The organism is Daejeonella sp. H1SJ63 (genome assembly GCF_029360775.1).
GTDB lineage: Bacteria > Bacteroidota > Bacteroidia > Sphingobacteriales > Sphingobacteriaceae > Daejeonella.
Genome location: NZ_JARKMZ010000010.1, coordinates 57672 through 115342, shown reverse-complemented (window position 1 = coordinate 115342; position 57671 = coordinate 57672). Strand labels below are relative to the sequence as shown.

At 40.6% G+C, this 57671-nt stretch carries 50 protein-coding genes (2 of these 50 cut by a window edge); 25 read left to right on the top strand and 25 right to left on the bottom strand.

Features of this window, described 5'->3' with window-relative positions:
* On the bottom strand, positions 1 to 472 hold the 5' portion of the coding sequence (locus tag P2W72_RS04715; RefSeq protein ID WP_276359754.1) for an N-acetylglucosamine kinase. The gene continues 392 nt to the left of window position 1, outside the view; only the first 472 of its 864 coding nucleotides appear in the window; the start codon lies at positions 470 to 472; its stop codon lies off the left edge, out of view.
* A gap of 232 nt (positions 473 to 704) precedes the next feature.
* Here P2W72_RS04715 and P2W72_RS04710 point away from each other — a divergent pair, with 232 nt between their 5' ends.
* The 3 genes from P2W72_RS04710 to P2W72_RS04700 all read left to right on the top strand — a co-directional run bounded on the left by P2W72_RS04710 (position 705) and on the right by P2W72_RS04700 (position 3923).
* Positions 705 to 1739: a GntG family PLP-dependent aldolase gene (locus tag P2W72_RS04710; protein WP_276359753.1), complete on the top strand. Its 1035-nt coding sequence runs from the start codon at positions 705 to 707 to the stop codon at positions 1737 to 1739.
* A 93-nt stretch (positions 1740 to 1832) separates the two neighbouring features.
* A complete protein-coding gene (gene accC / locus P2W72_RS04705) occupies positions 1833 to 3317 on the top strand; it encodes an acetyl-CoA carboxylase biotin carboxylase subunit (protein WP_276359752.1) in 1485 nt (494 codons plus the stop codon).
* A 15-nt stretch (positions 3318 to 3332) separates the two neighbouring features.
* A complete protein-coding gene (locus tag P2W72_RS04700; protein ID WP_276359751.1) occupies positions 3333 to 3923 on the top strand; it encodes a riboflavin synthase in 591 nt (196 codons plus the stop codon).
* A 19-nt stretch (positions 3924 to 3942) separates the two neighbouring features.
* Here the strand turns inward: P2W72_RS04700 and P2W72_RS04695 are convergent, their stop codons facing one another.
* Both P2W72_RS04695 and hscA read right to left on the bottom strand, forming a co-directional pair.
* Positions 3943 to 4881: a tetratricopeptide repeat protein gene (locus P2W72_RS04695; protein WP_276359750.1), complete on the bottom strand. Its 939-nt coding sequence runs from the start codon at positions 4879 to 4881 to the stop codon at positions 3943 to 3945.
* 224 nt (positions 4882 to 5105) lie between these two features.
* Entirely contained in the window at positions 5106 to 6956 is a 1851-nt protein-coding gene (hscA, locus tag P2W72_RS04690) for a Fe-S protein assembly chaperone HscA (RefSeq protein ID WP_276359749.1), read from the bottom strand.
* A gap of 154 nt (positions 6957 to 7110) precedes the next feature.
* Between hscA and P2W72_RS04685 the strand changes: the two genes are divergently transcribed.
* Positions 7111 to 7602: a DinB family protein gene (locus tag P2W72_RS04685; RefSeq protein WP_276359748.1), complete on the top strand. Its 492-nt coding sequence runs from the start codon at positions 7111 to 7113 to the stop codon at positions 7600 to 7602.
* A 49-nt stretch (positions 7603 to 7651) separates the two neighbouring features.
* On the opposite strand, the gene P2W72_RS04680 is transcribed toward P2W72_RS04685, so the two are convergent.
* On the bottom strand, positions 7652 to 8986 hold the full coding sequence (locus P2W72_RS04680) for a dihydroorotase (RefSeq protein WP_276359747.1): 1335 nt from the start codon (positions 8984 to 8986) through the stop codon (positions 7652 to 7654).
* Between the two features lie 199 nt (positions 8987 to 9185).
* Here P2W72_RS04680 and P2W72_RS04675 point away from each other — a divergent pair, with 199 nt between their 5' ends.
* The 5 genes from P2W72_RS04675 (at position 9186) to P2W72_RS04655 (ending at position 12776) form a co-directional block, all read left to right on the top strand.
* Positions 9186 to 10571, top strand: a complete 1386-nt coding sequence (locus P2W72_RS04675; protein ID WP_276359746.1) for a DEAD/DEAH box helicase — start codon at positions 9186 to 9188, stop codon at positions 10569 to 10571.
* Entirely contained in the window at positions 10568 to 10822 is a 255-nt protein-coding gene (locus tag P2W72_RS04670) for a hypothetical protein (protein WP_276359745.1), read from the top strand. Before P2W72_RS04675 ends, P2W72_RS04670 begins: the two co-directional genes overlap by 4 nt.
* A 50-nt stretch (positions 10823 to 10872) precedes the next feature.
* A complete protein-coding gene (gene gldC, locus P2W72_RS04665; RefSeq protein ID WP_276359744.1) occupies positions 10873 to 11220 on the top strand; it encodes a gliding motility protein GldC in 348 nt (115 codons plus the stop codon).
* Positions 11221 to 11231: 11 nt separating this feature from the next.
* Positions 11232 to 11630: a hypothetical protein gene (locus tag P2W72_RS04660; protein ID WP_276359743.1), complete on the top strand. Its 399-nt coding sequence runs from the start codon at positions 11232 to 11234 to the stop codon at positions 11628 to 11630.
* 108 nt (positions 11631 to 11738) lie between these two features.
* Positions 11739 to 12776 (top strand): alkane 1-monooxygenase, encoded by a 1038-nt coding sequence (locus P2W72_RS04655; protein ID WP_276359742.1) that lies wholly within the window; start codon positions 11739 to 11741, stop codon positions 12774 to 12776.
* 31 nt (positions 12777 to 12807) lie between these two features.
* On the opposite strand, the gene P2W72_RS04650 is transcribed toward P2W72_RS04655, so the two are convergent.
* Entirely contained in the window at positions 12808 to 13503 is a 696-nt protein-coding gene (locus P2W72_RS04650; RefSeq protein WP_276359741.1) for an NUDIX domain-containing protein, read from the bottom strand.
* Positions 13504 to 13620: 117 nt separating this feature from the next.
* Between P2W72_RS04650 and pfkA the strand changes: the two genes are divergently transcribed.
* From pfkA to P2W72_RS04630, 4 genes are all read left to right on the top strand, one after another.
* Entirely contained in the window at positions 13621 to 14604 is a 984-nt protein-coding gene (gene pfkA / locus P2W72_RS04645; RefSeq protein ID WP_276359740.1) for a 6-phosphofructokinase, read from the top strand.
* 2 nt (positions 14605 to 14606) lie between these two features.
* The gene (locus P2W72_RS04640) at positions 14607 to 15455 is read left to right on the top strand and encodes a hypothetical protein (protein WP_276359739.1); all 849 of its coding nucleotides are present in this window, start codon (positions 14607 to 14609) and stop codon (positions 15453 to 15455) included.
* 4 nt (positions 15456 to 15459) lie between these two features.
* A complete protein-coding gene (gap, locus tag P2W72_RS04635; protein ID WP_276359738.1) occupies positions 15460 to 16458 on the top strand; it encodes a type I glyceraldehyde-3-phosphate dehydrogenase in 999 nt (332 codons plus the stop codon).
* 221 nt (positions 16459 to 16679) lie between these two features.
* Positions 16680 to 17648: a Gfo/Idh/MocA family oxidoreductase gene (locus tag P2W72_RS04630; protein ID WP_276359737.1), complete on the top strand. Its 969-nt coding sequence runs from the start codon at positions 16680 to 16682 to the stop codon at positions 17646 to 17648.
* A 7-nt stretch (positions 17649 to 17655) separates the two neighbouring features.
* Here the strand turns inward: P2W72_RS04630 and P2W72_RS04625 are convergent, their stop codons facing one another.
* The 4 genes from P2W72_RS04625 to P2W72_RS04610 all read right to left on the bottom strand — a co-directional run bounded on the left by P2W72_RS04625 (position 17656) and on the right by P2W72_RS04610 (position 22317).
* Complete coding sequence (locus tag P2W72_RS04625; protein ID WP_346429766.1) at positions 17656 to 18315, bottom strand: alpha amylase C-terminal domain-containing protein; 660 nt, start codon at positions 18313 to 18315, stop codon at positions 17656 to 17658.
* 412 nt (positions 18316 to 18727) lie between these two features.
* Positions 18728 to 18826: a hypothetical protein gene (locus P2W72_RS04620; protein ID WP_276359736.1), complete on the bottom strand. Its 99-nt coding sequence runs from the start codon at positions 18824 to 18826 to the stop codon at positions 18728 to 18730.
* 186 nt (positions 18827 to 19012) lie between these two features.
* Positions 19013 to 19192 carry an alpha-glucosidase domain-containing protein gene (locus P2W72_RS04615; RefSeq protein ID WP_276359735.1) on the bottom strand — a complete coding sequence of 60 codons (180 nt, stop codon included), beginning with the start codon at positions 19190 to 19192 and terminating at the stop codon, positions 19013 to 19015.
* Between the two features lie 248 nt (positions 19193 to 19440).
* On the bottom strand, positions 19441 to 22317 hold the full coding sequence (locus tag P2W72_RS04610) for a TonB-dependent receptor (RefSeq protein WP_276359734.1): 2877 nt from the start codon (positions 22315 to 22317) through the stop codon (positions 19441 to 19443).
* Positions 22318 to 22536: 219 nt separating this feature from the next.
* Here P2W72_RS04610 and P2W72_RS04605 point away from each other — a divergent pair, with 219 nt between their 5' ends.
* The 3 genes from P2W72_RS04605 to P2W72_RS04595 all read left to right on the top strand — a co-directional run bounded on the left by P2W72_RS04605 (position 22537) and on the right by P2W72_RS04595 (position 26422).
* Complete coding sequence (locus P2W72_RS04605) at positions 22537 to 24981, top strand: penicillin acylase family protein (RefSeq protein ID WP_276359733.1); 2445 nt, start codon at positions 22537 to 22539, stop codon at positions 24979 to 24981.
* A 28-nt stretch (positions 24982 to 25009) separates the two neighbouring features.
* Positions 25010 to 25360, top strand: coding sequence for a hypothetical protein (locus P2W72_RS04600; protein WP_276359732.1), 351 nt, complete (start codon positions 25010 to 25012; stop codon positions 25358 to 25360).
* A 75-nt stretch (positions 25361 to 25435) separates the two neighbouring features.
* A complete protein-coding gene (locus P2W72_RS04595) occupies positions 25436 to 26422 on the top strand; it encodes an acyl transferase (RefSeq protein ID WP_276359731.1) in 987 nt (328 codons plus the stop codon).
* A 70-nt stretch (positions 26423 to 26492) separates the two neighbouring features.
* Here P2W72_RS04595 and P2W72_RS04590 read toward each other — a convergent pair whose 3' ends face one another.
* From P2W72_RS04590 to P2W72_RS04570, 5 genes are read right to left on the bottom strand one after another with little or no spacing between them, the layout of a single operon-like run.
* Positions 26493 to 27941: a Gfo/Idh/MocA family oxidoreductase gene (locus P2W72_RS04590; protein WP_276359730.1), complete on the bottom strand. Its 1449-nt coding sequence runs from the start codon at positions 27939 to 27941 to the stop codon at positions 26493 to 26495.
* 25 nt (positions 27942 to 27966) lie between these two features.
* Entirely contained in the window at positions 27967 to 28533 is a 567-nt protein-coding gene (locus P2W72_RS04585; protein WP_276359729.1) for a gluconate 2-dehydrogenase subunit 3 family protein, read from the bottom strand.
* 10 nt (positions 28534 to 28543) lie between these two features.
* The gene (locus P2W72_RS04580; protein ID WP_276359728.1) at positions 28544 to 30223 is read right to left on the bottom strand and encodes a GMC family oxidoreductase; all 1680 of its coding nucleotides are present in this window, start codon (positions 30221 to 30223) and stop codon (positions 28544 to 28546) included.
* Positions 30224 to 30247: 24 nt separating this feature from the next.
* Entirely contained in the window at positions 30248 to 31033 is a 786-nt protein-coding gene (locus tag P2W72_RS04575) for a TIM barrel protein (RefSeq protein ID WP_276359727.1), read from the bottom strand.
* Between the two features lie 6 nt (positions 31034 to 31039).
* Positions 31040 to 32287 carry an MFS transporter gene (locus P2W72_RS04570; protein ID WP_276359726.1) on the bottom strand — a complete coding sequence of 416 codons (1248 nt, stop codon included), beginning with the start codon at positions 32285 to 32287 and terminating at the stop codon, positions 31040 to 31042.
* A gap of 291 nt (positions 32288 to 32578) precedes the next feature.
* On the opposite strand from P2W72_RS04570, the gene P2W72_RS04565 reads away from it, so the two are divergent.
* The 6 genes from P2W72_RS04565 to P2W72_RS04540 all read left to right on the top strand — a co-directional run bounded on the left by P2W72_RS04565 (position 32579) and on the right by P2W72_RS04540 (position 40671).
* Positions 32579 to 35971, top strand: coding sequence for a ThuA domain-containing protein (locus P2W72_RS04565; protein ID WP_276359725.1), 3393 nt, complete (start codon positions 32579 to 32581; stop codon positions 35969 to 35971).
* Positions 35972 to 36028: 57 nt separating this feature from the next.
* Positions 36029 to 37192 carry an aldose epimerase family protein gene (locus tag P2W72_RS04560; protein WP_276359724.1) on the top strand — a complete coding sequence of 388 codons (1164 nt, stop codon included), beginning with the start codon at positions 36029 to 36031 and terminating at the stop codon, positions 37190 to 37192.
* Between the two features lie 86 nt (positions 37193 to 37278).
* Positions 37279 to 38439, top strand: coding sequence for a Gfo/Idh/MocA family oxidoreductase (locus P2W72_RS04555; RefSeq protein WP_276359723.1), 1161 nt, complete (start codon positions 37279 to 37281; stop codon positions 38437 to 38439).
* Positions 38440 to 38451: 12 nt separating this feature from the next.
* On the top strand, positions 38452 to 39504 hold the full coding sequence (locus P2W72_RS04550; RefSeq protein ID WP_276359722.1) for a sugar phosphate isomerase/epimerase: 1053 nt from the start codon (positions 38452 to 38454) through the stop codon (positions 39502 to 39504).
* Positions 39505 to 39542: 38 nt separating this feature from the next.
* Complete coding sequence (locus P2W72_RS04545) at positions 39543 to 39956, top strand: c-type cytochrome (protein ID WP_276359721.1); 414 nt, start codon at positions 39543 to 39545, stop codon at positions 39954 to 39956.
* Position 39957: 1 nt separating this feature from the next.
* Entirely contained in the window at positions 39958 to 40671 is a 714-nt protein-coding gene (locus P2W72_RS04540) for a DUF1080 domain-containing protein (RefSeq protein ID WP_276359720.1), read from the top strand.
* A 227-nt stretch (positions 40672 to 40898) separates the two neighbouring features.
* Here P2W72_RS04540 and P2W72_RS04535 read toward each other — a convergent pair whose 3' ends face one another.
* Positions 40899 to 42119, bottom strand: a complete 1221-nt coding sequence (locus tag P2W72_RS04535; RefSeq protein WP_276359719.1) for a DSD1 family PLP-dependent enzyme — start codon at positions 42117 to 42119, stop codon at positions 40899 to 40901.
* Positions 42120 to 42624: 505 nt separating this feature from the next.
* Entirely contained in the window at positions 42625 to 43908 is a 1284-nt protein-coding gene (tyrS, locus tag P2W72_RS04530; protein WP_276359718.1) for a tyrosine--tRNA ligase, read from the bottom strand.
* 128 nt (positions 43909 to 44036) lie between these two features.
* On the opposite strand from tyrS, the gene P2W72_RS04525 reads away from it, so the two are divergent.
* From P2W72_RS04525 to dapA, 3 genes are all read left to right on the top strand, one after another.
* Positions 44037 to 44714, top strand: a complete 678-nt coding sequence (locus tag P2W72_RS04525) for a hypothetical protein (RefSeq protein ID WP_276359717.1) — start codon at positions 44037 to 44039, stop codon at positions 44712 to 44714.
* A gap of 124 nt (positions 44715 to 44838) precedes the next feature.
* A complete protein-coding gene (ligA, locus tag P2W72_RS04520) occupies positions 44839 to 46851 on the top strand; it encodes an NAD-dependent DNA ligase LigA (protein WP_276359716.1) in 2013 nt (670 codons plus the stop codon).
* Positions 46852 to 46945: 94 nt separating this feature from the next.
* Entirely contained in the window at positions 46946 to 47830 is an 885-nt protein-coding gene (gene dapA / locus P2W72_RS04515) for a 4-hydroxy-tetrahydrodipicolinate synthase (RefSeq protein WP_276359715.1), read from the top strand.
* 64 nt (positions 47831 to 47894) lie between these two features.
* On the opposite strand, the gene P2W72_RS04510 is transcribed toward dapA, so the two are convergent.
* The 9 genes from P2W72_RS04510 to murD all read right to left on the bottom strand — a co-directional run.
* On the bottom strand, positions 47895 to 48092 hold the full coding sequence (locus tag P2W72_RS04510) for a histone H1 (protein WP_276359714.1): 198 nt from the start codon (positions 48090 to 48092) through the stop codon (positions 47895 to 47897).
* Positions 48093 to 48369: 277 nt separating this feature from the next.
* Positions 48370 to 49605, bottom strand: a complete 1236-nt coding sequence (locus tag P2W72_RS04505; RefSeq protein ID WP_276359713.1) for a pyridoxal phosphate-dependent aminotransferase family protein — start codon at positions 49603 to 49605, stop codon at positions 48370 to 48372.
* A gap of 143 nt (positions 49606 to 49748) precedes the next feature.
* The gene (gene ftsZ, locus P2W72_RS04500) at positions 49749 to 51374 is read right to left on the bottom strand and encodes a cell division protein FtsZ (protein ID WP_276359712.1); all 1626 of its coding nucleotides are present in this window, start codon (positions 51372 to 51374) and stop codon (positions 49749 to 49751) included.
* 128 nt (positions 51375 to 51502) lie between these two features.
* Complete coding sequence (gene ftsA / locus P2W72_RS04495; RefSeq protein WP_276359711.1) at positions 51503 to 52849, bottom strand: cell division protein FtsA; 1347 nt, start codon at positions 52847 to 52849, stop codon at positions 51503 to 51505.
* Between the two features lie 10 nt (positions 52850 to 52859).
* Entirely contained in the window at positions 52860 to 53720 is an 861-nt protein-coding gene (locus P2W72_RS04490; RefSeq protein ID WP_276359710.1) for a cell division protein FtsQ, read from the bottom strand.
* The gene (gene murC, locus P2W72_RS04485) at positions 53713 to 55068 is read right to left on the bottom strand and encodes a UDP-N-acetylmuramate--L-alanine ligase (RefSeq protein ID WP_276359709.1); all 1356 of its coding nucleotides are present in this window, start codon (positions 55066 to 55068) and stop codon (positions 53713 to 53715) included. The genes P2W72_RS04490 and murC overlap by 8 nt, the downstream gene beginning before the upstream one ends.
* A 6-nt stretch (positions 55069 to 55074) precedes the next feature.
* The gene (gene murG, locus P2W72_RS04480; RefSeq protein ID WP_276359708.1) at positions 55075 to 56172 is read right to left on the bottom strand and encodes an undecaprenyldiphospho-muramoylpentapeptide beta-N-acetylglucosaminyltransferase; all 1098 of its coding nucleotides are present in this window, start codon (positions 56170 to 56172) and stop codon (positions 55075 to 55077) included.
* Positions 56173 to 56189: 17 nt separating this feature from the next.
* Positions 56190 to 57350 (bottom strand): FtsW/RodA/SpoVE family cell cycle protein, encoded by a 1161-nt coding sequence (locus P2W72_RS04475; RefSeq protein ID WP_276359707.1) that lies wholly within the window; start codon positions 57348 to 57350, stop codon positions 56190 to 56192.
* A 138-nt stretch (positions 57351 to 57488) separates the two neighbouring features.
* Positions 57489 to 57671, bottom strand: partial view of a UDP-N-acetylmuramoyl-L-alanine--D-glutamate ligase gene (gene murD, locus P2W72_RS04470; RefSeq protein ID WP_276359706.1) — the end only. The gene runs 1170 nt beyond the window's last position; the window shows 183 of its 1353 coding nt (coding positions 1171-1353); its start codon lies off the right edge, out of view — the gene reads right to left on this strand; the stop codon is at positions 57489 to 57491.

The following is a 57671-nucleotide window of genomic DNA, read 5'->3' as shown; positions in this document are numbered from 1 at the left end:
TAAGATAATCTGTTAACAGTTTTTTACCGATATGGCAGCCGCTGCCCTCATCCCCAAGAATATATGCAGCAGAATCTATGTTCAGTGAAATGTCCTTACCATCGTACAGGCCTGTATTTGTGCCGGTTCCCAGAATAGCCGCAAATCCGGTATCCAATCCCAAAACTGCACGTGCAGCAGCCAAAAGATCATGGCCAACATAAACATGAGCATTTTTAAAAACAAGCTGCATAGCATCAACAACGATTTTCACCTTATCAGGAGTGGAACATCCGGCACCGTAATAATTAACTTCCTGAATCTCATCCAGTTCAAGATCACTCGGTAATCCTTTAAGCAATGAGTCTGTAATATATTCTTTGCTAACGAAGTATGGATTATATCCCTCTGTATTAAAGTAAATTTTCTGACCAGTCTTATTCAATAAACACCAATTGGTCTTGGTAGACCCGCCATCTGCGATTATGATCATAGTTTTATAAATATTTTTAAAAAGCTAAATGTATGAATTTATACTTATTGTCAACAGTACACCTGGAAAAATGAATACTTCAAATTGAATAAAAAGCTCTCCAAACCCCTTCAGAGCATTTAATTTAAATCATATTGAACAATATCCTGTTTTCTCCTGCAGGATTTATATTTTAACTTCTACATATTTCAACAAATTTTCGGGATAATGCAGAGAAAATCTAAATTTAGGCATGAATGAAAATAAAATGATTGTCGACCTGCGAAGTGATACGGTAACCAAACCCACTCCGGGAATGCTTGAGGCTATGTTCAGCGCCAGAATTGGTGATGATGTATTTAATGAAGATGAGACTGTCAATGCCTTGCAGGAAAAAATTGCAGACATTTTCGGGATGGAGGACGCTTTATTCTGTCCTTCCGGAACTATGACCAATCAGATTGCTATTAAATGTTTTACCAATCCGATGGAAGAAGTGATCTGCGATGAAACTGCACATGTTTATCGTTATGAAGGTGGTGGTATTGCTTTTAATTCATCCGCATCAGTGCGCCTGTTATATGGCGACAGGGGCAGAATGAATGCCGATATGATTGAGCCTCATATCAATCCGGATAATGTTCACTATCCAAAAAGCACATTGGTAGTGCTTGAAAATACCGTTAACCGTGGCGGCGGAAGCTATTACACTCTCGATCAGATTGAGCCAATCTATCATCTATGCCGTATGAAAAATATCAATCTGCATCTGGATGGTGCAAGAATTTTCAATGCACTTACCGAAACCGGAGATTCGCCAAAAGATTACGGAAAGATGTTTGACGGAATTTCGGTTTGCCTGTCGAAAGGTCTTGGTGCACCTGTCGGTTCTGTACTCTTAGGAAGCAAAGAAACCATTTATAAAGCAAGGAGAATCAGAAAAGTACTGGGCGGAGGAATGCGCCAGGCAGGTTTTCTGGCAGCTGCGGGAATCTATGCACTGGATAATCATATCGACAGGTTAAAAGATGATCATAAAAATGCCCGCATACTTGCTGATACCTTAAAAGCTTCAGCTCTGGTAAAAAATGTTATGCCTGCAGATACGAATATTGTCATCTTTGAGCTTACAGATAAGTATCATGCTGAAGAGTTTGTTGAAAAGCTAGGTCACCGTGGTATTAAATGCAACACTTTCGGCAAGCAGATGATCCGCTTTGTTACTCATCTGGATCTCAGCGATGACATGATCGACCATACTGTTCAGACTCTGAAAAAACTTCATTAATCAGGAATTACGATGCCTGAATATGACATTAAGCGCAGAATAATTATCCGGAAATTGTCTTAATTGCAGACGATCTGAAACATACCTTTGTACATGGAAAAAATCCTGGTAGCCAACAGGGGTGAGATAGCCCTTCGAGTGATGCGTTCTGCCCGTGAAATGGGTATTAAAACTGTGGCTGTATATTCTGAAGCCGACCGGAATGCACTCCATGTAAGGTATGCTGATGAAGCCGTTTGCATTGGCCCTGCTCCCTCTGCCCAATCATACCTTTTAGCTGATAGAATTATTGAAGCCTGTCTGAAAACCGGGGCTATGGGAATACATCCGGGCTATGGCTTTTTATCTGAAAATGCCGATTTCGCCAGAAAGGTAAAAGCTGCCGGACTGATCCTGATCGGGCCATCGCCGGAAGCGATGGAAATCATGGGTAATAAGTTATCAGCAAAAGCTGCAGCTTTAAAATACAATATCCCAATGGTACCGGGAACTGAAGAGGCTGTAACAGACATTGGGGAAGCTCAGAAAAGAGCTCTGGAAGTGGGTTTCCCGATTCTGATCAAAGCCGCAGCAGGTGGTGGCGGAAAAGGAATGAGGATTGTTGAAAAGCCTGAAGATTTTGTTGAACAGATGGATCTTGCAGTATCTGAAGCTACTTCAGCATTTGGCGATGGATCTGTTTTTATCGAGCGCTATGTAAGTTCTCCACGGCATATCGAAATTCAGGTACTCGGCGATAATTATGGAAATATCGTTCATCTCTTTGAACGTGACTGTTCTGTTCAGCGCAGGCATCAAAAAGTTGTTGAGGAGGCCCCTTCTTCAGTTTTAAGTCCGGAATTACGTCAAAAAATGGGCGAAAGTGCCGTAAATGCGGCCAGATCCTGTAACTATACCGGAGCAGGAACAGTTGAATTCATACTTGATGAAAACCTCGACTTCTTCTTTCTGGAGATGAATACCCGTCTGCAGGTTGAGCATCCGGTAACGGAGATGATTACAGGGATTGACCTGGTCAAAGAACAAATCAAAATTGCGAGAGGCGAGAAATTAAATTTCAGACAGGAAGACCTGAAGATCAAAGGGCATGCCATTGAGGTAAGAGTGTATGCCGAAGATCCTGCCAATAATTTCCTCCCTGATATTGGCAACCTGAAGACCTACATTACACCCAAAGGTCCGGGCATCAGGGTAGATGATGGGTTTGAACAGGGAATGGATATTCCGATTTATTATGACCCAATGATCGCAAAGCTGGTTAGTTATGGAAAAGACCGAACCGAGGCTATTGAGCGAATGATCAGAGCGATTGATGAGTATCAGATTACCGGAATTCAAACTACTCTGGCTTTCGGGAAATTTGTGATGCAGCACCATGCCTTTGTTTCAGGCAAATTCGACACCCATTTTGTTGGCAAGTACTTTAAACCTGAATACCTGCAAAGCGGAAATGAAGATGAAGCTATGATAGCGGCACTGCTTGGGACTTTATTTATGAAAGAACAGAACAGAAATGCAAGTATACCCCAAGCTGTGCAATCAGGCTCCAACTGGAAAAAAAACCGAAAAGAATACTAAAACAATTACAAAAAGATGTTTACAGGTATAATAGAGACTACCGGCAGGGTAATTGATCTGCAAAAAGATCGTGATAACCTTCATCTGATTATCGGATCAGACCTATCCAATGAATTGAAGATCGATCAGTCTGTAGCGCATAATGGTGTTTGCTTAACTGTGGTGGCTATTTCAGAGGGGATGCATACGGTTACCGCAATTACAGAAACACTGAATAAAACCAATCTGGGAAAACTTAAGACCGGCGATCTGATCAACCTGGAAAGATGCATGCAAATGAATGGCCGGCTCGACGGACATATTGTTCAGGGGCACGTTGATCAGATTGCAATCTGTACCGAGGCTAAAGAAATGCCGGGAAGCTGGGAATATACATTTAGCTACGACCCTTCAGCCGGGAATATTACAGTTGAAAAGGGATCGATATGTGTAAACGGGATCAGTCTTACTGTCGTCAATTCGAAGGAAAGTTCATTTTCCGTGGCAATCATACCCTATACTTATGAGCATACCAACATGCAAAATCTGAAAGAGGGCGATACGGTTAATCTGGAATTTGATATTATCGGAAAGTACGTAGCGAAACTGACAAGCCATCGTTTATAAAATCATATGCAGGTTTTCATCACCTGCTCAATTCTGCAATTCTGAATTTACTGTACTCAATATAAGCCTTCTGATCTGAAGGAGGTTCTGAATTAACGTACCTGCGATAATAGGTTAAAGCAGACTTAAATTGCTTTAGTTTCTGATCATAAATAGAGGCAATGGTATATAAAGTCAGAGGTTTATTATCAAAAAACAAGCTTTTCTGATAAGCTTCCAGCAATTGTCTGATCAGTTTATTTTTCTCAAGCACATCGCCCACCTGTGCATAATATCCTGCCGTATTGGGTGAAATGGATTCACTAATCGTTTTACTGAGATACTCTGCAGCCTTATCATAGCTTTTCATGGCATAGGCAAGTTCTGCTTTACCTCTGAGCAAGACCAGATTAGTTGAATCAACCCTAATAGCTTCATCCAGAACTTTGGCCGCAGAATCATACTGTTTCAAATCTTTAAGCACTTTGGAATAGCTGTAGGCTATATCTCCGTCAGCCGGATTAAGATTATTTGCTTTCTGTAGATAATTTGTAGCAAAAAGCAGTCCTTCTGAAGATTCGATCATATCACTTAACTGCTTGTAGACAGAGAAATTGGTACTGTCAATGGCAAGAATTTGTTTGTAATAATCCTTTGCTTTAAGAAAATTGCCCTTGCGCTGACTGATTCCGGCCATACTGAACAGGGAGGATATCTCTCCGGGATCCTGATCAAGAATACGCTGATAATATTTTTCGGCTTCGGTTAATTTTCCGGCCATTCTAAGGCTGTATCCAAAGCGGGAAAGTATCTTTTTATCGCTGATTGGTTCAGGATATATTCTCTTAAGGTATTCAGAAGCCTCGTCATAACGCTGGTTTTGCAAAAGTTCGAGTATCAGTAAATTATCCGACCCGGCATTCTGGGCAAAACTCTTCAATGATAGAAGCAAAATGGCTATAAATAAGAGAATTCTCATAGAAAAACCATTCGAAATTGTTAATTAATCAGCAGGATTAAATTAAGCAGGAAACTAATGACAATAAATAACAAATTTCAAATTATCAAACCTTCACCCAGCAAACTAATCCTTAACCAGCTTACAATAATCAAGTACTGAGGGTAATGCGTATTGAGTATTGAGACACATAAACGCTAAATGGTAATCAGCATATCCTAACTAACTACTAACCAAACAGCCCCCTACTCAATCGCTTTCCCCTTCATTGCTGAAGAGATAGCTGTATTCATCAATCGTTCGGCAAATGGTCTTGTAAACTCATTCACCTCATCAATACACTTAAGAATCAGGTCTTTATCTCCTGAACCGAGCGCATTTTTCAGATTCTGAACAAGATTAATTGTATCTGCTCTTTCCTTTTCAGAAACCTGTTCAGTATTCTTTTGAAGAAAACGCTCTACAGTATACACCATTTGTTCGCCTTCGGTACGGGCTTCAATCAGCATTCTTTTGCTGACATCATCCCTGGCATTCTCGATACTGTCTATCAGCATCTTTTCTACCTGCTCATCCGTTAATCCGTAGGTTGGTTTAACTTCAACTTCCTGCTTTACACCTGACCTTAATTCTACAGCTTCTACGGTGAGGATACCATCAGCATTCAGCCTGAAATTAATATCTACCTTAGGGAATCCGGCAGGCATGGCAGGTATACCTTTCAGGTCAAACTCGGCTAATTTCCTGTTTTCACTTACCAGATCGCGCTCACCCTGGTAAACAGATATTTTCATGTTTACCTGACCATCGATCGAAGTAGTATATTGTCTTCCTGCTTTCGTTGGAACCTTGGCATTTCTTGGGATAATTACATCCATTAATCCGCCCATAGTCTCTATACCTAAAGAGAGCGGAGTAACATCAAGCAGTAAAATATCCTTCCTGTTTCCGGCAAGAATATCAGATTGAATGGCGGCACCTAAAGCTACAACCTCATCAGGATTGATCTGATCATGAACTTCCTTACCGAAAAACTCTGCCACCTTCTTCTTAACCAAAGGTGTACGGGTAGATCCGCCAACCATAACAACTTCGTTGATATCTGCAGCAGTCAGTCCGGCATCTTTCAATGCATTGCTGCAGCAATCAATGGTCTGTTCGACTTTGGAAAGGATCAGTTCTTCGAATTTTTGTTTTGTAATTGCACAGGGAATATCCCCAACAGTATCATTGAAAATATTCTGCGTAGTTAGTGCCTTCTTTGCTTCTTCAGCTTTTAACCGTAATGCCTGATTTAAGGAAGATTCATTTACCCTCTCACCTATATTATTTTGTTCAACCCAATAATTAACTATGGCTCTGTCGAAATCATCACCACCAAGAAAAGTATCACCATTGGTTGAAAGCACTTCAAAAATTCCGTTCTGAATTTTAAGGATAGAAACATCGAAAGTACCTCCGCCCAGATCATAAACCGCAATTACTTTCTCTTCTTCCGGATCAAGTCCGATACCATATGCAAGACTCGCCGCTGTAGGCTCATTCACAATTCTCAGCACATCAAGACCTGCAAGTTTTCCTGCATCGCGCGTTGCCTGTCGCTGGCTATCATTGAAGTAAGCCGGAACGGTAATTACAGCTCTGTTCACCGCAGTTTTCAGAGCATGTTCTGCCCTTTCCTTCAACTCTTTCAGGATCATACCTGAAAGTTCTATCGGGGTATAATATTTATCAGCAACATTGATCTTAACCAGACTTTCCTGATCGTCATCAATAATTTTATATGAAAATAAACTGCTGTGAGCTTCAATATCTTTATAAGAACGGCCCAGCAGACGCTTTACAGAAAAAATAGTATTAGCAGGATCTGAAATCAGATATTCTTTTGCTTCATTTCCAACAATTACACTTCCATCAGACTGAAAGTGAACTACAGAGGGGACCAAAACACCTTTTCCGGTATCATTTATAACCTGAGGATTAGAATCCGGATTGATAAATGCTACTAAACTGTTCGTAGTACCAAGGTCGATTCCAACAATAATTTCCTCTTTCTGAACTGAACCGGTTGCAATATTAATAGAGACTTTAGCCATAAATGCTTTTCAACAAGGCGCAAAGGTAGCTAGTTTAGTATCAATAAGGAACAACTCCGGCTGATTTGAGATATTATTACAATACAATTAGTATTTGGATCATAATTATTCCCGAATTTTAATTGTATTTTTAATATAATCAAGTCTGTTCTTTATGAAAGCTATTCTGAGTAATTACCTGCAGTATAACCTTTGGGCAAATGAGAAAATCTGTAAATATCTGGCCGGTGTAGATGAGCTGGATATAGCCTCAAACCAACAGAACGAATTCATGACTATCAAAAAGATTATCATGCATATTGCTGACGCAGAACAGACCTGGCTGGCACGGCTGGATGGCAAGAATGTCCCTCATATGCACAATCTTGATATCAGTGGTAGCTTTGCCGGCATCTGCGGATTGCTTCGTAAAAACTCAGAAGATCTTACTGAATTTATCAGTCAGAAAGATGACAATTTCTTTCTGGAAAGTACCGAATATATCAATCTCAAGGGCAGGAAATTCAGCCAGAACAATGCAGAGATTATACTTCATTGTATGAATCATTCCACATTCCACCGCGGGCAGGTAATTTGCATGCTCAGGCATGTTGGTTACACAGACCAGTCAGCCAGTGATTTTATTATGTTTCTCAGGGAGAAGTAGACCGTCGGGGGTTTAAATTAAACTTCTGCCGGAGCAAAGGCGAAGGAACTTAACGCATAAAGGTTAATCTTTTCCCATATATCCCATCCATAATTTTGCCCTGATCATAAACAAGATTACCTGAAACAATAGTGCTTATTACCGATGCCCTGAATGTTTGTCCTTCGAAGGGACTCCATCCGCATTTTGAAAGTACATTTTTCCGGCTCACAAGTGAAGGTTTATTAAGATCCACCAATACCAGATCTGCCCAGTAGCCTTCCCGAATAAAGCCTCGTTTCTCTACCTGAAAACAGATCGCCGGACTGTGAGCCATTTTCTCAACCACTTTCTCCAGACTGATTTTTCCCTGTTTATAAAATTCAAGCATCGCGGGTAAAGCATCCTGAACCAGCGGACCACCGGAAGGAGCCTTACTGTATGGCTGAGATTTTTCGTCAATGGTATGAGGAGCGTGATCAGTAGCAATAATGTCGATACGATCATCCAGTACAGCTTTAAAAATCTCATCACGGTCTGCCGCAGATTTAACTGCAGGATTCCATTTAATCCAGTTGCCTTTTGTTGCGTAATCGGCATCCGAAAACCAAAGATGATGAATACATGCTTCGGCAGTGATTCTCTTCTGAGCCAATGGAATTGAATTATCGAATAGTGAAGTCTCTATCGCTGTTGAAATATGCAGAATATGCAATCTGGTATTGTATTTTTTTGCCAGACCTACCGCAAATGACGATGAAATAAAGCAGGCTTCAGCGTTACGGATCAGGGGATGCATTTCTGGACTTAACTGATCGCCGTACTTTGCCTTAAAATGTTCTGCATTGGCACGAATAGTAGCTTCATCTTCACAATGAGTAGCTACCAGCATTGGTGCCTGACTGAATATTCCTTCGAGAGTCTTTTCATTATCAACCAGCATATTCCCGGTAGATGAACCCATAAAAACCTTAATTCCGCAAACATTCCGCGGATCGGTTTTTAAAACTTCTTCCAGATTATCATTGCCGGCACCCATAAAAAAAGAATAATTAGCAGCAGAAGTCCGGGAACCTATATTGTATTTATCCTTTAACAACTCCTGAGTAAGGGTGTTCGGTACTGTGTTTGGCATCTCCATGAAAGAAGTGACCCCCCCTGCAATAGCTGCCCGGCTTTCAGTAAATATATCTGCCTTATGCGTTAAGCCGGGTTCACGGAAATGAACCTGATCATCGATACAACCGGGTAGCAGGTGTAAACCTTCAGCATTGATCTCCTTATCAGCAGCAATATCCAGGCTTGGCCCTATTTGTTCTATCAAACCGTCTTTAACAAAGACATCGCCAGTAAATATTTGACCTTCATTAACAATACTTGCTGATTTGATAAGAATTGTGGACATGCCCTGAGTTTTAGATTTAAAATATGAACGCAAATTTCGGAATTATTTTGCTTAGTTCTCTGAACTCACATCCTGAACTTAAACAATAAGTGATTGCTGACATAAAAGGAATAAGGATAATTTCATTTCAGCAGCCTTCAATCTTACTACCTTCTAACATCTCCGTCTGTGCTAAATTCCAAATCCCTACCTTTGCAGCATGTCAATATCCTTTGAAGATTTCAAGCTGAACAGGCAGATACTTAATGCAGTTGCGGATGCAGGGTACACTACCCCCACTCCAATACAGGAAAAAGCAATTATGCCGATACTTTCCGGACAGGATATCATGGGCATCGCTCAAACCGGAACAGGTAAAACAGCTGCCTTTGTTTTGCCGATACTGATGAAGCTAAAATATGCCCAGGGCAACGAAGCAAGGGCATTAATCATTGTTCCAACCCGTGAACTTGCAATGCAGATCGAGGAGAATGTGAAAATATTCGCAAAGTATACTGATCTGAGAACGGTGTTGCTTTACGGCGGACTTGGTCCTAAAACTCAGATTGCGGAGTTGAAAAAGGGAGTTGATTTACTGATAGCCACTCCCGGGCGCTTTCTGGATCTTTACCTGGAAGGGCATATCAATACCCAGCATCTGAAATTTCTGGTAATGGATGAAGCCGATAAAATGATGGATATGGGATTCATTGGTTCTATCCACAGAATTCTGGAGATTGTACCAAGGAAAAGACAGAACCTTTTATTTTCTGCGACAATGAGTGAGCTGGTGCATAAAATTTCAGGTGATTTCCTCAAAAACCCATTGATAATTGAAGTAGCAGCTCAGGCCACTCCTGCTGCTACAGTCAGCCAGGCTTTATATAATGTACCGAATTTAAAAACTAAATTAAACCTGCTGCAGCATCTGCTTAAGAATACAGAAGAATTTTCAAGGCTGATCATCTTTTGCAAAACCAAAACCGTAGCAGATAATATATTCCATTTTCTGGAGCGCCGCTATGGTGAGGATCAGGTACGGGTAATTCATGCTAATAAGGGGCAAAACACACGAATTAATTCGATTAATGCGTTTAAAGAAGGTCAGATACGTATTCTTGTGGCAACTGATGTAGCCTCACGCGGACTTGATGTGAGCAGTGTGAGCCATGTAATCAATTTCGATGTTCCTATCATTATCGAGGATTATGTACACCGCATAGGGCGCACTGGAAGAGCGAGCCAAACCGGTGATGCAATAACTTTCTGTAATCCGGCTGAGGAATATTATGTTCAGAAGATCGAAAAGCTGATCAGGCAGAAAATCCCTATGTTTAATATCCCTGAAGGGGTATTTATAGAAGAAACTCCCTATGAAGAACGTCAGAACATTGCCCGGGAAATTGACCTGCAAAAACGAAAAGACGATCCTGAATTCAAGGGGGCCTTCCATGAGAAGAAGCCTAAAAATACAAAGGGTACTGTATCCGCAAAATCCGGAGTCAAGCCTCAGGTTAAACCCAAAAACAACAAGCCGGGTGCCTCCCGAAGGAAGAAAGGACCGAAGTTTGATGCTGTTCATAAAAAAGACCGGAAGAAAAAATGAATTTGCGTTTAACCCCGCTGAATATTGTTTCTGCTTTACTGATTACAGGAATAGCCTGGCTGCTGATTTATGCCGATGAGAATGGATGGCGCGAGCTGGGCTCTGTGCCTCTTTTCATTATGTTTCTCCTGAGCTCCATCACGGATCTTGTATTCAGACGTCTGGTCGTTGATCTGAAACGGATTTGGTTATTTGAGCTTCTATTTCTCATCTTTGTGGCAATACTTATTGTATTGTTCAAAAAAATCTAGAAACAATATCCCGGGCTTATAACATATAGATATTACTTACAAATCAAAAAATGAAAAAAGCAGAAATAAAACTTACCATAGAGCTTGATGAGCAGAATGTCCCTGAAACAATTTTATGGGAATCAACAGATTCTGAAAACAAGGAGGCATTACCTGTAAAATCAATGATGCTTGCGCTTTGGGATCATAATTACAAAAACTCATTACGCATCGATCTGTGGACCAAGGATATGCCTGTTGATGAAATGAAAAGATTCTTTTATGAAACTCTTCAAACGATGGGCGACAGCTTTTTGCGTGCAACAGGCGAAGAGGCTATTGTAGGAGACCTTCGCGATTATTGTGCTCATTTCGCTGAGAAGATGGAACTTACCGAAGGCGGAAACCCTCAGGCATAAATCCTGATCTTATGAAATTTAAAAACTTTGCAGGGATTACAGGTGCCCTTCTTGTTATTGCAGGGGGTTTATTACCAATGTTGCATTTACCTGTAATCGGAAACTGGAATTATTGGGACATTGACACTTCGCTGGCTGCAATCGTTTATGCTTTGGCAGCACTGGCACTTATTGCTGCCGCCGGAAATAAAAACGGATTGCTGAGATTCTGCGGATGGGCATTGTTCCTGTTACTGATATTTACCTTTGCTGCTGTTCAGTTCAAAGTAACCAATTATTTCAGTTTCATTCCTTTTAAGAAACTTGCAGCAGCAGCAAGTAAGATTGTACACATTCGCTGGACAGGGTGGAGCATGATCTTTGCCGGATCGATTATCATGATCATGTTTTCAAGGAAAGGCAAGAAATAACTCCCATAAGATGGGTTTCAGATCGTTGATCCGGAACCCATCAACAATATTTTAACTAAATCTTATACTTTTTCATTACCTTTTCTTCTTAAACATCAGAAGATTATAATGGTTAAAAGCCTTAACCGGTCATTCAGAAACTGGAAATATTTTCTTAATCTTTTGCCGGTTGTCCTTGTTATCACTGGCAATCTGAACGGAGGATGGCTCAGTCTGCTTAACTTTCTTTTTTCATTTGTTCTGCTTGGCCTGCTTGAATTAGTTCTTCCTGAAGATCGTACAAATGACGATTCAGCAGATGATAAACTTCCGGAAATTCTAATGGCCCTCTCTGTTATCGCTCAGTTACTTTCCGTTTCGAGCCTGATCTATGGTATTCATTCTGAAATAATAAAAGGGTACTGGATACTTGCAGCAGCATTATCAACCGGTGCCTCTTCCGGTACCCTTGCAATTGTTGTGGCACATGAACTGATACACAGAAAAAACAAATTCTGGAATTTAATGGGAAGGCTGCTGCTTTTCACCGTCTTCAATCCTTATTTTTTCATTCATCATTTAAAAATCCATCACAAGTATGTAGGGACAGATGCAGATCCTGTCACTGCCCGTTATGGAGAGAGTTATTATCATTTCTTTATACGTTCAATTTCAGGCCAGATTAAACAGTCATTTAACCTTGAAAAAGAACGCTGTAAGAAAAAAGAACATTCAGCTTACGGGTTCCATAACTATATACTGGCCTGTGCCACAGGTTATCTCATTGTTATAATACTTGCAACAGTTCTATCAGGCTGGGAACTTTGCTTAGCACTATTATTGCAAGCTTTATTTGCCAATTTATTGCTGGAGTACACTAATTATATTGAGCATTACGGACTCAGCCGGCAAAATAATGAACGGGTAAGCGAAAGGCATTCATGGCAAAGCGATAAAGTAATCAGTCGTTTTTTGCTGATTGACCTGAGTCGTCATTCAGACCATCATTTTCATGCAGCAAAGCCATTTCATCAGCTGGAAAGTTATGAAGGAAGTCCGGTGCTGCCCGGAGGCTATGCCAGCATGCTTATACCGGTTCTGATTCCGGCAGTGTGGTTCAAACTGGTAAACAAAAAAATTAATGATTTAAACTTAAGCAGCAAATAAAATTTCATAAGGAATTTTATTCTCCCGAGCATCACTTCCCAAAAGTAAGTTCCTTCTGAAACAGTTTTGCGTATTTGCGCTTGTCGAATTTATAAAGTTTAGCCGCACGGTAAGAAACACCCTTCTGCTTTTCATTCAGTTCTTTCAGAATACCGTAATTCAACATCTTCTTCCTGAAATTTCTCTTATCGAGCTTCTTATTCAGAATTACTTCATACAGATTCTGGAGTTGTGTAAGTGTAAATTTTTCAGGAAGAAGTTCAAAGGCAATGGGCTGATAACTGATTTTATTCCTGATCTTTTCAAATCCGCGTATAAAGATCTTTTCATGATCGAAAGCTAGTTTAGGAATATCTTTCACAGATATCCAGACAGCTTTAGAAGCGTAATTACTCACAGGTTTAAGCTCTTTATTTCCGGAAAGCCTGAGCATCGCATAATAAGCAACTGTAATTACTCTTCCCTGAGGGTGTCGGTTTACATCTCCAAAAGTATAGAACTGGTCCATATAAATCCCCCTTAACCCTGTCAGTTCATACAATATCCTCTCAGCGGCATTATCAATACTTTCATCCTGCTCAACTATATAACCCGGAAGCGCCCACCAATTTTTAAATGGTTCTTCATTTCTTTCGATCAGAAGGATTTTCAACTCTCCTTCATCTAATCCAAAAATTACACAGTCAATAGAAAATACAGAATCAAATTTAGGGAGAAACGTTTCCAAAATATCTATTTTAAAAACTAATATAAGGTTTAGTCATAACTGTGTGAAAAAATATTGAAAAATTACTTAGTGTAAAAAATACACACTATATTCGTGATAAATTTATACAACCCAATATTGACAAAAATAAACAAAATAGGAGTTTTTACATCCGGAGGTGATGCCCCCGGTATGAATGCTTGTATAAGGGCAGTTGTAAGAACAGCTATTTTCTCTGGTGTAGAGGTAAGCGGGATCAGAAGAGGGTATCAGGGAATGCTGGAAAGTGATTTCTGGACTATGAATGCCCGTTCAGTAGGGAATATTATTCACCTGGGCGGTACAATACTCAAAACTGCCCGGTGTCTGGAATTCATGACAGATGAAGGTATCGAAAAAGCATACAGGAATCTGAAATCAGAAGGCATAGATGCTCTTGTTGCTATAGGAGGTGATGGTACAGCTAAAGGAGCTTTACGCTTATCAGAGCGCTTCGATATTCCAATTATGTGCATTCCCGGAACCATAGATAATGACCTTTACGGATCGGATTTCACTATCGGTTATGATACAGCAACCAATACCGTAATCGAGGCAATAGACAAAATACGCGATACTGCCGCTTCGCATAATCGTATGTTTTTTGTAGAGGTAATGGGTCGCGATTCAGGATGCATTGCATTGAGAGCCGGAATTTCGGGAGGTGCCGAAGCTGTACTTTTACCGGAAGTTGAAACAGGAATAGATGAGCTTATCAGCAAACTTTCAATTGATGCAAAGAATAAAAAGACCTCTAGCATTGTAATTGTTGCAGAGGGCGATAAAAGTGGTGGTGCCTATCAGCTGGCACAGCGTGTAACAGAAAAATTTGATTATTACGACGTCAAAGTCACTATATTAGGGCACTTACAACGCGGAGGGAGTCCAAGCAGTTTTGACAGGGTACTTGCCAGTCGTCTGGGCTATGCTGCAGTGAATGAATTACTGCGGGGGAATAGCGGCCAGATGGTAGGACTACGTGGAAATACAGTTGCTTTAACACCCCTGAGCGAGGCATTAAATGCTTCTAAATTTAAACTGGAAGAAGATTTAATGGAGATGGTAAGTGTTTTATCTATTTAAATATGATTGCGGTAGTTTATAGTGGATCACGACATGCTGATTGGAAACTGGCAGAAAAAGGAAAAATCGTTTCTGAGTTTAAGACTACAGGAATTAATCCTTTTTTCAATGATGAAAATCATATCCGACAATTTCTGAACAAAAATGCTCAGTTGATAAACAACGCTGAAAAGATTAAATGGGTATATTTTTTCGGCGCCGGTGCATCATCAGAAGAACGCCAGTCAATAGTAACCAATGCCCTGACCGAGTTTTTCAGATACAGCAAAGTTGTTGTTGAGCACGATCTTAAAGCCGCTGCTCTGGCCACATGTGGTGATACACCCGGAATCATAGGAATTATGGGTAGCGGATCAAATGCTGCCTATTTCGATGGCAAAAAAGTCATAGAAAACAATTTCGGATTAGGATATATCCTTGGTGATGAGGGCTCAGCGAACTGGTTGGGAAGAAATTTATTAAAGAGCTTCATGAGCGGCCTCCTTCCTGCAGAGTTTGGAGAAAAATTCAAAAAGAAGTTTGATCTGGACAGAACCCAGATCCTCGACAAAGTGTACAGACAGACTCAACCTGCATTATTTTTAAGTTCTTTCTCTGATTTTCTGATTGAGAATCGAACTGATGAATTTGTTAAAAAACTGGTTTTGAAAGGCTTCGATTTGTATTTTAAAACATACATAGTGCCATTGCGTAAACAGTATCCTGATGCTCCATTGCATATGGTAGGAACAGTTGCTGCAGGATTTCAGGAGCTTCTGAAAGAAGCTGCAAAGAACAATGGTTTAACAATCAGCTCCATTATAAAGGAGCCCATTTATAACTTATTAAAATATTACTCTAATAAAAATTAACAAGATGAAAATTGGAATCAATGGCTTTGGCCGTATTGGACGTTTAGCTTTCAGAGCTGCAATTGAAAGAGAAGGAATTGAAGTAGTGGGAATCAACGACCTTGTCGAGCCTAATTACATGGCCTACATGTTAAAGTATGATTCAACTCACGGTCAGTTCAAAGGTACTGTTGAAGTTGAAAACGGACATTTAGTGGTTAACGGTAAGACAATTCGTGTTACTGCAGAAAAAGATCCGGCAAACCTGAAGTGGGACGAAGTTGGTGCTGAAGTAGTTATTGAGTCAACTGGACTATTTTTAACTCAGGCTGATGCACAAAAGCATATTCAGGCTGGTGCAAAAAAAGTTGTTCTTTCTGCTCCTGCAAAGGATGATACCCCAACTTTTGTAATGGGAGTAAATCACAAGGAAGTGAAGGCAAGTCAAACAATTGTTTCAAATGCATCATGTACAACAAACTGTCTTGCACCTATCGCAAAGGTGTTAAACGATAATTTCGGAATCCTGGAAGGCTTAATGACAACAGTTCATGCTGCTACAGCAACTCAAAAAACTGTTGATGGTCCCTCTGCTAAGGATTGGAGAGGTGGAAGAGGCGCCTATCAAAACATTATCCCTTCTTCAACCGGAGCTGCAAAAGCTGTATCATTAGTTATTCCTGACCTTAAAGGTAAATTGACCGGAATGTCGTTCCGTGTTCCAACTGCTGACGTTTCAGTGGTGGATCTTACCGTAAGACTTGGAAAAAGCACTTCCTACGAGGCAATTAAAAAGGCAATGAAGGATGCTTCTGAAGGTGAATTGAAGGGAATTCTAGGCTATACCGAGGATGAAGTAGTATCTACTGATTTCCTGGGAGATGCACGTACTTCTATTTTTGATGCGAAAGCAGGAATTGCCCTGAATGATAATTTCGTAAAGATTGTTGCCTGGTATGATAATGAATGGGGTTATTCAAATAAACTGATTGATCTTGTTCAATACATTGCAACCGTTAAATAAAAATTACATTAATACACATTAATAACTAACCGGAACCCTGCTTTGAATCCAAGGCAGGGTTTTTTAGTTATCATTCTGCCGGAATTAAATAAATTAATGCCGTTTATACATTGGTTTGTACCGGAGATGAGAATCTTAAATTTTAATTTTTAATTTTAACGCTGACAGGGTTTAAAACCCTGTCAGCGTTAAAATTAGTAAGAAAAGTAAGACCGATAAGCATGAAAAAAATAGTCTGGGGAATCATTGGTTGCGGAAATGTAACAGAGGTAAAAAGTGGACCAGCATTTAATCTGGTGCCCAATTCAATCTTGCATGCCGTTATGCGTCGCGATGGGGCCAAAGCCGAAGACTATGCAAAAAGACATCATGTACCCAAATGGTATTCAGACGCCGATCAGCTTATTAACGACCCGGAAATAAATGGCATTTATGTAGCTACTCCCCCTGATTCACACGAAGATTATACCTTAAAAGCATTTAAAGCCGGAAAGTCAGTCTATGTAGAAAAGCCGATGGCACTCAATTCATCAGAGGCTATAAGAATGCTGGAAGCTTCAAAAAAATATTCCTGCAAACTGAGTGTTGCCCATTATCGCAGGGCACAACCCAAATTTCTGGAAATCAAAAGACTAATAGATAAGCAAACCATCGGAAACATCGTTTCGGTTGATCTGAAACTTTCATTGGCCCCTACCCCCGGAATTGAAAATACATGGAGAGTAAATCCGGACATATCGGGAGGTGGTAATTTCCATGATCTTGCTCCTCACCAGCTGGATCTGATGCTATTTTTCTTTGGTGAACCGGTTCACGTTGAAGGAAAATCATCAAATATCGCAGGCCTTTATAAAGCTGATGACTTTGTCAGTACAGATATCACATTCGGTAATAATATAAAGTTTAAAGGGATATGGGACTTTACCGGACACCCGAATAAAGATGAAGATATTTGTGTAATAACGGGTACTAAAGGTCAAATCAGCTTTGCAGTATTTACAGACCCTTGTGAGATTACAATTAACGGAAAGACTGAACCATTGACATTCAACTTTCTTCCACATGTGCAGCAACCTATGATTGAACAGGTTGTAAACTATTTTCTTGGAGATGGTCCCAATCCGTGTTCTGCGGAAGATGCTGTTATTGTTATGCAGATGCTGGATAAAATTACAGGAAAGATCAGTTAACCCTTGTTTATTCTCCCGTAGTTTTTAGCACAAGTCCGCCTAATGGAGGTAAGGTCATTAAACCTGACTGAGCCCTGCCATGCCAGAAAATTTCTTCAGAAATAACGATCTGCTCAGCGACTAATCCCGAACCATAATAAAACGGGTCGTCTGAATTAAAAACAATTTTCCACTTGCCTTCATTCGGAAGTCCGATTCGCCATGCATGCCTGGGGACAGGAGTCGTGTTCAAAACCACCAAAACATCATTAACCTGATCATTCCCCTTGCGCAAATAAACCAAAACCGAATTCTCGGCAGATTGTGCAATCTCATTACCCATGAACAGACACTTTGTTCCGGGATGAGTAAACATATATAAATACAACAGTCTTAAATTGGCAAACTTCTGCCATTCATCTCCCGGCATCCTTGCCAGCAATGATCCTTTACCATGAACCACTTCATCATGAGAGAAAGGAAGCATGAAATTTTCAGTAAAAGCATATACTGTACTAAAGGTTATTCTTTCATGAGCATATTTCCTGTGAACCGGATCCTTCCCAAAATAATCAAGAGTATCATGCATCCAGCCCATCATCCATTTCATCTCAAATCCAAGCCCCCGGCATAAACTGGCCTGCTCACTCCAGCAAAATGCAGTCGATTCCTCTGCAATGGTCTGCACATCCGGAAAATGGGCATACACGGCTTCATTAAACTCTCTGATGAACCCGATAGTCTCCAGATTTTCACGCCCCCAAATTCATTCGGTATCCATTTGCCTTCTTTACGTGAATAATCAAGATAGAGAATCGATGCTACTGCATCAACCCGGAGTCCGTCGGCATGATAACGATCTAACCAAAAAAGTGCATTACTGATCAGAAATGATCTGACTTCATTACGCCTTTTCGAGATTTTCTCCGGAATTGGATTGTATAAAATACTTATAAACCTCCCCCCTTTCCTATATCAGAAATGAAAAGCTCCCATATTCCTGAATCGTCCCAACGTACATGCATTGTATGTGTTCCTGATGTGCAAAATCAAAATGGCTTTTGAAGGTATTATCAAAGAATATCCCATAGCTGTTGCCTTCATGTACCATAAAAAGGAATTGTGCGATATAAGGGATCCTGACCTTTTCCATAGGAATAAGCATCAGTATTCCAGTTTACATATCTCTTGCCTCTCATTTCAGATTAAGGTCGCTTGATTTGTCTCCCAAACCATAAAAATTTTCCTGCTCCTGACATTTTTAGTGGCATATACATAATATCCGCCATAATCGGTATTTTCTTCCCAATGGATCGGGTGCAGGTCCTCATTGATCAAACTGCCATGTATATCCTCGAAGGAAATAAGAAAATTACTTTTATTGATTACACAGGAAACGTATTCGTTTCAACCCTGAAGCTATCATCAGTTTCTTTACAGCAAAAAACAGAAGGTCTGAATTCATGACTGCTGATGGCATATGAAAAATCTTTCAGAAATACGACCTGAGGAGCTAAACGTACTCTGATTATTTCATCACTGACCACTCTTATTTCTACTTCCATATTCAAATCTTAAAATAAAAATCAAGAGCCTGTTTAGCCGGTATTTAATTAAATCTAATAAACCGGAGGATAATATAACGGCAGGTACTAATTAACAAAATAACAGTTCAGGAGCATAGCTAGAAATAAAAATCGAATTAGGCGTCAAGCCTTTAACAAATAAATCCCATTCCGGGCGAACGGAACAGGATTCATAAATTCAACAAAAAAAACTTCAACAGGTCATGGGCGATCAGCCCGGAACAATCTTATTGATTAAAGGTAAATCCAACATAATACATACCACCCATTTCAGGGTTTCCGTAGGATGTAATGAAGTATTTATTAAACAGGTCAGATGCACCGATTTTGATCATTCCTTTAACTGATGGAATTTTCAGATTTACCTGAGCATCCACCGTTCCGAAAGCAGGGACATCTCCTGATGCAAATGAAGAAGTCCAGTAGAAAGAGTCCTGCCAGCGGTATGAGATATTCATTCCTACGTTTTTGGCAATATTGCGGTTGCTTACACCCAGATTATAGCGAACTTTTGGAGTATTGAAGTCATTTACATAAGTGGAAGGAATATCGCCGATCTGATTATAGGAAATATTTCCACTCAGATTAAATTTCCCGACAAGGTAATCAATACCAAGGGCCGTTCCATATGAAGTAACCTTACCTTCAGCATTTACAGGGACACCAAATTTTGTAAATGAAGTACCGTTTTGTTGAAAAACTTCAACCGCAGTAACAAAATTTTCATAAGTATTAAAGTATCCGTAAGCGTCAATCAGAACATTGCTCCCCAATAATCCTTTATAACCCAGTTCATACGCCTTAACACTTTCAGGCTTAACACCACCTGCTTCAAAAGTATAAGTCTTTAACAATGCAGGATTAGGAGCACCTGCTGCTGCAGATGCAAGAAAATTACGATAACTTACATCTGTATAAGGTTTATTTACATAAAGATTATACTTCGTAAGGCTTGCAGGCAAACCACCGATCAGGCGGGTTGAACCACCGCCAACCGATAAATCAATATATTGGTTCTGAGTAGTGGGATTGCGGTAACCGGTCTGATAAGAAACCCTGATATTATTGTTTGGAGCAACTGTATATACGCCGGTCACCCTTGGAGTAAAACGTCCATCAAAATTTTCATTTTTATCATAACGTCCTGATAAACTCAGCTTGAATGCATCACTAAGCTTTTTACCCATTTGAATAAATGCACCATATTCATCAATATCAATTTTACGGTTAAGGTCATCAAAAATTGTTCCTGCCGAATTCAAATCATATCTTCTGTATGATGCTCCTACCTGCAGTTCAACTGCATCTTTCAGGGCATTAGTAAAATTGTACATTCCTTCGTAATGCCACAGGTTCGACTTATCATCAAATTTAGCTCCCAGACCAGAACTGATCGTTGTATTCATGATCTTTTCTTTAGCTGCAGCAAACTGAGGTGATCCGGATTCAAATCTTCCCTGATCTGCAACCAGACGTGCCATTGCATGAGCCTGAACATCAGATGCCCCACCTGAACGTGCCCCCACATAATTCCCGATATACTGAGGAAACCATGTTGTACTGGCCTTAGATGTTTCGTTGATATAACTGCCAAGAATTGAAGAAATATAAGAATCACCTGAACGCTCCTGAGTAGTGTATCCACGCAACATAAATTCCTTACCTTTCAGTTCAAGTTTGTATTGCCCTATACTGAAATTTCGCAATGAATAACGATCAGAACCAGTATAAACAGAAGTACCTGAACCCCAGTTTGCCTGTGCAACTGCTTCAATTGAATTACTCAGTTTATAATGGAACGAGGTTGATGATTTCATCGATTTTGCATCGTAATCAACCAGATTCTTTTCCAGGTATCCGGTACGCGAAACAGCCTGATCAGGTATCAACCCTCCCCTTAAGCCGAAATTAAATGGAAGTACATTTTGAATAGTTGATCTTAATGCAGCCGGGAAGCCACCCAGAAAAGCCCCTATCTGCGATGGCGTAGCTGTTACCGGCAATGATGCATTAATCATTCCGATAATATTCGGTATGGCACCTCCGGTAGCTGCTGCAACACCTGCATTGGTTGCAGATTGAACAGAATTGGCAACGTTACGCATGTTCTGACTAACCTCATCACCATAAATATTAATACCATCATAATTAGGATCAGAGCTTCTGTCTCCTGATTTGAAAGTGCGGGATGTACGATCAAAGTTTGAATAATTTCCTGCCTGCCAGTCATCAGCCTGAAGGAATGAGAAGGTGGTTTTAAATGCAAACTTGTTCCATGCTTTTGCAACTCTGACTGCGGCTTCCCTGAATGGGGCCGAAGATTGCATTGGATCACTCACATGGTTAAGCCCGGATTTAATCGAAAAACTTACTCCCTGCGTAGTGTAAGGATCTTTGGAATTCATCAGCATAGTTCCATTAATACCTCCTGCACCATAAAGGGCAGATGACGCTCCGGGCAGAAGCTCAACATTATCCAGATCCAGTTCAGAAATACCAATAATATTACCAACGGCAAAATTCAGACCGGGAGCCTGATTGTCCATTCCATCAACATACTGATTAAAACGGGTATTCCCATTGGCATTAAACCCTCTGGTGTTGACTGATTTAAAAGTCAAACTCTGAGCACTCATCTCCACACCTTTTAAATTTGCAAGGGCATCATAAAATGTGGATGAAGCTGTTTCTTTAATTGCTGTAAGCCCCATTCTTTCAATAGATACCGGAGATTCAAGGATTCTTTCAGGAGTACGGGATGCGGCAACAACCACTTCCTGACCAAGAATAGCCTGAGATTCCATGGCAATTAACAAATCTGAAACTGAACCGGTGATTTGCTGCTCAATAGGTTTATAACCTAAATAGCTTATTACAATTGTGAAGGGGGTGCCCTCTGAAGTACTCAAAGAAAACCGTCCGTCCCCGCCTGTAGAGGTTCCGATGCTTTTACCTTTCACTGTGATGGCGACCCCCGACAAGGTCTCATTAGTTGCCTTATCTGTAACAATTCCTGAAATGCTCGTGTTCTGAGCAAATGCCATTGAGATAGTAAAGACAAGTACTACCAAAAGGCTGGCAAAACGGGTAAAAATTCTATTCATAATTCTCAGATTTATAATTGGCTAAGCGAATATTAATAAAATTACTGCATTAACTAATAATAAGCAAGGAAGTACAGTATTTTTTATGCTTGCATAGTAAATACATAAGATTTTGGCCAGTTAAAGGGCGAAATTCGCAATAACACACTTAATCCAAAGCTGAATAATCATTTGATAAACGAGTTAATTTTTAACATATTTAAATCATAAATTAACCACATGAAAATAATCAAAGCAGGAATATCAGGATTATTTGCAATTGCACTTATCATTGGATTAAATACAAAATTTGGTGATATCCCACCTCTGGCAAGATTTCTCAACCCATTTCAGGGCTTTTGGACAAATGCAGAAAAAAAGCAACCGGCTACTGAAAACTCTCTCAGTATTGAAGGGTTGAAAGGAAGTATTGAAATCAGATTTGACGATCAGATGGTCCCTCATATATTTGCCGGCAATAATCACGATCTTTATTTTGCACAGGGCTATATTACGGCCAAAGACAGATTGTGGCAAATGGACTTCCAAACCCGCTTTGCTTCGGGCAGACTTTCGGAGGTTGTTGGTTCCAAAGCACTGGAACTGGATCGCTATCAGCGCAGGATGGGAATGACCTATGGAGCTGAGAAAATGGTAAAAATCATGATGAAGGATCCTGAGATAAAAGAAATGATGGATGCTTATACAGCTGGAATCAATGCTTACATCCACTCTCTCAAACCGGGAGATTACCCACTCGAATATAAGTTACTGAATTATGAACCCGAAGACTGGAAACCTCTGAATTCTGCATTATTACTAAAGTTAATGTCTGCAACCCTGGCAGGTGGTTCAAATGAATTCTACATGAATAATATCCTGAACAAATTCGGTCCTGAAATTACCCAAAACCTGTTTCCTGATTACCCCTACAGGGAAGATCCGATAATACCATCAGGTACAAACTGGGACTTTAACCCAATCAGAATTCCGGAAATTCCTGTTTTACAAAACAATAGTCTGAAATCATTTGATATCAGGACCAGGGAAATTGAAGAAGGTATCGGCAGTAATAACTGGGCAATTTCAGGTACAAAATCTGCCAGCGGTTATCCGATTCTTGCAAACGACCCTCACCTTGACCTGACCTTGCCTGCCATATGGTATCAGATTCAATTAATTTCACCGGAAATGAATGCATGTGGCGTTTCTATTCCTGGTTCACCGGGTATAATTATAGGATTCAACCAAAATGTTGCCTGGGGTGTAACCAATGTGGGTGCCGATGTTTTGGATTGGTACAATATTAAATTTAAAGATAAATCTCAAAAAGAGTATTGGTATAATGGCAAATGGACTCCTGTTAAACAGAGAATTGAAACCATTCATGTTAGTGGTGGCAAAACCCTGACAGATACTGTACTGTACACACATCACGGACCGATAGTTTACACCAGTGAGCAGCGACCTGAAAATTTCTCTAAAATTGGAAATATCCCAACCGGACATGCACTTCGCTGGGTGGCACATGACGGCTCCAATGATGTTCGTACATTTCTGCTTCTGAACAAGGCAAAAAACTATACAGATTACAGAAAAGCAATCAGTTATTTTTCAGCTCCTGCACAAAACTTCGTGTTTGCCAGTATTGAGAACGACATTGCAATTACCCCTAACGGATATTTCCCTCTGAAATGGAAAGGTCAGGGCAAATTTTTACTGGATGGCACTGATCCTGCCAACGACTGGAAAGGAAGAATTCCTGCAGATCAAAATCCTACTGTAAAAAATCCACCCAGAAACTTTGTCAGTTCAGCAAATCAATTCCCTTCAGATCAAAGCTACCCTTACTATATCAACTGGGAATACACCGGATACGAGCGTGCGCACCGCATCAACAAAAGACTTTCAGTAATGACTCAGGCCAACGTTGACAGCATCAGAAATCTGCAGAATGACAATTACAGTATTCTTGCTGAAAACATACATTCCACCCTGATCAGACTTGTAGATGCCGGAAAACTAAGTGCAGCTGAACGCGAAGGTTTTAACATAGTGAGTAAATGGAATAAATTTTTCAATGCTGATGAAATAGGCGCCAGCATATTCGAGATCTGGCAGAAAAATCTTGCTGTACAGATCTGGGGGGATGATTTTAATGACCCAAAAACTCCGATGCGCTATCCTTCACGCGACAGGCTTGTAGAATTATTATTAAATGAACCACTGGCTCCGTGGTATGATAACTTAAACACAAGTAAGCAGGAAACACGTGAAGATGCAGTAAACGCATCCTTCAAATTTGCTATAGACAGTCTTCAGCGAAAATTTGGCCCGATTGGGAAAGACTGGGCCTGGGCCAATGTTAAAGCAACTCATGTACCTCACCTTGCAAAAATTGCCGGATTCGGATCAAAAACATTATATACAGGTGGCTCCAAGACATCGGTCAATGCTACCAGCGAAAGTCACGGACCTTCATGGCGTATGGTTGTTTCTTTAGGCAAAGATCCTAAGGCTTACGGAGTATTTCCGGGTGGTGAATCCGGTAATCCGGGCAGCTATTATTATGACGATATGATCGATACATGGGCTGCCGGCAAGCTTAACGAGCTGGTCTATTTTAAAGGAAAAAATGACAGATCAGATCGAACCATTTCAACCTGGAGGCTTAATAAAAAATAATTATCCCATACACATTAAACTAATTTATATGTTAATTTTTCTCATCGCCATACTCAGTCTGATTCTTCAATTCTTTCTGCCATGGTGGATAATTGCCCCTATAGCATTTGCAGTCTCAGCATGGAAAGCATATTCAGGGTGGAACGCTTTCAGAACTTCATTCATTGCAATTTTCATTCTTTGGATTGCTATAGGATTAATTCATACTATCCCGAATAATCATATTCTGGCTAACCGTGTTGGAGCGATGCTTAATCTGCCTGAAAGTTCCATTAACTGGATTTATATCCTTTTAATAACCGGATTGATCGGCGGACTTGCATCAGGATTTGCAGGTCTGGCGGGATTTTATTTCAGGGAAGGAATGAAGAAGGGATAAGGAACAAAAACGATGAACTTCAATTCAGCAGCCTTTACCCTGATAACTGACAATAGATAATTCCTATCTTTGCACGTGCAATTCATAGACACTGATCGTATTTTCTACATTTCTGATTCTCAGGATTTTGAAAGGCTCTCTTTGGAGATCTTTAATTATCAGGTAAAAAACTGCGAAGTCTATGGCCGTTTTGTTGCAAATCTGGGTATCGATTCAACCCGTATAAAAGATCTGAACAGCATCCCATTCCTCCCCATCGAATTTTTCAAAAGCCATAAAATCATCTCGGGAAAGAGAGAAATTAAAGAAACATTCAGCAGTTCAGGAACTACCGGAATGATTCAAAGCAAGCATTATGTGACTGATATTTCAGTTTATGTAAACAGCTACAGAAAAGCCTTTGAACTATTTTACGGAGATATCCGAAACTACGCCATACTTGCACTTCTCCCATCTTATCTTGAACGTGAAGGCTCATCATTGATCTATATGGTCGATGATCTGATCACCCTAAGTCAGAATCCCAAAAGCGGATACTTTCTTTACGACCATCTGCTGCTGGAAGAAACTCTGAATGAGCTGAAAGAATCGGGTAAATCCACTCTGCTCATTGGAGTAAGCTACGCTCTTCTTGATTTTGCTGAAAGCAGAACACTGGAATTCCCGGAACTCATTGTTATGGAAACCGGAGGCATGAAAGGTAAGCGAAAAGAAATGCTTCGTACTGAATTGCACGATATCTTATGCACAGGGTTTGGCGTTCCTGCAATTCATTCTGAATACGGCATGACAGAGCTCATGTCGCAGGCTTATTCAAAAGGAGGCGGAAGATTCCACTGCCCACCATGGATGAAAATCAGGATCAGAGATACGAATGACCCACTTAGTTTACTGAAACATGATCAAACCGGAGGTGTCAATATTATTGACCTTGCCAATATCAACTCCTGTTCATTTATAGCAAGTCAGGATCTTGGAAAACAATTTGCTGATGGAAGTTTCGAAATACTGGGGAGATTTGACAATAGTGATATACGCGGCTGTAATCTGCTTGTACAATAAAAAAGGGATGAAAAATCATCCCTTCTAATTTTTTAATGAGAGCGTCTTAAACTTATTTTTTCAAATAAGTTTAAGCTCCCAGAGTCCAGCCTGAACGATACGCTCTCTTCACAAACTGATTTGCCTCATCAAAGTTTGTAATTTTCATATTAGGGCCATCCCAAAGCAGTTTTTTATAACGACCGGGATAAGTAAATCCATTTCCTGTAGCATTCGGTTTACGAATATCAAAACCACGAATTGCAAGATTGCCCATTAACAAAGCTTCAGTCAACGGACCGGCAATTGAAAAATCAGAACTTACTTCCATTTTTCCGTAACCCGCAATTGCAGCTTCAACCCACTGGGTATAGTGGCCTGCCTCCTGATCAGGAACACGTGCTAATGTTGCAGGAACATTGATTTCTGCATTACGTGAAAGTGGCAATAATCTTGGATTTCTTCCATAAGTATCGCAAAGCATCTTCCCTTTAGACCCAATAAACAGTACTCCGTTACCACCATCTCCGAAAATCTCATCCGGACCAAGTTCAACAGGTCGCTCTGGCTGAATACCTCCGTCCATCCAGTGCATCTTAACGGCCTTACCGCCCTGTTTTTCAGAGTTAAATGTCATAGTTACATGCGAAGACGGAGGGCAGCTCTCAGGGAAATAACCGCGTTTAAATGAATCCACATAAACAGATCCGACACTGCATTCAACATCAGTTGGGTACTTTAATCCCAATACACGGAATGGTGCATCAACCAGATGACAGCCCATATCGCCTAAAGCCCCGGTTCCATACTCCCACCATCCGCGCCAGTTAAATGGCACCAATTTATCGATATAGTCGGCTTTAGGTGCGGTTCCCAGCCAAAGATCCCAGTCAAGTTCTTTCGGAATATCACTTTTTTGTGCTGGCCATGGCACACCTTGTGGCCAGACAGGTCTGTCTGTCCAGCAATAAACGGTGTCAACCTCACCAATCAATCCGGCATTATACCATTCCATTAGCAGACGGGAACCATCGCTGGAAGTACCCTGATTTCCCATCTGGGTAACTACTTTATACCTTACTGCAGCCTCAGTTAATATTCTTGCCTCATAAATATCGTGAGTTAGAGGCTTTTGAACATAAACATGTTTTCTGAGCTGCATGGCAGCGAGTGTGGTAATCGCATGGTTATGATCAGGTGTTGACACAGAAACAGCATCAAAATGCTTAGCTTCTTTATCAAACATCTCACGCCAGTCTTTATAATATTTTGCTTTAGGGAATCTCTTTACAGAATTAGCTGCTCTGCGATCGTCAACATCACATAAAAACCCGATCTCGGCTTTCCCTCCGCGCATAAATCCGGTCAGGTCGCTTTCGCCCTTACCGCCGGCACCCACACCTGCAATGATTAGTTTATCACTGGGTGCAATGAATCCTTTACCTCCCAGCACATGGCGGGGAACGATCATAAATCCGGCAGCAGCAACAGCAGCCGTCTTAACAAAGTCTCTTCTGGACTTATTCTTGTTTTCTTCCATTTTTATTAATTTCGAATTAATAAGTTCATGCCCAGGCGCGGTCTCCTTTTTTATAAGGAACATTACCATCATAACTGCCCGGAGTTTCAATATATCTTAAGGCTTTGGTAGCTCCAACTTCTGATGTAAAAAAGCCCAGAAGTGTCAGCTCCTTCAGCATCCTGAAATAATGAGATGGTTCTTCAGCTCTTTTAGCTTCCATATATGCCTTTTGCTCATTATCCAGAGTGGTAAGGAATGCTGTTCTTTCTGAGGCACTGCAATTCATAAACTCCTTGGTCTGAGTTTCTTTACATTTCTGCTGTAATGCTGCAAGTCCATCAGTAAAGATCTTCTGATCAGCCTTAGTATAACAATCTTTAACCATGATATCCATAAACTCGCCAACTTTAGCTTCTTTAGCACCCGGCGTACTGGTTTGTGGGAGGATGGTCTCGCCAATCTCATTCAATAGATCAATTGTTTTCTGATCAAAGAATCCGGCAGTTTTTTCCTGTGCCGGATTACAGCCATATTCAAGGAAAATACCGGATCCGATAATCGTACCACCCAGAATCCAGCTAACCTGTTTTAATGCTTCTCTCCTGTTCATAATTCCTGAATTAAATATTTCCTTTTTTCAACTCTGTAAATGCATGATCAACCGCTCTGGCAGTTAATGCCATATAAGTTAATGAAGGATTCTGACATGCTGCAGAAGTCATTGCCGCACCATCAGTTACGTAAACATTCGGTGCATCCCAAACCTGATTAAATTTATTCAAAACTGAGGTTTTCGGATCATGTCCCATTCTGGCAGTTCCCATTTCATGAATACCCATACCCAGTGAATAACCAGTATCAAATGTTTTTACATCCTTCAGCCCGGCCGCTTCCAGCATCTCCTTCGCATCCTCTGCCATATCCTTTCTCATTTTAAGCTCATTCTCCTTTATCTCGGCATCTATAGCCAAAATATTGAGCCCCCATTTATCCTTTTTAGTTTTATCCAGGGTCACTTTATTCTCATGGTAGGGAAGAGTTTCACCAAATGCCGTGATACCCATGGTCCATGCGCCTGGTTCACATAGAGCATCTTTAAAGTCTCCACCAATACTCATTTCAGCGACACTCCGCCCCCAGCCTTCCCGGTTTGCACCTCCCTGGTAACCAAAACCTCTTAAATAATCTCTCTTGTCATCCCCAACATTTCTGAATCTTGGGATATAAATACCATTCGGACGACGTCCGTAAACATATTTATCTTCAAAACCTTCCATTCTTCCGGAAGCACCAATACGAAAATGATGATCCATCAGATTATGTCCAAGCTGTCCGCTGCTGCTTCCAAGTCCACCTTCCCATACATCCGTTGCTGAATTCATCAGCACCCATGTTGTATTCAGAGTAGATGCATTCAGGAATATCACTTTTGCGAAGTACTCATAGGTCTTGTTGGTCTCTGCATCCAGAACCTCTACTCCCTTTGCCTTTTTTGTATCCTTATCGTAAAGGATTTTGGTAACTATTGAAAAAGGACGCAGTGTCAGATTTCCTGTCGCCATTGCTGCCGGAAGAGTTGAAGACTGAGTACTAAAATATCCGCCAAAAGGGCATCCCAACGAACATTTACTACGAAACTGACAATTTGTGCGACCATGAATTGCCTTAGTAAGATTCGCCGCTCTGCCAATCAGCATGTGCCTGCTTTCTTTATAATGTGCCTTCAAACGTGCTGCTACCTCTTTCTCAACCACATTCATTTCCATTCCGGGAAGGAAATCTCCATCCGGCAGCTGAGCCAAGCCTGCTTTTGTTCCACTTATCCCCACGAAACGCTCCACATGTCCATACCATTTTTCAAGATCCTGATACCTGATTGGCCAATCAACAGCAATCCCTTCTTTTGCATTGGCTTCAAAGTCCATCGGACTCAGTCTGTAGCTTTGGCGGCCCCACATCAGGGAACGTCCACCAACCTGATAACCACGATACCAGTCAAAACGCTTTACCTCAGTATATGGACTATCCTGATCGCTTGCCCAAAAGTCAAGGTTCTTTTCACTAAGTGGATAATCTCTTTTAAGTACCGGATAATTTTCGATCATTTCCTGAGTACGACCTCCTCTGTGAGGAAAGTCCCAGGGATCTTTCGTAGCATTCACATAATCTTTGATATGCTCAACGTTTCTTCCACGTTCGAGCATAATGGTTTTAAGCCCCTTCTCGGTAAGCTCTTTGGCAGCCCAGCCACCGCTTATCCCCGATCCGATGACTATTGCATCATAAGTGTTATCAGCCATATTTCTTAATTTTAAAATTCTTATTTAAATATCACAGATTCTTACCGCTTCCCTCAATGCTTCCATTTTATCTTCTTTAATCGGAATAAACTCCTGAGCAACGTAACCATTGAAACCTGTTGAATGAATTGCTCTCATAATCGCCGGATAATTTAACTCCTGCGATTCATCAATCTCATGCCTGCCCGGAACTCCTGCAGTATGATAATGTCCAATATATTGATGATTATCTTTAATCGTTCTGATCACATCTCCCTCATCGATCTGCATATGATAGATATCATAAAGGAGTTTGAAATTATCAGAGTCAATTCTTTTTGCAAGCTCAACACCCCATGAAGTTCTGTCGCACTGATAATCAATATGATCTGTTTTACTGTTTAGCAACTCCATAATAATTGTAACTCCATGCTGCTCGGCGAAGGCCATGATCTGCTTTAAACCCTCAGCACTGTTCTTCAAGCCGGTCTCATCATCCATACCCTCCCTGTTACCACTAAAACAGATCAGATTCTTATACCCGGATTTAGAAACCAGCGGAATCATTTCCCGGTAATTCCTGATCAATACTGAATGATAAACCGGATTATTCCAACCTTGTTCCAAACTGATCTCAGCACCATTACACATCGTAGAAATCAGGTCGTATTTCATGAGAACCGGCCAGTCTTCAGGGCCAACAAGATCAATCCCAACTAATCCTATCTCTTTGGCCGAACGGCATAACTGATCTATCGTAAACTGATTAAAACACCAGCGGCATACAGATTGTTTAATATTAGCTTTTAAATATTCAGTATTCTTGAGCATAGCAGATTAAACGTGTTCTTTAACCTGTCTGGACTCTTCCTCCTTACGCTGATCAAATGTCAACACAAACAATATGGCAACAACTGCAGCAATTCCTGCTGCAACCAGCCATATTTTTTGCCAGTCGTGACTGGTATCAGACAATTGATAAGCATCGCTTACCAGTCCGGCAACCCAGAATCCAATCAGCATACCTGCACCATAGGTTGCAAGAGTAATTAAGCCCTGAGCTGCACTTTTATATTTTTCTCCTGCCTTTGAATTGGTATAGATCTGGCCTGAAACAAAGAAGAAATCATAACATATACCATGAAGGGCAATACCAACGACGAGCATCACAGATAATTCGTTTGCGTTTCCGAATGCAAAAAGAGCATATCTCAATGCCCAGGCTATCATTCCAACAAGAATTGTTTTTTTGAAACCAAATTTGGTAAAGAATACAGGCAGCAGAAGAAGAAATAAAACCTCTGATATCTGACCGATGGTCATTTTACCCGTTGGATTCTCCATTCCAAGTTCAGAAAGGAAGAGATTCGCGCTCTGATAATAAAATGCCAGAGGAATACAGATCAAAATCGACGAAATAAAGAAAATGAGAAAATTTCTGTCATTCAACAGCTTCAGGGCATCCAGCCCCATAACATCCGAAAAAGCAACTTTTTCTCCTTTAGCTATGGTTGGTGGTGTTTTTGGTAAAGTAAAACTAAAAAGGCCAAGGATGAGTGATGATATACCTCCCATCATAAATGTATTTCTCAATAATCCCTGCGATACCCCCTCAGCTGAATCCCAGTGAAAAAGGAAACTGATACATAACCCCGCAACAATCCATCCAATTGTACCCCAGATACGGATCGAAGAAAACTCCTTTTCAGGATTAAGCATCTGATTAAAGGAAACTGAATTGACCAATGCCAAAGTTGGCATGAACATGATCATGTAAGCAAAAACGTATGGATAAAAACTGCCGAAGTCTGCTGCATAATACATTTGCAGCATTAGCAATGCACCTGCAAGATGAAGAAAACCCAGAATCTTTTCAGCATTAAAGAACCTGTCTGCAATCATTCCTATTATAAAAGGTGCGATAATTGCACCGAAAGACTGAGTAGAAAATACTGCGGCAGTTTGAGCACCATCTGCCTGAAGGTTTTTCCCAAGAAATGTTCCGAGAGTAACATACCACGATCCCCAACTGAAAAACTCAAAAAACATCATTAGTGATAATTTAATCCGGGTACTGAAATTCATCTGTTTTTTTAAAGGTTTATAATTTATAATTTAATTAATAAGCCCTGAAAGCCGGCATTTTTCGATTTTGTAATTATATTCTCAAAACACTGATCAAGGCTATTTCCATTAGGTTATTGAAAATAAATGTATATTTTTATTTTCAATAATCATACTCTATTAAATTTCATTACTGATATTTTTTACATACCAAAAGGATCATTGACATATGTTAAACCTGCCCGTTTGCAATCTATCTTTAACAAAAAAAACATTCTGATAATCCGCAGAATTATTAACCAAATACATAAAATGACAAAGAGAACCTTACTTCTACCGTTATTCATCATTATTCTTAGCCTGTTTGCTTTCAAGCACTTTGAACAAACTGCTAAACCCCGCATTCTGATATTCAGCAAAACTGCTGGCTACAGGCATGAATCAATAAGTGCCGGAAAAACTGCACTCATAAAACTTGGAAAAGAGAACGGTTTCATCGTTGATACCACTGAAAATGAAAATTTTTTCAATGAAGATTCATTAAAAAAGTACTCAGCAGTTGTATTTCTGAATACAACCGGAAATGTTTTAAACAGTCCTCAGCAGACCAGCTTTGAACGATATATTCAGGCAGGCGGGGGTTATGCAGGCATTCACGCAGCAGCAGATACCGAATACGACTGGGCATGGTATGGAAAGCTTGCCGGAGGATACTTCCTGAGCCACCCTAAAATACAGGATGCAAGTCTGGATGTACTTGACCGCAGCCATTCATCAACCAAACATCTCTCAGAAAAATGGTTACGTAAAGATGAGTGGTATAATTACAAAGAACTTAATCCTGAAGTTAAGGTTTTAATTAATCTTGACGAGAAATCTTATGAGGGTGGAGCCAATGGAAACCCGCATCCTATTGCATGGTATCATGAGTTCGACGGGGGAAGGGCGTTCTATACCGGTATGGGCCATACCAATGAATCATACACTGATGCAGCCTACCTGAAACATCTCCTTGGCGGAATAAAATATGCTATGGGCAATAATACGGCTTTAAATTATTCGAAGGCTAAAACTCTGAAAGTGCCCGAAGAAAACCGCTTTGTTAAAACAGTTCTGACCACCGGAACTTTATTTGAACCTACTGAAATGGCCATACTTCCTAATCTGGATATTTTATTGGTTCAAAGACGTGGTGAAATCATGCTTTATAAGGAAAGTACTAAAAGTATTACTCAGGTTGGGGCCTTGAATGCCTATTTTCAAACTTCCGTTGCAGGAGCCAATGCAGAGGAAGGAGTTTTAGGTGTTGCAGCTGATCCTGATTATAAAAACAACAATTATGTCTATATCTTTTATAGTCCTAAAGACACCTCAGTAAACAGATTATCACGATTTAAATTTGTGAACGACAAATTGGACAACTCATCAGAAAAAGTTGTTTTACAGTTCTACTCTCAAAGAGAAATTTGCTGTCATACCGGTGGTTCAATTGCTTTTGGCCCGGATGGGTTACTGTACGTTTCAACGGGCGATAATTCAACTCCGTTTGATGTCCCTAAACAACAATTTGTTAATAAAGGATATGGACCGATGGATAACCGTCCAGGCCTTGAACAATATGATGCCGGCAGATCATCAGGTAACACCAATGACCTTCGCGGAAAAATCATGCGTATTCGCGTGAAGCCCGATGGCAGCTATGAAATACCTTCAGGAAACCTCTTCCCTCCTAAGACTCCTCATACCAAACCTGAAATCTATGTAATGGGGAACCGGAATCCATACCGTATTTCCATTGACAGCAAAACAGGATTCCTTTACTGGGGAGAGGTTGGTCCGGATGCAAACGCTGACAGCCCTGAACGCGGATCCAGAGGTTATGATGAGGTAAATCAGGCCCGTAATGCCGGCTTCTTCGGATGGCCATATTTTGTAGGCAATAACTACCCTTACCGGGCCTACGATTATAAAACAGGAATTAGTGCTGAAGCTTTTGATCCAAAAAAACCGGTTAATAATTCTCCGAACAATACCGGATTAAAGGAGTTACCTCAGGTACAACCTGCATTCATCTGGTATCCATATGCCGCCTCTAAAGAATTTCCTCAGGTTGGTACGGGTGGCCGGACTGCTATGGCCGGACCAGTATATCACAGTGAGCTTTATCCTAAAGAAACCCGTTATCCTGATCATTACAATAATAAATTATTCATTTACGAATGGATAAGAAACTGGATCAAGGTAGTTAGTATGAAACCTAACGGCGACTATGATAACATGGAAGCATTCATGCCTTCATCGTCTTTTGCAGCTCCGGTTGATATGGAACTGGGACCTGATGGAAGAATCTATATTCTTGAATATGGAAAAGGATGGTTCTCAAAAAATCCGGATGCCGGAATAGCAAGGATTGATTATATGGCAGGTAATCGTCCGCCCAAGATCAATGAACTCATTATTAACAATACCACAGGGATTCTTCCTTTCAAATTGCAGGCAAAAGTAAATGCAGAAGATTATGACAGGGATGAGTTGACCTATATCTGGGATTTGGGCAATGGCATCAAAAAGACAACTAAAAGCCCATCCATTGAGTACATCTATACAAAGGCTGGAGAATATCAGGTAAGTGTAAAGGTTACAGATAAGCAGATGGCAAGTTCCAGCAGCAGCCCCGTTCAGGTGGTAGCCGGAAATGCAAGACCTAAAGTTACTATTCAGATACAGGGTAACCGCAGCTTCTATTTCCCCGGCAAAGCTGTTGACTATCAGGTATTGGTAGCAGATCAGGGAGCAGCGGTAAACAAAAGCACGGTATTTGTTTCTACTAACTATACTAAGGGATCAGATTTTGCAGGAGCATCTCTTGGTCATCAGGAAGTTACTGCAGCTCAGTCAGGACAAGCTTTAATGCTTAAATCTGATTGCCAGTCATGCCATCAGACCAATACCAAATCAATAGGTCCGGCTTTTACCCAGGTCTCAGCAAAATATCAGAAAGACGCTTCAGCACTGAGCTATCTGTCTGCAAAGATTATCAAAGGTGGTGGTGGTGTATGGGGCGAAGTTGCCATGCCTGCTCATTCCACCATGAGTGAAGACGATGCAAAAAAGATTACCCAGTGGGTACTTTCACTCGAAAATAAAGCAGTGAACAAAGCTTCATTACCTATGCAGGGCAGAATCACACCATCTTCTGGAATTATAGAATCAGACAATACAGTATTCAGTCTGTATGCAGCATATACTGATCAGGGAGCTCCGGGACTTAAACCTCTTTCTTCAGCAGCATCAGTTTACCTGAGAAGTAATTTGTTCAATGCCAGAGAAATCACAGACAGAAACGGAATAAATCTGAAAGATTCAACATCCACAGGATTTTTAGTTTACCCACAAAACAAAGGCCGGATGACATTCAAGCAGATTGACCTGAACGGAATTGGAAGCCTGGAGCTGTCAAATCTAAAATATTCATTATCAGCAAAATACACTTTGGAATTACGTCTGGATTCAGAAAAAGGCCCGATAGTGGCTGCAGGTAATGTCAGCGTAGATCCGGGACATGAAACGGTGTCAATTCCGGTAAAAGCAACAAGCGACGGGAAACTTCATACACTTTACTTACTGATCAGTGCCGACCCTAAAAACGGGACCCCAAGACCACTGCTCAGAACATTAAAATTTGTTCCTGCAAAGATTCAATAAACGATCTTCAACCTGCTGCAATTAAATTATTGCAGCAGGTTTTTTTATTCCCTATGTATGAAAACATATTTTCAGGTACTGGCATTATACCTTGTGATCTCATGCTGTAATTCGGTTACTGATCAACAAAAAGAAACCGAATTTAAGAGCTTGCAGCAATCTGTCATTCTCCCGGAAAAAGCATTTCAAAAAAACATAGATGGTAAACCTACCGATCTGTATACTCTGAAGAACAATAAAAATGTGGTAGCAACATTTACAAATTACGGCGCAAGAATAATCAGTTTGCAGATCCCGGACCAGACAGGAAAATTAACCGATGTAGTAGTTGGGTTTTCCGGGATAGATCAATACATCAACTCAACTGAGCCTTATTTTGGTGCAACCATCGGCAGATATGGCAACCGGATTGCCCGGGGCAAATTTATTCTGGATGGTAAGACCTATACCTTGTTTACAAATAATGGAATCAATTCACTTCATGGAGGGAAAAAAGGATTTCAGGCCGTGGTATGGAATGCAAAGCAAATAAATAGCCAAAGTATTGAGTTCAGCTATCTTTCAAAGGATATGGAAGAGGGTTACCCTGGAAATCTTAGAGCAAAAGTGATCTACATCCTTACGGATGATAATGAATTAAAAATTAACTACTACGCATCCACAGATAAAAAAACGGTCATCAACCTGACCAATCATGCCTTTTATAATCTGAACGGGGAAGGCAGCGGATCTGTTCTGAATCATCAGTTACAGATAAATGCAGAAGAATATAATCCCGTAGATTCCACTCTGATCCCGATGGGGAAACCTCTCAAAGTAGATGGAACTCCTTTTGATTTCAGAAAACAACGGAGCATTGAGAACAGAATTGAAGCAGATCATATTCAACTGAAATACGGAAAAGGATATGACCATAACTACATATTGAACCGCTCGGACTCAGATAAACTATTCCATGCTGCCAGAGCCATTGGCGACAAGTCAGGAATTGTAATGGATGTATTCACTACAGAACCCGGCCTGCAATTCTACAGCGGGAATTTTATGCAGGCTAAAAATACCTTCAAGGGCGGATCGAAAGACGAATTCAGATCTGCTTTCTGTCTTGAAACACAGCATTTCCCTGATTCACCAAACAGACCTGATTTTCCAGACACAGTTTTGAATATGGGTGAAAGCTACACAAGCAGTACTGTTTATAAATTTTCATTGAACAAATAATCATCCGGGAGGCAAGTTCATTTGTATTTTACAACGATTATCAGAACTTTATACTGTACAAAACATAAAAAAACATTAGCGGATATATGAAAAGAAAATTAAGAATGGGAATGATCGGCGGTGGTAAAGATGCCTTTATTGGAGCAGTACACCGCATCGCAGCAAACATGGATGGACTCATCGAGCTGGTTTGCGGAGCGCTGAGCTCAAGCCCGGAAAAAGCACTTGAAAGTGGAAAAACACTTTTCCTCCCTGAAGACAGGATCTATCCAAGTTATGAAGAAATGATCCGTAAAGAAAGCCTGCTTCCTGCTGATGAACGTATGGATTTTGTGAGTATTGTTACGCCCAACCATGTCCACTTTGCTCCTGCAATGATGGCGCTGGAGCATGGTTTCCATGTAGTAATCGACAAACCAATTACTTTTACACTCGATGAAGCAAAGCAGCTGAAGAAAAAAACTGAAGAAACCGGCTTATGTTTATTACTGACCCATACTTACGCCGGATACCCGATGGTTAAGCATGCCAGACAACTGGTTAAGACCGGAGAATTGGGTAATATCAGGAAAGTTCTTGTCGAATATCCGCAGGGCTGGTTAAGTCGTTTGTCGGAAAAAGACGGAAATAACCCGCAGGCTGCATGGCGTACAGATCCAGGCAGATCAGGGAAAAGTGGATGTATGGGTGATATCGGTACACACGCTGCCCATCTGGCAGAATATGTTAGTGGGCTAAAAATCACTAAACTTTGTGCTGATCTGAATATCGTTGTACAAGGCAGGGCGCTGGATGATGACGGAAACGTATTACTGAAATTTGATAACGGAGCGAACGGAGTATTGGTGGCTTCTCAAATTGCTGCCGGAGAAGAAAATGCATTAAAAATAAGAGTGTACGGTGAAAAAGGAGGGCTGGAATGGTCACAACAGGAACCGAATACCATCATTCTGAAATGGCTCGACGCTCCGGTTCAGATATTAAGAACCGGCGGACATAATCTTTCAGGCTATGCTACCTTCAATACACGTACTCCCGGAGGGCATCCGGAAGGTTATCTTGAAGCATTCGGAAACCTGTACAGAAATTTCGCCCTGGTAGTTTCGGCAAAGAATGAAGGCACTGAAGCACCTGCTGAAGCTTATGATTATCCTTCAGTAAATGAAGGTATAAGAGGAATGGCTTTTATAGACAATGTGGTAAAAAGCGGTTCAAGTAATGAGAAATGGACAAATTTTGAAGTTTAACGAATAATATATATGACAACAATTAAAGGACCCGGAATATTCCTGGCTCAGTTTTTAGGTGATGAAGCGCCTTTCAACAGCCTGGAATCCATTTGTAAATGGGCTAAAAGCCTTGGCTATGAAGGAGTACAGATCCCAACCTGGGATCCCCGCTGTATTGACTTGCAAAAAGCTGCAGAAAGTAAAACCTATGCGGATGAAATTAAGGGCCTGGTTAATAGCTGCGGACTGGAGATCACCGAATTATCAACACACCTGCAGGGTCAGCTGGTTGCTGTGAATCCGGCATATGACCTTCTTTTTGACGGATTTGCTCCTGCATCGGTTCATAACAATCCTAAAGCAAGAACTGAATGGGCTATTCAGCAATTGAAATATGGGGCAACAGCATCCAAAAATCTGGGACTTACTGCTCATGCAACATTCAGCGGTTCATTACTTTGGCATACCTGGCATCCATGGCCGCAAAGACCAGCAGGTCTTGTAGATGCAGGATTTAAAGAACTTGCCAGAAGATGGATGCCTATTCTTGACCATTTTGATGAAAACGGAGTAGATGTTTGTTATGAAATTCATCCTGGTGAAGACCTGTTTGATGGTGTAACCTATGAAATGTTCCTGGAGAAAGTAAATAATCATCCAAGAGCCTGTTTATTATATGACCCATCACACTTTGTACTTCAGTGCCTTGATTATGTTCAGTACATTGACCATTATCACGAAAGGATCAAGGCATTCCATGTAAAAGACGCAGAATTCAATTCAACCGGGAAACAAGGCACATTTGGGGGTTATCAGGGCTGGGCAGACCGCGCCGGCAGATACCGTTCGCCGGGCGACGGGCAAGTTGATTTTAAAAAAATATTCAGCAAACTTACTCAATATGATTTTAAAGGCTGGGCTGTAATGGAGTGGGAATGCTGTATCAAACATCCCGAAGATGGTGCAAAAGAAGGATCTGAATTTATTAAAGATCATATCATCAGAGTTACCGAAAAAGCGTTTGATGATTTTGCGGGAAGAGGCAGTGATGAAGAGTTCAACCGTAAAATTATTGGCATTTAATATTATTCACTATTTTCACCCCATATAATTTAAATACAATGAAAAAGATATTTGCCCTATTAAGTATTTGCAGTGTTATTTATGCCTGCAACAGCGGAGAAAAAACAGCTGAGACACAAGATACCAGCACACAAGCAGTAGCAGCAGCTCCTGCCGCAGATACAACAGCAAGTGCTGTAGCGTCTGTAGGATCAGCAAAAGGTGAACAACTGATCGGTGCATCCGATTGCTTAACCTGCCATAAAGTAGATGCCAAGCTTGTTGGCCCGTCTTATATTGATGTAGCAAACAAATACCCTGCTACAGATGCCAATATTGACTTACTGGCAGGAAAAATCATTCAGGGGGGTTCAGGTTCCTGGGGTGAAATTCCAATGGCACCACACCCCGCTTTAAGCAGTGATGATGCAAAAGAAATGGTTAAATACATTCTGTCTTTAAAAACTAACTAAAATGAAACGTATCAGCCTGATTATCCTTGCTGCAGTGCTGTTCAGTGGCTTTGATTCGCCCGAAACAAGCAAAAATGTTTCTGATTCATCTAAAAAAGGATGGCAGAAATTGTTTGATGGTAAAAGTACAGCAGGTTGGCACACTTATGGTAAACAGCAGGCAGGTGCAGCCTGGAAAGTGAATGATGGTGCGCTGTATCTGGATGCTAAAAACAAAACCAAAGAGAGTGGCGGCGACCTGACAACCAATGAGGAGTTCAGTAATTTCCATCTTAAACTGGAATGGAAAATCTCGAAAAACGGCAATAGCGGAATCATTTTCTTTGTAAATGAAGACCTAAGCAAATACCCCGCTTCATATAATACCGGTCCGGAAATGCAGGTTCTTGATAATGACGGACATGCAGACGGAAAGATCAATAAGCATCGTGCCGGCGACCTGTATGATCTGATAGCCAGCAGCTCAGAACCGGTAAAACCTGTTGGTCAATGGAATAAAGTAGAAATCATTGCCAGCAAAGGCAAACTCGATTTTATCATGAACGGAGTCAAAGTGGTTTCAACAACCATGTGGGATGAACAATGGAAGACGATGGTTGCAGGCAGTAAGTTCAAAACTATGCCTGGCTTCAGTATTTACAAGTCAGGGAAAATCGCTCTTCAGGATCATGGAGATGAGGTTTGGTACAGAAATATTGAAATCAAAAGATTATAATCAGTTAATTATTAACTCTATAAAAAGGCAGCAGGTTTAAAAACCTGCTGCCTTTTTATTTGTCCATCAATCAATTAAAACAGATAATATTTATGTTTTAGTGAAATAAAAGAGCAGGATATATGAAGGTTGAACGATAAACCAGGTACAATTCGTTCTTTACCCTCTAAAACTAAAATGCCTGATAAGTTAGAACCTATCAGGCATTTTAAAGACTTAATTAAGTCCTATTGCGATTTTCCGCGGGCAAGTATCGGCAATATCTTCTCAACCTTACCATTGCGAATTCCGTACATGAAATCATACAGATTCACAACAGGATCGCAGTGAGGTACAATTACCTCAAATTTATCTCCGACCTTATATGTTTTATTTGGATTGATAATTTTCACCGATCCGTACTCATCAGAACCTGCATTATAATCAAAATCAGGCTCACCGATAATCTTACCATGAGGCACATTCAAAGTCAGGGCTTTTGAACCTGAATCAGTAACATACTTCCCTTCATTTGCATTATTGATAATCGTTGCCATCACAGTGAGTGAAGGTGCAAAATCATCATACACCTTATCATTGGTTTTACCTCCAATGATAAGGTACTGATGATCCATAAACAGGTAACTACCAACCTGAACATCAGTAAATCCGGGAACTTCAGTCATAATATCATATGTGCCTGTACCACCACCACTAAAAATTTCCATATTTAATCCGGCTTTCTTCATCAGTTCATAACTATGAACTACCGGCTCAAATGTCTTTAATGCCTGCTCTCTGCGGGCTTTGAAACCCTCAACATGCTGAACCGCTCCATCATAAGCAAGAACACCATGGAATTTAAGATTTGGTGCTTTATCAACAAACTGAGCTAGCTCTAATGCCGGCTGTCCATTTTTCACTCCAGATCTTTTAATCACATCCAGATCCACAACAATATCAGCAACGATACCAGCTGCCTTTGCCGCATCCTGCAAATCCCTGGCATTCTGCATATTATCAACCGCCTGATAGAAGCCTTTATACTTCTTTCTGAGAGCCATTGCATGCTTAATCTTGGATGGCGTTACATTAACACCTGTCATCAGTACATTCTGAATACCATTTACCAGCATCACTTCAGATTCGCTCAACTTTGCAGCACAAACACCAACTGCACCTGCTGCAATCTGCATTTTTGCAATCGCCGGACATTTATGCGTCTTAACATGCGGACGAACACCAACACCTGTTCCCTTTAATCCGGTATGTACTGCTTTGATATTCGCCTCCATTTTATCAAGATCAACACAAAGAGCCGGAGTGTCAAGATCCCATTTGGATTTACCAATATCTGAAACCTGAGCTTCATATAATGTTTCAGCACTTAATGATGGCGACCAGAAAGAGGTGGCGCCGGCAACAGCAGTGGCCTGCAGGAATTTACGACGGTTTAGGTAGTTGGACATTTTATTAGATTTTTAGTTTATGTCTTAAATCTAAAAAAAAATAATTTAAAAAAACATATCCCCCTATATCAGAGCAGGATACAAATTATAGCAGACTTTACCCATACCACCAGCGGAAATATCTGGAGAATGCAAATCAAGCAGATACCTATCAAGGGAAAAGCAGCAACGATAAACTCTGACAATCAGTCTATTAAATAGATTTGCACAGAATAAGTATTCAGAATCCGGATAGATTTGATCTAAAAAATACGGGGCTTAATAATGAACAACTCTCATGTAGCATTTTTGATACTTAGGCAATATATTGACCAGTTAAAACGAGCTGCTTACAAAAGGCTGAAAATTTTGTTTCCCGGTAAATACACCTATTCCGCCAACGCTTCCCATATTATTCAGTAATACAGATAAGATAACAATAAAAACAGATGGCATGATATAATCTGAAAAATGCTGAAACTATAATATTAACACTGACAGAATCTGAATCCTGTCAGTATTTTATCTATCCGGCAATGATCAGAAAGTAGTTTTTCTTTCCCTTCTGAGCTACAAGAAATTTCCCCTTGATAAGGTTTGCAGAGCTGAATAATTGTACAGGGTCAGGCACCTTTTCTTTATTTACTGATACCCCACCTCCGGTTATCATTTTACGGGCCTCTCCTTTAGACGGGAAAACTGCAGTTTTCTCGGCCAGAAGATCAGTAGCAGTGATGCCGGCCGCCAATTCATCTTTGCTTATCTTAAACTGAGGCAAACCTTCAAATACTTCCATTATTTCAGTTTCAGATAAAGATTGCAGGAATTCAAGCGAACCGTTCCCAAACAGGAATTCAGATGTTTTCAATGCTGTCTGCAATGCATCATCTGAATGCGTTCTGATAGTAATCTCTTCAGCCAGTGCTTTCTGAAGTATCCTCAAATGCGGAGCTTCATCATGCTCATTCTCAAGCTGTTCAATCTCAGGCTGAGATTTTAATGTAAAAATCCTGATCCAGCTTTTTGCGTCAGAATCAGTGGTATTTAGCCAGAACTGATAGAATTTATACGGAGATGTTTTCGCCGGATCAAGCCATACAGCACCGCTCTCTGTTTTACCGAACTTGGTACCATCTGCCTTTTTGATCAACTGCGTAGTGATAGCATAAGCAGTTCCTGCAGCTTTACGGCGAATAAGTTCGGTCCCTGTTACGATATTCCCCCATTGATCAGAACCTCCCATTTGTACCTGGCAGTTTCTTTCTTTCCATAAATAGTAAAAATCATAGCCCTGAACCAGCTGATAACTGAATTCTGTAAAAGACATCCCTGTATCACCTTCAAGACGTTTTTTAACAGAATCCTTAGCCATCATATAATTGACAGTCAGATGCTTACCTACGTCGCGAATAAAATCCAGAAAAGTAAAATTCTTAAACCAGTCGTAATTATTTACCATCTCAGCGCTGTTTGCACCGCAGTTAAAATCAAGGAATTTTTTGAGCTGATGTTCAAGACACTTCACATTATGATTCAAAATTTCTTCCGACAAAAGATTACGTTCTGCTGATTTCCCTGATGGATCACCAACCATTCCGGTAGCACCACCAACCAGGGCAACGGGTCTATGCCCTGCTCTCTGAAAGTGGATCAATGTCATGATCTGGGTCAGGTGACCAACATGCAAAGAGTCTGCGGTTGGATCAAACCCGATATAACCTGAGGTCATTTGTTTGTTCAACTCATCTTCAGTACCGGGCATTATATCATGCAGCATTCCCCGCCAGCGTAATTCTTCTACAAAATTCATTTTATCTCAAGGATCGTTAAGATTGCAAATATAAGAGAATTGATAAAACCACTGATGGCAAATATTTTCGTATTTTTATAATTGTCGCGCTAAAAATCAGCCTGACAAGACTAACCAATAAATACAAAATGAACTTCCTGTCTCATTTTTACTTTGACCGGCATAGCGAAGATCCACATCTGGTTCTGGGCACAGTATTGCCTGATCTGGTTAAAAATGCACGTAAAGACTGGAATATTCATCCCGAAAAAAATGAACATCTGTTTGGTAAGAGTTTCGAAAAAGCTATACTTGAAGGCTGGAAAAGGCATCTTAAGGTTGACAGGCATTTTCATAATTCAGGCTTTTTCATTGAACATACCAGAGAAATCCGAAAAGCAATTACTCCGGCACTGAACAATTCGATCGTCAGACCTTCATTTTTAGCACATATCGCACTTGAATTGATGCTCGACAGTACGTTACTGATCAGGGAGCATGTCAGAACAAATGATTTTTACACTCACCTGCGTGAATCAGACCGTGAAGCACTCAGAAGCTTTTTGAAACTGAACAAAGTGGACGATACCGATCATTTTTTTACTTTCTTTGATAAGTTCATTCACTCCCAATACCTTGAAAGTTATCGGGAAACCCACAATATCATGTATGCTCTTAAAAAGATTTGCATGAGAATCTGGGCAGACCCGCTTACAGAACAAGAAGTTCTTGAACTCAGTAAAATACTAAACGACTACCATCATAATCTGCTTGGAAATTATATGGATATTTATGACGAAATACACTCAAAGTTAATTGAGAGCTGAATCAGTAAGTTATCTGTCGTCAATTATCCGGTTTTCGCATTTTCATTATTCTAACAAAATTTAACTCTGAATTCTCAATCACCAGTGATTCTCAATTCTCAATTCAAACATTTATCTTCGCTCCATGTCACTTTTTGAGATCAAAGAACGCATAGATAGCCTTGTAAAGGAGCTGAATGAGCATAATTACAAATATTATGTACTGGCCCAGCCTGTCATTTCAGATATTGAGTTTGATAAAAAACTGGCAGAACTTGCCGCACTTGAAAAGGAATATCCCGAATATCTGGACCCTGAATCGCCAACAAAAAAAGTTGGAGGCGACATTACCCGCGAATTTCAGACAGTAAAACACAAATGGCCAATGCTTTCTCTGGGTAATACCTACAGTGAGCAGGAACTGAAAGATTTTGACGAGCGTGTCCACAAAGCGATCGGCGATAATTTTGAATATGTATGCGAACTAAAGTTTGACGGACTTTCAATTAGTCTGACCTACGAAAACGGGAAACTACTGAGAGCTGTAACCCGTGGAGATGGCACTCAGGGCGATGATGTAACCAATAATGCAAAAACGATTCACAGCATCCCGAAAATTATCAAGGGATCAGGATTCCCTGAAAGCTTTGATATAAGAGGTGAAGTTTTCATGCACCGCGCTGCTTTTGAAAAACTGAATAATGAACGCATAGAAAACAATGAAATGGCTTATGCCAACCCGCGGAATTTTGCTTCAGGCACACTGAAAATGCAGGACTCAAGTGAAGTTGCTAAACGTCCTCTGGATTGTTTCTTATACTTTCTGTATACTGATCAACGCACTTACACTACGCACTGGGAAAGTCTTGAAACCGTAAAAAAATGGGGCTTCCACGTCTGCGATCATACCAAACTCTGCAAAAACATTGAGGATGTTATTGAGTTTATTCATTACTGGGATGAAAAACGCTTTGATCTCAGTTACGACATTGATGGTATTGTAATTAAAGTAAATAATTATGATCAGCAGGAAGAACTTGGATTCACGGCTAAGTCACCCCGATGGGCTATTTCATATAAATATAAGGCACAGGAAGTAGAGACTATACTGAACGAAGTAACATATCAGGTAGGAAGAACAGGGGCCGTTACTCCGGTCGCGAATCTTAAGCCCGTATTTCTTGCCGGTACAACTGTTAAAAGAGCAACATTACACAATGCCAATGAGATCAAACGGCTTGATCTTCATATTGGTGATACTGTTCTGGTAGAAAAAGGCGGGGAGATCATTCCAAAGGTCATTGCTGTAAATACTGCCAAACGTTCGGCCGATGCACAAAGTGTGATCTATCCTGATACATGTCCTGAATGTGGCAGCAACCTGATTCGCAAGGAAGGTGAAGCTGTTCATTATTGTCCGAATGATGAAGGATGCCCGCCGCAGATAGTTGGCAAGATGCAGCATTTCATCAGCCGTAAGGCTATGAACATAGAAGGACTTGGCCAGGAAACTATTGAAACATTTTATAATAAAGGATTCATTGAACATATCAGTGATTTGTATACTCTTTACGAAAAGGAAGATTTGCTCAAACAGCTGGATCGTTTCGGGGAGAAATCCATCCGGAACATGATCGAAGGCATTGAGAAATCAAAACAGATGCCTTTTGAAAAAGTACTTTTCGGTTTGGGGATCCGCTATGTCGGAGAAACAGTTGCAAAAAAACTGGCAGCACATTTCAAAGATATCGACAGCCTGATGAATGCGAGTTTTGATGAACTGATTTCGGCAGACGAGATTGGCGAACGAATTGCAGAAAGCCTGATCGAATATTTTAATGAGCCACGGCACAGGGAACAGATTGAGATATTAAGAAATCACGGATTACAGTTTGAAACATCAGGCAGCGCCACAGTACTTAACAGTAATAAACTGGAAGGAAAGTCATTCATTATCTCAGGAGTCTTTGAAAAATACAGCAGGGATGAGCTAAAGGATCTTATAGAGACTAATGGAGGGAAGATACTGAGCAGTATTTCAGCAAAATTAAATTATCTGGTTGCCGGAGATAATATGGGGCCTTCCAAACTTGAAAAAGCTGTAAAACTTCAGATTCCTGTTATCTCAGACGAAGATCTTATGTCGATGCTGCAATAATTTTGTGATAAATTGCTATTTTTTAGCAAATCGTTTTAAAATTGGGGTTCTTGCCCTTAAATTCGCAAACCAAATTTGGTTTAATACAAATAAAATGAACAAATTTCATGGAACTGGAGTAGCAGTTATTACTCCTTTCAAAGCAGATGGATCTGTGGATCATACAGACCTCAGGAATGTCCTTGATTATATCATCAATGGCGGGGTTGAATACATTGTTTCTTTAGGTACAACCGGCGAAGCAGCAACACTCAGCAGTGATGAGAAAAAGGCTGTATGGGAAACAACTTTGTCTCATGTAAACGGAAGAGTTCCATTGGTTGCAGGCATAGGTGGCAATAATACAGCAGAAGTGATCAAAGACCTGAAAAAATTTGATTCAAAGGGGTTTGATGCTGTACTCTCAGTTTGTCCATATTATAATAAACCCACACAGGAAGGAATTTACCAGCATTACAAGGCACTTGCACAGGAAAGTGAGCTGCCTGTCTTCTTATACAATGTTCCGGGAAGGACAGGTGTAAATATGAGCGCTGATACAACACTTCGTCTGGCTCATGATTTCAAGAACATTATTGCCATGAAAGAAGCATCAGGCAATTTTGACCAGTTTAACAAAATTATTAAAGACAAGCCTGAAGACTTTCTTTTCATTTCCGGAGATGATCCTATCACCTTACCATTGATTGCCATGGGGGCTGCAGGTGTTATTTCTGTTATTGGTAATGCATTACCGGGAATATTCTCTACCATGGTGCGTATGTGTCTGGATGGCAAATTCATTGAAGCACAGCCATTACATCACAGCATTACTGAACTTATCTCCCTTTGCTTTGTGGAAGGTAATCCGGGTGGAGTAAAATCAGCGATGAAATTATTGGGTATTTGTGAAGATACGATGCGTTTGCCGCTTGTAAACGTAAGTGATGCAACTGAACAGCTGATCAAAACCAAACTTGAGCAATTAAATTTGCTCTAAAAAAACCTTTAAAACAGAAAAAGCCCGTTATGATCTAACGGGCCTTTAAATTTCTTCAGAAGAATTACTTTTTCTTCGCTTTTGCAGCTTCTTTGTTTTTCATTTCCTGAACTTCAAGACGGATAGCCTGAGCCAGATTCTTTAAATCCTGCATACCTTTTCTTACACGGGTACCAGCTGCACTGTTTGCTTTACTGTAGAATTTTTCAGCATCAGCTTCCAGTGATTCAAATAAATTTTTTGCTTCGGTGAATTTTTTCATGTTGTTAATCCTTTAGTTATGAGGTTAGTATTGTTTTGTTATCTAATGTATAACGTTTTTTTTAAATAAAGAATACTTGAAACAAATAAAATCTTGCGTTTTTAGCGTTTTTTTCCACATTTTTTATAGTTATTCACAAAAACATTGAACATAAAGGCGATAAGTAATTCTTTTTCAGCAAATTACAAAACAGATTAAAAAAAATATGCCCTCAGAAGGCTTCTGAGGGCATATTTTAAAAATTAGAAAAATGCAGATAATACCTAATCAATAAGGTTTAAATTCCACTCTTTCCCTTGTAATAACCAAGTTTCAATTTCTCTGCCACTTCACTGTAAGCTTTCAGGGTTCTGTTCACATCTTCAATAGTATGAAGAGCAGTTGGAATAAGTCTCAGCATGATCAGACCCTTAGGAATTACCGGATATACAACAATAGAGCAGAATATGCTATAATTCTCTCTCAGATCCATTGTGATAGCTGTGGCTTCAGACAATTCACCTTCAAGAAACACAGGAGTTACCATTGTATTTGTTACACCGATATTAAATCCTCTTTCTTTTAGTCCGTTCTGAAGACTGGTAGCGATGAACCAAAGTTTTTCTCTGAGCTCAGGAGTGCTTCTGAGTAATTCCAGACGTTTGCGCAGACCAACAACCATTGGCATAGGCAATGACTTAGCGAAAATCTGTGAGCGCATATTATAACGGAAGAAATTAGTAATTTCCTCAGTTGATGCAATGAATGCACCTATTCCTGCCATTGACTTGGCGAAGGTTCCAAAATAAATATCAACGCCATCAATACATCCCTGCTCCTCATGAGTTCCGGCACCCGTCGGCCCCATAGTTCCAAAACCATGAGCATCATCAATAAGCAAACGGAAACTGTACTTCTGCTTCTTATCAACGATCTCTTTAAGTTTACCCTGTGCACCTGACATACCGAACACACCTTCAGTAATTACAAGTATAGCGCCCCCGGTATTCTCAACCCATTTAGTAGCTCTTTCAAGCTGCTTGTCAAGGCTTTCCATATCATTATGAGTGTAAACGAAACGCTTACCCTGGTGCAAACGCACTCCATCAATGATACATGCATGCGATTCAGCATCATAAACAATTACGTCATGACGATCAACAATTGCATCGATGGCAGACATGATTCCCTGATAACCGTAATTCAGCAGGAATGCATCCTGCTTTCCTACGAAATCAGCAAGCTCTCTTTCAAGCGCTTCGTGATTATTAGAGTTACCCGACATCATACGGGCACCCATCGGATATGCAAGACCGAATTCTGCAGCTCCATCTGCATCAGCTTTGCGTACTTCCGGATGATTTGCAAGTCCGAGGTAATTATTCAAACTCCATACCAGGTGTTCTTTACCTCTGAACATCATATGTGGACCTATTTCACCTTCTAATTTTGGGAAAGAGAAATAACCATGGGCCATTTTCTGGTGCTGGCCCAGAGGTCCCATATTTTTCGAAATTTTATCAAATAAATCCAATTCTTATAATTTTATTGTTAGCATAACTTCCGGCAAAGTTAAGATTTAGCGCCTGATTATCAAAAGCTAATTCAAGAGCTCCCGGAAAAGATAAAAGGCCTTAATTCATGGAATAAAGGCCTTTCAAATGATATTTATTGTTCTTAGTCTACATTATCGTGCAAAAAAGAATTATTAGGTCTGATTTCAGTAATACCCTCATCATTACTCAGTGTAAAGCGTGAGACCTGCGATTCTGATGAATGAGGAACATCCAATAATGACATTTGTTTACGCTTATAGGCGGGTTCGCTCTCCAGCTCCTGAAGCCCATTGGCAGTACGAAGCTTCATACTCAGGTCTTTAAGACGAAGTATTCTTTCTTTCGATTTACGCAATTGCTCTTCGATCGATTCATCTGTTTTATTTTCATCCGGATTAACCCAGGTCATCGGAGTTTCTTCCTCTGCACGCTCTGCTACCGGCTCTTCAAGTTCTGCAGTAATCTCTTCTGATCTGAATTCAAATTCGAAGCTTGTTTCTGTTGCTTTAACTTCCATCTGAACAGGTTCCTGAGAAACTTCTTCAGTTAGCGTATGACGCAGAACATCAGTGTCAGATACCTTTTCCTCTTCTACTTTTGGAGCACTTTGAAAATATCCGGCAAACAGATCTGCCTGGCTTTCTTCAACAGCTTTCAGCACCGGTTCGTTAATTTCCTCTTTCTTAGACTCAATAAAGGTGTTTTCCTGCACAGGTTTTACCAGAGGAGCCTGCTCTGGAGTTAAAAGTGACACTTTACGTACCTGGCTCTTTTCTACTTCACGCTCTTCCATAGTCTGGAAGCCTGTTGCGATGATCGTAACTGAAATTTTCTCTCCAAGAGTATCATCTGAACAGTTACCCCAGATCAAATCAGCTGCAAGTCCGGCTTCCTGCTGAATATAGTCTGTAATGATACTCACCTCATCCATGGTTACTTCCTTATCACCTGAGCTGATATTCAGAAGAATATAACGGGCGCCCTCAATTTCATTATCTTTTAATAATGGAGAAGCCAGCGCTCCTTCAACGGCTCTCAAAGCACGATTTTCGCCCTCTGCTGCATAGCTTCCCATGATGGCCACTCCGCTTTCTTTCATTACGGTACGCACATCCTTAAAGTCAACGTTGATATATCCCGGAATAGTGATGATTTCAGCAATTCCCTTGGCAGCAGTTGTTAAAATATTATCTGCCTGTGCAAATGCAGAACCCAGAGTCAGGTTACCAAATATCTCACGTAAACGATCGTTTGAAATAACCAGATAAGAATCTACATATTTCTTGAACTCTTCCAGACCCTCTTCTGCCTGAATCTTCCTGCGCTTTCCTTCAAATGAGAAAGGAGTAGTAATGATTCCTACAGTAAGAATATCCATTTCTTTTGCTGCTTTTGCAATAATCGGACTGGCACCGGTTCCGGTACCACCACCCATTCCTGCAGTAATGAAAAGCATTTTGGTATTTGACCCAAGCATACGCTTGATATCATCGATATTTTCAATTGCAGAGTTCTTACCCACTTCAGGTATTGACCCGGCACCCATCCCTTCAGTTAAACTTGCCCCTAACTGAACCTTGTTAGGGATCGGGCTAAGCTCAAGAGCCTGAGCATCCGTATTACAAATAATGAAATCAACACCTGTGATTCCCTGGCGGTACATATGGTTTACAGCGTTACCACCGCCGCCACCAACACCAATTACCTTGATGATTGATGACTTTTCTTTTAACATTTCAAACTGCATATCTTTAATAATCAGTTGGGTAAATCTTTTTCGTGCTCAGACAGTTTCCGGTCTAATATTAAATAATTTTCCACAGTCGTTTTCCACAATTGTTAGAATGTGGGAAATTCTCTTTTTGTGGATAATTATTAAACATAGTCCTCATCTTTGATATCATCTTTAATAAATCTGGCTCCCTTTTGAAGCAGTGAATCCAATAAACCCATAGGTTTTTTAGGCTTCTCTGCCAGGGGGGCTACCTCAGGAGATTTAGCTCTGCTTATAGTCTCCTCCAGCATTTCTGCCTTTTGAATTCCCTTGATCAGCAATCCGATACCGGTTGCATACATTGGGCTTTTCAGCTCATCGTAAACATTCTTAGGCAAAACATCATTTTTTGCAAGATGCTCATTCGGATATCCAACGCGTGCATCCAGTCCGGTTACAAATTCAACCAGCTGAGGCAAATGCTTCAATTGCGCACCGCCTCCGGTTATCACAATACCTGCTATCAGCTTTTTCTCAAAGCCCGAAGATTTAATCTCATAATAAACGTGTTCGATAATCTCTTCCATTCTGGCCTGAATCACATAAGCCAGATTCTTAACTGAGATCTCTTTCGGTTCTCTGCCCCGAAGACCCGGAACACAGATAATTTCATTTTCTTTATTCTCTTCAGCAAGTGCCGAGCCAAAACGTGTCTTCAGTAGTTCAGCCTGATTACGCATCACTGAACATCCCTCACGGATATCTTCTGTTACACTATTACCTCCGAACGGGATCACTGCAGTATGCCTGATAATTCCTTCATGAAAAATAGCCAGATCGGTTGTACCGCCACCAATATCAACAAGCACAACTCCGGCTTCCTTTTCTTCTTCACTCAATACAGATTCAGAAGATGCTAATGGTTCAAGAATCAATTCCTGGGTTTCAAGTCCGGCATTACCCACACATTTCAAAATGTTCTTCACTGCACTAACATGTCCTGAAATAATATGAAAATTTGCCTCAAGACGCACCCCTGCCATACCGATAGGATCTTTTACACCCGGCTCATTATCAACAGTGAACTCCTGCGGTAATACATGAATGATCTCCTCTCCCGGTGGCATAAGAAGCTTGTACATATCTTCGATAAGCTTATCGATATCCTTGCGCTGAATCTCAGTATTCAATTCCTTACGGGTAAGAATACCACGGTGCTGCAAACTTTTGATGTGCTGCCCGGCAATCCCAACATTTACTACCTTTACATCCACATTTGACTGTGCACTGGCTTCTTCAACGGCAAGCATAATCGCCTGAACTGTCTTTTGAATATTTGAAACCACTCCACGGGTTACACCTGCAGATTCGGCCTTACCGATACCCAAGATCTCGATCTTGCCGTGTTCACTCCTGCGCCCAACGGTTACGCAAATCTTCGTAGTACCGATATCTAGTCCGACAACTATTGGTGAATTTTTTGCTGAGGCTGAGTTAATTTGATCCATATGATTAGCATTAATTTTTTGTTACTTCTTTAATTTCTGTTTGTGTACTGTCTGCAGAAGCTGAAACATTTCCGGACTTCAGCTGTGTTGAATCAGTCACATTTTTTTCACAAACAATCTGATTGGCATATTTCAGATTAATTGTTTTATAGGTATCCCATCCCATCTTGGGGATTGCTTTCTTATAAAAGAAAAACAGATTTCTGAACTTGGTTTGCAATGAATCGGCATCACCCAGAATGATTTTATGATCACCTACTCTGGGTACCATTTCAATATCTCCATTCAGATCAACAAACAGCTGTTCGATCTGACTATCCCAAAGTGTATCTGCTTTGATAAATAATGCAGCCCGGTAAAGGTCCTTCATCAGTTTTGATTGCAGAGTATCAACCTTACCTGTAAAATCCTCGTCAATGAATCCATTAACTACCAGCACCTTTGCAGTATAATTATCTGAAACCGGCATTTTCAGCCCTTTACCATCCACATAAAAATGAAGGTTAGCCATATTAATAACCCTTAATACCGGCTCACGCTGTCTGATCTGAACATGGACAATGCCATCCATATCGGCATACACCTTAGCATATTCGATAAATGGATTAGCTTTTAATCTGTTCTCCAGTTTATGAATATTAATCTCATGCAGACCCTTACCAACCAAAATCCCCCCGCTTTCCAGAAGAATCCGGTCAATTTCATCCCGTTCTACAAAATTATAGCGCCCCGGAAGAATGACCTTTACATCCCTGCACTTCAGCTTATCCTTTTTAATTTCTATAAAACTCATTAACATGACGAGGCCACTCAGGCTCACAAGCCAGAGAAAACCATATAAAATCGCCTTCCAGTTAATTCGTTTAAGCATTCTCCAATATTTCTTTCAAAGGTTGAACAAGTGTATCAATATCACCTGCACCAACGGTTAATAATAATTCAGGCTTATTTGCTTTTACATAATCCAAAGCCTCATGTTTAGACAGGATTCGCTTTGAGGCATTATTTACTTTATCCAGAATCATCGCAGAACTCACGCCCTCTATAGGCAATTCCCTTGCAGGATAAATATCAAGCATGATCAAATCATCTACCATACTTAAGACCTCAGAAAAGCCCGGAGCAAAATCCCTGGTTCTGGTAAATAAATGTGGCTGAAAAATAGCCGTCAGCTTTTTGTCAGGATAAAGACTTTTTACTGCCTGAATACAAGCCCTCAATTCTTCAGGATGATGTGCATAATCATCAATATAAATATGTCCGGCACTTTTCAGGATATATTCAAAACGCCGTTTAACTCCAAGGAAACCTGCCAGAGCCTTTTTGATCTTTTCAGGATCAATTCCCAGATGCAAAGCAACCTCTATTGCAGATACGGCATTTTCAATATTGTGAAGCCCCGGAAGTCCGAGTTGAATATTCTCTATCTCTGTATTCCAATTTTTAAAATCAAACCAGAAGCTTCCATCCTTTATTCGCACATTAAAAGCCTGAATATCAGCCATCACAGTAGCCGAATAGGTTTTGCCTCCCTGAAGATCAAGCCCTTTGCGGTAAATAAGTCTTCCGCCAGGTTTAAGCTGTGAGCTGAATTGCTTGAATGACTCAACCAGATGCATTTTATCTCCATAAATATCCAGGTGATCGGCATCCATTGAAGTAACAATGGCAATATCAGGATGAAGAGTTAGAAATGAACGGTCAAATTCATCAGCCTCAACCACCATCGTGTTATTTTGTCCAAAGAGGACATTTGAGTTGTAATTGCTGGCAATGCCTCCAAGAAATGCAGAACAATCATACCCGCTGTCTTTCAATACATGAGCAATGATTGAAGAGGTGGTGGTTTTGCCATGAGTTCCGGCTACCGCAATGGTATACATGCCCTTACTGATAATCCCTAATACCTCTGAGCGCTTTTTCAGGGTATAAGAACGATTTCTGAAATAATTCAGAATCGCTGAATCTTTAGGAATAGCAGGAGTATAAATTATCAGGGTATGAAGATCATTCTCCTGAAAACTTACCGGAATATTATCTACCTCATCATGAAAAACTACAGGAATACCCTCATTAATCAATCTTTCAGTAAGCTGTGTGCAGGTTTTATCATAACCACAAACCACACAACCACGCTTTTTAAAATAACGCGCAAGTCCGCTCATTCCAATCCCGCCGATTCCTACCAGATAAACTCTTTCTATATTTTCCAGCTCCATAATATTCTATTTTGCCAATTTTAATACTTCCCTTGCAATGATCTCATCTGCGTCAGGCAATTCCATCCTGCTGATATTCTCAGATAATTCTTCGCATTTATTTTTATTATCCAGCAACAGCAATGCAACATCAACCAGCTCAGCTTCGGCCATTGCATCACTTACCATCATGGCTGCATTATTCTTAACCAATGCCATTGCGTTTTTAGTTTGATGATCTTCAGCCACATTTGGGGATGGAACCAGAATTACCGGCTTCTTCACAGCACACAATTCTGCAATTGTTCCTGCCCCCGCTCTGGAGATTACCAGATCAGCAGCAGCATAAGCCAGATCCATCCGATGTAAAAATTCGAGCACCTTAATATTTGAAAGATCTTTACCCTTCAACTGCTCAGTTATTGAATTGTAATAATATTTCCCAGTCTGCCAAATCAGCTGCACATCCGCCGCCCTGATCTTTTCAAGTCCGCCAAGCATACTTTTGTTCAGCGTTCCCGAACCCAAACTTCCGCCTGTTACCAGAATAGTTTTCTTTAACGGCGAAAGACTCAGTAATTCAGCTGCTGCAAAACGTTTATTTTCAATATCTACTACTTCCTTCCTGATTGGATTGCCTGTCAGCATGATCTTATCTTTTGGAAAGAACTTCTCCATCCCCTCAAAGGCTACACAAATAACCGAGGCTCCTTTACCCAGCCATTTATTGGTTATTCCGGCAAAGGAATTCTGCTCCTGAATAAGATAAGGTATATTCATTTGTGAAGCTGCATACAATAGCGGACCGGAAGCATAGCCCCCAACACCAACCGCTGCATCAGGTTTAAAATCTTTGATGATTTCTCTTGCTTTCAGCACAGACTTCAGCAGCTTTACCGGAAGCATCACATTTTTCAACAATGAACTTCGCTGAAAGCCCTGAATATCGAGCCCAATAATTTTATATCCGGCAGCTGGCACTTTTTCCATTTCCATGCGGCCGTTCGCACCAACAAAAAGAATTTCCGTATCGGGGGCGATTTTTTTGAGTGCATTCGCAATAGCCACAGCAGGGAAAATATGCCCTCCTGTACCGCCTCCACTTATGATCACTCTTTTTGCCATGCCTTTTATTCTAATAATTACATTGCCGGGATTTCTCCAACGATAACTTTATCCTGCTCCTTTTGTTTTTTCTCATCAATATCCCGGCTTACACTCAGAATAATTCCGAATGCCACACTGGTAAATAAAATTGATGTGCCACCCATACTCACCAATGGCAGCGGAACCCCTGTAACCGGACCAAGCCCCACGGCTACCGCCATATTTGCAAATGCCTGTATCGTAAGACTGAAACTCAGTCCTGCTGCCAGCAGTGCACCAAAGGCCTTGGGGCTCTGAGTTACAATCAATACGCATCGATACAGAAAAACCAGATATAACAATACCAGTCCGACACCACCCACAGTTCCATATTCCTCTATAATCAATGCGAATACAAAGTCAGAATATGGGTGAGGCAGGTAATTACGCTGCGTGCTGTTTCCCGGACCTTTACCAAAGACACCACCGGTTGCGATTGCGATCTTCGACTGATTAGCCTGAAATGCTTTATCAGGATCTGCCTTTTCGGGATGCATAAATGTTTCAATCCTCGACATATAGGTCTTACGTCGCGGGCCCAGCATCATAACCGCTCCAAGCAGTACTGCTCCTGCAAGACATACAATTGCAATTTGTTTAATACTGATTCGTCCGATAATCAGCAGCAGAATACTAACACCAAACAGCATCAGCGCAGTTGAAAGGTTTGCCAGTGCAATCAATACGAACACCACACAAACAGAACCCATTATCGGAACAAAGGCATTCTTCACATCCTTAATATTCTCCTGCTTTTTGGTCAGAGTTCTGGCCAGAAATGTAATCAGAGCCAGCTTAGCCAAATCCGATGTCTGGAATGTCTGATTAATAATAGGAATAGTTACCCACCTGCTGGCATCATTAACATTAGCTCCAAAAAGCAGGGTATAAAGAAGCAATGGAATAGTTATCACCATCAGCACTTTAGAAATACCTGCATAGTAGCGGTAATCAAGCAAGTGCGAAAAATACATCAGAGCAATACCCCCAACGATCATTACCAGATGTTTGATCAGAAACTGCTCAGAACCAACCCCTTTTTTATAAGCAAGCGTTCCGGTTGCGCTGTACACAGCAAGAAGCGACCATACCGAAAGTATGATTACAATCAGCCAGATCCAGCGGTCCCCTTTTGTTTTACTTATTAGTCTTTCCATTTATCTGTTATCAGTTAACTGTTGTCTGTTATCTGCTATCTGTTGTTAGAGTAAAGGATGCTGATTTGAAATTCAAAATTCATCGCCTTTGCCCCTTTATTTTTATTCTTTGTTCCAAACAATTGTCTGTCCAAAACATCAAAGCTCCATTACAGCCTTCTTAAACTGATTCCCTCTGTCTTCATAGTTCTTGAAAAGGTCAAAACTTGCACAGGCAGGGGATAATAAGACCGTATCACCTTTCTTTGCCAGATGATAAGCCAGTTGTACCGCCTCATTTGCCGAGAAAGTATTAACGATTACTTCAACATCATCTTCAAA

Coding starts and splice junctions, on each gene's coding strand:
- tyrS (WP_276359718.1), bottom strand. CDS start 43,908: ATGAATTTTGTAGAAGAATTACGCTGGCGGGGAATGCTGCATGATATA.
- murG (WP_276359708.1), bottom strand. CDS start 56,172: ATGGCAAAAAGAGTGATCATAAGTGGAGGCGGTACAGGAGGGCATATT.
- P2W72_RS04610 (WP_276359734.1), bottom strand. CDS start 22,317: ATGAATAGAATTTTTACCCGTTTTGCCAGCCTTTTGGTAGTACTTGTC.
- P2W72_RS04565 (WP_276359725.1), top strand. CDS start 32,579: ATGACAAAGAGAACCTTACTTCTACCGTTATTCATCATTATTCTTAGC.
- P2W72_RS04550 (WP_276359722.1), top strand. CDS start 38,452: ATGACAACAATTAAAGGACCCGGAATATTCCTGGCTCAGTTTTTAGGT.
- ftsZ (WP_276359712.1), bottom strand. CDS start 51,374: ATGCAGTTTGAAATGTTAAAAGAAAAGTCATCAATCATCAAGGTAATT.
- dapA (WP_276359715.1), top strand. CDS start 46,946: ATGAACAAATTTCATGGAACTGGAGTAGCAGTTATTACTCCTTTCAAA.
- P2W72_RS04590 (WP_276359730.1), bottom strand. CDS start 27,941: ATGGAAGAAAACAAGAATAAGTCCAGAAGAGACTTTGTTAAGACGGCT.
- P2W72_RS04685 (WP_276359748.1), top strand. CDS start 7,111: ATGAAAGCTATTCTGAGTAATTACCTGCAGTATAACCTTTGGGCAAAT.
- P2W72_RS04575 (WP_276359727.1), bottom strand. CDS start 31,033: ATGCTCAAGAATACTGAATATTTAAAAGCTAATATTAAACAATCTGTA.
- P2W72_RS04475 (WP_276359707.1), bottom strand. CDS start 57,350: ATGGAAAGACTAATAAGTAAAACAAAAGGGGACCGCTGGATCTGGCTG.
- P2W72_RS04525 (WP_276359717.1), top strand. CDS start 44,037: ATGAACTTCCTGTCTCATTTTTACTTTGACCGGCATAGCGAAGATCCA.
- P2W72_RS04580 (WP_276359728.1), bottom strand. CDS start 30,223: ATGGCTGATAACACTTATGATGCAATAGTCATCGGATCGGGGATAAGC.
- P2W72_RS04540 (WP_276359720.1), top strand. CDS start 39,958: ATGAAACGTATCAGCCTGATTATCCTTGCTGCAGTGCTGTTCAGTGGC.
- P2W72_RS04585 (WP_276359729.1), bottom strand. CDS start 28,533: ATGAACAGGAGAGAAGCATTAAAACAGGTTAGCTGGATTCTGGGTGGT.
- P2W72_RS04640 (WP_276359739.1), top strand. CDS start 14,607: ATGATTGCGGTAGTTTATAGTGGATCACGACATGCTGATTGGAAACTG.
- P2W72_RS04630 (WP_276359737.1), top strand. CDS start 16,680: ATGAAAAAAATAGTCTGGGGAATCATTGGTTGCGGAAATGTAACAGAG.
- P2W72_RS04680 (WP_276359747.1), bottom strand. CDS start 8,986: ATGTCCACAATTCTTATCAAATCAGCAAGTATTGTTAATGAAGGTCAA.
- P2W72_RS04600 (WP_276359732.1), top strand. CDS start 25,010: ATGTTAATTTTTCTCATCGCCATACTCAGTCTGATTCTTCAATTCTTT.
- murC (WP_276359709.1), bottom strand. CDS start 55,068: ATGGAGCTGGAAAATATAGAAAGAGTTTATCTGGTAGGAATCGGCGGG.
- P2W72_RS04670 (WP_276359745.1), top strand. CDS start 10,568: ATGAATTTGCGTTTAACCCCGCTGAATATTGTTTCTGCTTTACTGATT.
- gldC (WP_276359744.1), top strand. CDS start 10,873: ATGAAAAAAGCAGAAATAAAACTTACCATAGAGCTTGATGAGCAGAAT.
- P2W72_RS04510 (WP_276359714.1), bottom strand. CDS start 48,092: ATGAAAAAATTCACCGAAGCAAAAAATTTATTTGAATCACTGGAAGCT.
- P2W72_RS04555 (WP_276359723.1), top strand. CDS start 37,279: ATGAAAAGAAAATTAAGAATGGGAATGATCGGCGGTGGTAAAGATGCC.
- gap (WP_276359738.1), top strand. CDS start 15,460: ATGAAAATTGGAATCAATGGCTTTGGCCGTATTGGACGTTTAGCTTTC.
- P2W72_RS04545 (WP_276359721.1), top strand. CDS start 39,543: ATGAAAAAGATATTTGCCCTATTAAGTATTTGCAGTGTTATTTATGCC.
- P2W72_RS04700 (WP_276359751.1), top strand. CDS start 3,333: ATGTTTACAGGTATAATAGAGACTACCGGCAGGGTAATTGATCTGCAA.
- accC (WP_276359752.1), top strand. CDS start 1,833: ATGGAAAAAATCCTGGTAGCCAACAGGGGTGAGATAGCCCTTCGAGTG.
- hscA (WP_276359749.1), bottom strand. CDS start 6,956: ATGGCTAAAGTCTCTATTAATATTGCAACCGGTTCAGTTCAGAAAGAG.
- P2W72_RS04560 (WP_276359724.1), top strand. CDS start 36,029: ATGAAAACATATTTTCAGGTACTGGCATTATACCTTGTGATCTCATGC.
- P2W72_RS04660 (WP_276359743.1), top strand. CDS start 11,232: ATGAAATTTAAAAACTTTGCAGGGATTACAGGTGCCCTTCTTGTTATT.
- ftsA (WP_276359711.1), bottom strand. CDS start 52,849: ATGGATCAAATTAACTCAGCCTCAGCAAAAAATTCACCAATAGTTGTC.
- P2W72_RS04605 (WP_276359733.1), top strand. CDS start 22,537: ATGAAAATAATCAAAGCAGGAATATCAGGATTATTTGCAATTGCACTT.
- P2W72_RS04695 (WP_276359750.1), bottom strand. CDS start 4,881: ATGAGAATTCTCTTATTTATAGCCATTTTGCTTCTATCATTGAAGAGT.
- P2W72_RS04675 (WP_276359746.1), top strand. CDS start 9,186: ATGTCAATATCCTTTGAAGATTTCAAGCTGAACAGGCAGATACTTAAT.
- P2W72_RS04620 (WP_276359736.1), bottom strand. CDS start 18,826: ATGAGAGGCAAGAGATATGTAAACTGGAATACTGATGCTTATTCCTAT.
- ligA (WP_276359716.1), top strand. CDS start 44,839: ATGTCACTTTTTGAGATCAAAGAACGCATAGATAGCCTTGTAAAGGAG.
- P2W72_RS04570 (WP_276359726.1), bottom strand. CDS start 32,287: ATGAATTTCAGTACCCGGATTAAATTATCACTAATGATGTTTTTTGAG.
- P2W72_RS04710 (WP_276359753.1), top strand. CDS start 705: ATGAATGAAAATAAAATGATTGTCGACCTGCGAAGTGATACGGTAACC.
- P2W72_RS04535 (WP_276359719.1), bottom strand. CDS start 42,119: ATGTCCAACTACCTAAACCGTCGTAAATTCCTGCAGGCCACTGCTGTT.
- P2W72_RS04655 (WP_276359742.1), top strand. CDS start 11,739: ATGGTTAAAAGCCTTAACCGGTCATTCAGAAACTGGAAATATTTTCTT.
- P2W72_RS04615 (WP_276359735.1), bottom strand. CDS start 19,192: ATGGAAGTAGAAATAAGAGTGGTCAGTGATGAAATAATCAGAGTACGT.
- P2W72_RS04490 (WP_276359710.1), bottom strand. CDS start 53,720: ATGCTTAAACGAATTAACTGGAAGGCGATTTTATATGGTTTTCTCTGG.